57 protein-coding genes and 1 tRNA gene (1 of these 58 only partly in view) are annotated in these 49894 nt (G+C 48.6%); 45 read left to right on the forward strand and 13 right to left on the reverse strand.

Annotation, left to right across the window (positions count from 1 at the left end; translation table 11 throughout):
* Nucleotides 1–572: the 3' portion of a GolD/DthD family dehydrogenase gene (locus AC3B6P_RS07350; RefSeq protein WP_489805443.1), read on the forward strand. Its footprint begins 184 nt before the window's first position; the window shows 572 of its 756 coding nt (coding positions 185–756); the start codon falls outside the window, past its left edge; the stop codon is at nucleotides 570–572.
* Nucleotides 573–832: 260 nt separating this feature from the next.
* Here the strand turns inward: AC3B6P_RS07350 and AC3B6P_RS07355 are convergent, their stop codons facing one another.
* From AC3B6P_RS07355 to surE, 3 genes are all read right to left on the reverse strand, one after another.
* The gene (locus tag AC3B6P_RS07355; RefSeq protein ID WP_489805444.1) at nucleotides 833–2200 is read right to left on the reverse strand and encodes an amino acid permease; all 1368 of its coding nucleotides are present in this window, start codon (nucleotides 2198–2200) and stop codon (nucleotides 833–835) included.
* Nucleotides 2197–2586, reverse strand: coding sequence for a hypothetical protein (locus tag AC3B6P_RS07360; RefSeq protein WP_489805445.1), 390 nt, complete (start codon nucleotides 2584–2586; stop codon nucleotides 2197–2199). Before AC3B6P_RS07360 ends, AC3B6P_RS07355 begins: the two co-directional genes overlap by 4 nt.
* 162 nt (nucleotides 2587–2748) lie before the next feature.
* Nucleotides 2749–3543: a 5'/3'-nucleotidase SurE gene (gene surE / locus AC3B6P_RS07365; RefSeq protein ID WP_489805446.1), complete on the reverse strand. Its 795-nt coding sequence runs from the start codon at nucleotides 3541–3543 to the stop codon at nucleotides 2749–2751.
* A 318-nt stretch (nucleotides 3544–3861) separates the two neighbouring features.
* Between surE and AC3B6P_RS07370 the strand changes: the two genes are divergently transcribed.
* A tRNA-Val gene (locus tag AC3B6P_RS07370) sits at nucleotides 3862–3936 on the forward strand.
* 61 nt (nucleotides 3937–3997) lie between these two features.
* Here AC3B6P_RS07370 and AC3B6P_RS07375 read toward each other — a convergent pair.
* The 5 genes from AC3B6P_RS07375 to AC3B6P_RS07395 form a co-directional block, all read right to left on the reverse strand.
* The gene (locus AC3B6P_RS07375; protein WP_489805447.1) at nucleotides 3998–4519 is read right to left on the reverse strand and encodes a hypothetical protein; all 522 of its coding nucleotides are present in this window, start codon (nucleotides 4517–4519) and stop codon (nucleotides 3998–4000) included.
* Between the two features lie 88 nt (nucleotides 4520–4607).
* On the reverse strand, nucleotides 4608–5060 hold the full coding sequence (locus AC3B6P_RS07380) for a barstar family protein (RefSeq protein WP_489805448.1): 453 nt from the start codon (nucleotides 5058–5060) through the stop codon (nucleotides 4608–4610).
* Nucleotides 5060–5932: a ribonuclease domain-containing protein gene (locus tag AC3B6P_RS07385; RefSeq protein WP_489805449.1), complete on the reverse strand. Its 873-nt coding sequence runs from the start codon at nucleotides 5930–5932 to the stop codon at nucleotides 5060–5062. Before AC3B6P_RS07385 ends, AC3B6P_RS07380 begins: the two co-directional genes overlap by 1 nt.
* 605 nt (nucleotides 5933–6537) lie before the next feature.
* Nucleotides 6538–13695 (reverse strand): hemagglutinin repeat-containing protein, encoded by a 7158-nt coding sequence (locus tag AC3B6P_RS07390; RefSeq protein ID WP_489805450.1) that lies wholly within the window; start codon nucleotides 13693–13695, stop codon nucleotides 6538–6540.
* A gap of 400 nt (nucleotides 13696–14095) precedes the next feature.
* The gene (locus AC3B6P_RS07395) at nucleotides 14096–14857 is read right to left on the reverse strand and encodes a LexA family transcriptional regulator (RefSeq protein WP_489805451.1); all 762 of its coding nucleotides are present in this window, start codon (nucleotides 14855–14857) and stop codon (nucleotides 14096–14098) included.
* A 204-nt stretch (nucleotides 14858–15061) separates the two neighbouring features.
* On the opposite strand from AC3B6P_RS07395, the gene AC3B6P_RS07400 reads away from it, so the two are divergent.
* From AC3B6P_RS07400 to AC3B6P_RS07440, 9 genes are all read left to right on the forward strand, one after another.
* Complete coding sequence (locus AC3B6P_RS07400; RefSeq protein WP_489805452.1) at nucleotides 15062–15376, forward strand: helix-turn-helix domain-containing protein; 315 nt, start codon at nucleotides 15062–15064, stop codon at nucleotides 15374–15376.
* Nucleotides 15370–17295 carry a transposase domain-containing protein gene (locus tag AC3B6P_RS07405; protein ID WP_489805453.1) on the forward strand — a complete coding sequence of 642 codons (1926 nt, stop codon included), beginning with the start codon at nucleotides 15370–15372 and terminating at the stop codon, nucleotides 17293–17295. Before AC3B6P_RS07400 ends, AC3B6P_RS07405 begins: the two co-directional genes overlap by 7 nt.
* A 10-nt stretch (nucleotides 17296–17305) precedes the next feature.
* A complete protein-coding gene (locus AC3B6P_RS07410) occupies nucleotides 17306–18274 on the forward strand; it encodes an AAA family ATPase (RefSeq protein ID WP_489805454.1) in 969 nt (322 codons plus the stop codon).
* Nucleotides 18275–18276: 2 nt separating this feature from the next.
* The gene (locus AC3B6P_RS07415) at nucleotides 18277–18675 is read left to right on the forward strand and encodes a hypothetical protein (protein WP_489805455.1); all 399 of its coding nucleotides are present in this window, start codon (nucleotides 18277–18279) and stop codon (nucleotides 18673–18675) included.
* The gene (locus AC3B6P_RS07420) at nucleotides 18665–19399 is read left to right on the forward strand and encodes a DUF3164 family protein (protein ID WP_489805456.1); all 735 of its coding nucleotides are present in this window, start codon (nucleotides 18665–18667) and stop codon (nucleotides 19397–19399) included. Before AC3B6P_RS07415 ends, AC3B6P_RS07420 begins: the two co-directional genes overlap by 11 nt.
* Before the next feature lie 2 nt (nucleotides 19400–19401).
* On the forward strand, nucleotides 19402–19767 hold the full coding sequence (locus AC3B6P_RS07425; RefSeq protein ID WP_489805457.1) for a DUF3850 domain-containing protein: 366 nt from the start codon (nucleotides 19402–19404) through the stop codon (nucleotides 19765–19767).
* Nucleotides 19760–20071: a hypothetical protein gene (locus tag AC3B6P_RS07430; RefSeq protein ID WP_489805458.1), complete on the forward strand. Its 312-nt coding sequence runs from the start codon at nucleotides 19760–19762 to the stop codon at nucleotides 20069–20071. The genes AC3B6P_RS07425 and AC3B6P_RS07430 overlap by 8 nt, the downstream gene beginning before the upstream one ends.
* A complete protein-coding gene (locus AC3B6P_RS07435) occupies nucleotides 20071–20508 on the forward strand; it encodes a gp16 family protein (RefSeq protein WP_489805459.1) in 438 nt (145 codons plus the stop codon). The genes AC3B6P_RS07430 and AC3B6P_RS07435 overlap by 1 nt, the downstream gene beginning before the upstream one ends.
* Before the next feature lie 469 nt (nucleotides 20509–20977).
* Entirely contained in the window at nucleotides 20978–21796 is an 819-nt protein-coding gene (locus AC3B6P_RS07440; protein WP_489805460.1) for a hypothetical protein, read from the forward strand.
* 75 nt (nucleotides 21797–21871) lie between these two features.
* Here the strand turns inward: AC3B6P_RS07440 and AC3B6P_RS07445 are convergent, their stop codons facing one another.
* On the reverse strand, nucleotides 21872–22450 hold the full coding sequence (locus tag AC3B6P_RS07445; protein WP_489805461.1) for a hypothetical protein: 579 nt from the start codon (nucleotides 22448–22450) through the stop codon (nucleotides 21872–21874).
* Between the two features lie 164 nt (nucleotides 22451–22614).
* On the opposite strand from AC3B6P_RS07445, the gene AC3B6P_RS07450 reads away from it, so the two are divergent.
* The 12 genes from AC3B6P_RS07450 (at nucleotide 22615) to AC3B6P_RS07505 (ending at nucleotide 30926) form a co-directional block, all read left to right on the forward strand.
* Nucleotides 22615–23004 carry a hypothetical protein gene (locus AC3B6P_RS07450; protein WP_489805462.1) on the forward strand — a complete coding sequence of 130 codons (390 nt, stop codon included), beginning with the start codon at nucleotides 22615–22617 and terminating at the stop codon, nucleotides 23002–23004.
* Between the two features lie 112 nt (nucleotides 23005–23116).
* Nucleotides 23117–23830 carry a glycosyl hydrolase 108 family protein gene (locus AC3B6P_RS07455; RefSeq protein ID WP_489805463.1) on the forward strand — a complete coding sequence of 238 codons (714 nt, stop codon included), beginning with the start codon at nucleotides 23117–23119 and terminating at the stop codon, nucleotides 23828–23830.
* 68 nt (nucleotides 23831–23898) lie between these two features.
* Nucleotides 23899–24270: a hypothetical protein gene (locus AC3B6P_RS07460; RefSeq protein ID WP_489805464.1), complete on the forward strand. Its 372-nt coding sequence runs from the start codon at nucleotides 23899–23901 to the stop codon at nucleotides 24268–24270.
* Nucleotides 24271–24272: 2 nt separating this feature from the next.
* On the forward strand, nucleotides 24273–24470 hold the full coding sequence (locus tag AC3B6P_RS07465; protein WP_489805465.1) for a hypothetical protein: 198 nt from the start codon (nucleotides 24273–24275) through the stop codon (nucleotides 24468–24470).
* A gap of 90 nt (nucleotides 24471–24560) precedes the next feature.
* Nucleotides 24561–24869: a hypothetical protein gene (locus AC3B6P_RS07470; protein ID WP_489805466.1), complete on the forward strand. Its 309-nt coding sequence runs from the start codon at nucleotides 24561–24563 to the stop codon at nucleotides 24867–24869.
* A gap of 1 nt (nucleotide 24870) precedes the next feature.
* Nucleotides 24871–25443, forward strand: coding sequence for a phage protein Gp27 family protein (locus AC3B6P_RS07475; RefSeq protein ID WP_489805467.1), 573 nt, complete (start codon nucleotides 24871–24873; stop codon nucleotides 25441–25443).
* Complete coding sequence (locus AC3B6P_RS07480) at nucleotides 25440–26996, forward strand: terminase large subunit domain-containing protein (protein WP_489805468.1); 1557 nt, start codon at nucleotides 25440–25442, stop codon at nucleotides 26994–26996. Before AC3B6P_RS07475 ends, AC3B6P_RS07480 begins: the two co-directional genes overlap by 4 nt.
* Nucleotides 26993–27208 (forward strand): hypothetical protein, encoded by a 216-nt coding sequence (locus AC3B6P_RS07485; protein WP_489805469.1) that lies wholly within the window; start codon nucleotides 26993–26995, stop codon nucleotides 27206–27208. The genes AC3B6P_RS07480 and AC3B6P_RS07485 overlap by 4 nt, the downstream gene beginning before the upstream one ends.
* Nucleotides 27195–27437: a hypothetical protein gene (locus AC3B6P_RS07490; RefSeq protein WP_489805470.1), complete on the forward strand. Its 243-nt coding sequence runs from the start codon at nucleotides 27195–27197 to the stop codon at nucleotides 27435–27437. The genes AC3B6P_RS07485 and AC3B6P_RS07490 overlap by 14 nt, the downstream gene beginning before the upstream one ends.
* Before the next feature lie 2 nt (nucleotides 27438–27439).
* On the forward strand, nucleotides 27440–29119 hold the full coding sequence (locus tag AC3B6P_RS07495; RefSeq protein WP_489805471.1) for a DUF935 domain-containing protein: 1680 nt from the start codon (nucleotides 27440–27442) through the stop codon (nucleotides 29117–29119).
* Entirely contained in the window at nucleotides 29112–30308 is a 1197-nt protein-coding gene (locus AC3B6P_RS07500) for a phage head morphogenesis protein (protein ID WP_489805472.1), read from the forward strand. The genes AC3B6P_RS07495 and AC3B6P_RS07500 overlap by 8 nt, the downstream gene beginning before the upstream one ends.
* A 123-nt stretch (nucleotides 30309–30431) precedes the next feature.
* The gene (locus tag AC3B6P_RS07505) at nucleotides 30432–30926 is read left to right on the forward strand and encodes a phage virion morphogenesis protein (protein ID WP_489805473.1); all 495 of its coding nucleotides are present in this window, start codon (nucleotides 30432–30434) and stop codon (nucleotides 30924–30926) included.
* Here AC3B6P_RS07505 and AC3B6P_RS07510 read toward each other — a convergent pair.
* The 4 genes from AC3B6P_RS07510 to AC3B6P_RS07525 form a co-directional block, all read right to left on the reverse strand.
* Nucleotides 30904–31077 (reverse strand): hypothetical protein, encoded by a 174-nt coding sequence (locus AC3B6P_RS07510; protein ID WP_489805474.1) that lies wholly within the window; start codon nucleotides 31075–31077, stop codon nucleotides 30904–30906. The two genes, AC3B6P_RS07505 and AC3B6P_RS07510, sit on opposite strands and share 23 nt — an antisense overlap.
* A gap of 89 nt (nucleotides 31078–31166) precedes the next feature.
* The gene (locus AC3B6P_RS07515) at nucleotides 31167–31349 is read right to left on the reverse strand and encodes a hypothetical protein (RefSeq protein ID WP_489805475.1); all 183 of its coding nucleotides are present in this window, start codon (nucleotides 31347–31349) and stop codon (nucleotides 31167–31169) included.
* Entirely contained in the window at nucleotides 31342–31917 is a 576-nt protein-coding gene (locus AC3B6P_RS07520) for a KilA-N domain-containing protein (RefSeq protein ID WP_489805476.1), read from the reverse strand. Before AC3B6P_RS07520 ends, AC3B6P_RS07515 begins: the two co-directional genes overlap by 8 nt.
* Before the next feature lie 69 nt (nucleotides 31918–31986).
* Nucleotides 31987–32148: a hypothetical protein gene (locus AC3B6P_RS07525; protein ID WP_489805477.1), complete on the reverse strand. Its 162-nt coding sequence runs from the start codon at nucleotides 32146–32148 to the stop codon at nucleotides 31987–31989.
* Between the two features lie 283 nt (nucleotides 32149–32431).
* Between AC3B6P_RS07525 and AC3B6P_RS07530 the strand changes: the two genes are divergently transcribed.
* The 22 genes from AC3B6P_RS07530 to AC3B6P_RS07635 all read left to right on the forward strand — a co-directional run bounded on the left by AC3B6P_RS07530 (nucleotide 32432) and on the right by AC3B6P_RS07635 (nucleotide 49775).
* The gene (locus AC3B6P_RS07530; RefSeq protein ID WP_489805478.1) at nucleotides 32432–32662 is read left to right on the forward strand and encodes a ribbon-helix-helix protein, CopG family; all 231 of its coding nucleotides are present in this window, start codon (nucleotides 32432–32434) and stop codon (nucleotides 32660–32662) included.
* Nucleotides 32663–32955: 293 nt separating this feature from the next.
* Nucleotides 32956–33945 (forward strand): phage protease, encoded by a 990-nt coding sequence (locus AC3B6P_RS07535; RefSeq protein WP_489805479.1) that lies wholly within the window; start codon nucleotides 32956–32958, stop codon nucleotides 33943–33945.
* Nucleotides 33945–34379: a hypothetical protein gene (locus tag AC3B6P_RS07540; RefSeq protein ID WP_489805480.1), complete on the forward strand. Its 435-nt coding sequence runs from the start codon at nucleotides 33945–33947 to the stop codon at nucleotides 34377–34379. Before AC3B6P_RS07535 ends, AC3B6P_RS07540 begins: the two co-directional genes overlap by 1 nt.
* A gap of 10 nt (nucleotides 34380–34389) precedes the next feature.
* Nucleotides 34390–35346 (forward strand): Mu-like prophage major head subunit gpT family protein, encoded by a 957-nt coding sequence (locus tag AC3B6P_RS07545; RefSeq protein WP_489805481.1) that lies wholly within the window; start codon nucleotides 34390–34392, stop codon nucleotides 35344–35346.
* Nucleotides 35346–35573: an HI1506-related protein gene (locus AC3B6P_RS07550; protein WP_489805482.1), complete on the forward strand. Its 228-nt coding sequence runs from the start codon at nucleotides 35346–35348 to the stop codon at nucleotides 35571–35573. Before AC3B6P_RS07545 ends, AC3B6P_RS07550 begins: the two co-directional genes overlap by 1 nt.
* Nucleotides 35574–35575: 2 nt before the next feature.
* Nucleotides 35576–35998, forward strand: a complete 423-nt coding sequence (locus AC3B6P_RS07555; RefSeq protein ID WP_489805483.1) for a gp436 family protein — start codon at nucleotides 35576–35578, stop codon at nucleotides 35996–35998.
* On the forward strand, nucleotides 35992–36585 hold the full coding sequence (locus AC3B6P_RS07560; RefSeq protein WP_489805484.1) for a hypothetical protein: 594 nt from the start codon (nucleotides 35992–35994) through the stop codon (nucleotides 36583–36585). The genes AC3B6P_RS07555 and AC3B6P_RS07560 overlap by 7 nt, the downstream gene beginning before the upstream one ends.
* Complete coding sequence (locus AC3B6P_RS07565; protein ID WP_489805485.1) at nucleotides 36578–36808, forward strand: hypothetical protein; 231 nt, start codon at nucleotides 36578–36580, stop codon at nucleotides 36806–36808. The genes AC3B6P_RS07560 and AC3B6P_RS07565 overlap by 8 nt, the downstream gene beginning before the upstream one ends.
* Nucleotides 36805–38289, forward strand: coding sequence for a phage tail sheath subtilisin-like domain-containing protein (locus AC3B6P_RS07570; RefSeq protein WP_489805486.1), 1485 nt, complete (start codon nucleotides 36805–36807; stop codon nucleotides 38287–38289). Before AC3B6P_RS07565 ends, AC3B6P_RS07570 begins: the two co-directional genes overlap by 4 nt.
* Before the next feature lie 2 nt (nucleotides 38290–38291).
* Nucleotides 38292–38651, forward strand: coding sequence for a phage tail tube protein (locus tag AC3B6P_RS07575; protein WP_489805487.1), 360 nt, complete (start codon nucleotides 38292–38294; stop codon nucleotides 38649–38651).
* The gene (locus AC3B6P_RS07580; RefSeq protein ID WP_489805488.1) at nucleotides 38651–38995 is read left to right on the forward strand and encodes a phage tail assembly protein; all 345 of its coding nucleotides are present in this window, start codon (nucleotides 38651–38653) and stop codon (nucleotides 38993–38995) included. Before AC3B6P_RS07575 ends, AC3B6P_RS07580 begins: the two co-directional genes overlap by 1 nt.
* Before the next feature lie 158 nt (nucleotides 38996–39153).
* Complete coding sequence (locus tag AC3B6P_RS07585) at nucleotides 39154–41340, forward strand: phage tail tape measure protein (protein ID WP_489805489.1); 2187 nt, start codon at nucleotides 39154–39156, stop codon at nucleotides 41338–41340.
* Complete coding sequence (locus AC3B6P_RS07590) at nucleotides 41340–42731, forward strand: DNA circularization N-terminal domain-containing protein (protein WP_489805490.1); 1392 nt, start codon at nucleotides 41340–41342, stop codon at nucleotides 42729–42731. The genes AC3B6P_RS07585 and AC3B6P_RS07590 overlap by 1 nt, the downstream gene beginning before the upstream one ends.
* Nucleotides 42721–44028, forward strand: a complete 1308-nt coding sequence (locus AC3B6P_RS07595) for a phage baseplate assembly protein (RefSeq protein ID WP_489805491.1) — start codon at nucleotides 42721–42723, stop codon at nucleotides 44026–44028. The genes AC3B6P_RS07590 and AC3B6P_RS07595 overlap by 11 nt, the downstream gene beginning before the upstream one ends.
* Nucleotides 44029–44086: 58 nt before the next feature.
* A complete protein-coding gene (locus AC3B6P_RS07600; RefSeq protein WP_489805492.1) occupies nucleotides 44087–44581 on the forward strand; it encodes a phage baseplate assembly protein domain-containing protein in 495 nt (164 codons plus the stop codon).
* 64 nt (nucleotides 44582–44645) lie between these two features.
* Nucleotides 44646–45116: a phage GP46 family protein gene (locus AC3B6P_RS07605; protein ID WP_489805493.1), complete on the forward strand. Its 471-nt coding sequence runs from the start codon at nucleotides 44646–44648 to the stop codon at nucleotides 45114–45116.
* Nucleotides 45113–46195, forward strand: a complete 1083-nt coding sequence (locus tag AC3B6P_RS07610) for a baseplate J/gp47 family protein (RefSeq protein ID WP_489805494.1) — start codon at nucleotides 45113–45115, stop codon at nucleotides 46193–46195. Before AC3B6P_RS07605 ends, AC3B6P_RS07610 begins: the two co-directional genes overlap by 4 nt.
* The gene (locus AC3B6P_RS07615) at nucleotides 46192–46824 is read left to right on the forward strand and encodes a putative phage tail protein (RefSeq protein ID WP_489805495.1); all 633 of its coding nucleotides are present in this window, start codon (nucleotides 46192–46194) and stop codon (nucleotides 46822–46824) included. Before AC3B6P_RS07610 ends, AC3B6P_RS07615 begins: the two co-directional genes overlap by 4 nt.
* The gene (locus AC3B6P_RS07620; RefSeq protein ID WP_489805496.1) at nucleotides 46817–48268 is read left to right on the forward strand and encodes a hypothetical protein; all 1452 of its coding nucleotides are present in this window, start codon (nucleotides 46817–46819) and stop codon (nucleotides 48266–48268) included. Before AC3B6P_RS07615 ends, AC3B6P_RS07620 begins: the two co-directional genes overlap by 8 nt.
* Nucleotides 48269–48270: 2 nt before the next feature.
* Nucleotides 48271–48663, forward strand: a complete 393-nt coding sequence (locus AC3B6P_RS07625) for a hypothetical protein (RefSeq protein WP_489805497.1) — start codon at nucleotides 48271–48273, stop codon at nucleotides 48661–48663.
* A 1-nt stretch (nucleotide 48664) separates the two neighbouring features.
* Nucleotides 48665–49090, forward strand: a complete 426-nt coding sequence (locus tag AC3B6P_RS07630) for a hypothetical protein (protein ID WP_489805498.1) — start codon at nucleotides 48665–48667, stop codon at nucleotides 49088–49090.
* Nucleotides 49077–49775, forward strand: a complete 699-nt coding sequence (locus AC3B6P_RS07635) for a DNA adenine methylase (RefSeq protein ID WP_489805499.1) — start codon at nucleotides 49077–49079, stop codon at nucleotides 49773–49775. The genes AC3B6P_RS07630 and AC3B6P_RS07635 overlap by 14 nt, the downstream gene beginning before the upstream one ends.
* The last annotated feature ends 119 nt before the right edge of the window (nucleotides 49776–49894 follow it).

Below are 49894 nucleotides of genomic sequence, written 5' to 3' on the forward strand. Positions count from 1 at the left end.
TTCAGGCAGATGTGACCGATGAAGAGGCCGTAAAACGTTCCTGTAGTGAAGCACTGAAAGCTTTTGGAAAAATTGATATTCTTGTTAATAATGCCGGGATCGCCCTCATAGCTCCCGCTGGGGACTTAACAACCAAAGCATGGGATACAACACTTTCCATCAATCTGCGCGCGCCCTTCCTCTTTGCGCGTGAGCTTGGTCCTCATATGTGCAGGAATGGCTATGGACGTATCATTAACATGGCATCACAAGCGGCGCTTGTCGCACTGGATGGTCACATTGCCTATACAGCCAGTAAGGCCGGCATCCTTGGCATGACAAAAGTCCTTGCTTATGAATGGGGACCTCTTGGCGTGACAACCAATGCCATTTCCCCAACTGTAGTAGAAACAGAACTTGGCAAAAAAGTCTGGGCTGGACCAGTTGGAGATGCGTTCAGAGCCCAGGTTCCGACCGGCCGCTTTGCTCAGCCTGACGAAATCGCCTGTGCCGCGACATATCTGGCGAGTGACGCAGCAGCGATGGTTAACGGTGAAAACTTTGTTGTCGATGGTGGCTATACAATCCGCTAATAGCTTGAACAAACTCCAGAAAGCCACCTCCTCCTTTTAAAAGAGAAGGTGGCTGACGGACATAAGCTCTCTTTTCTTATTGCCAGAAAGACTAGTAAAAATTTTGACTAAAAACACGTAAATATTAAGTGATTAAAGTCAGTAATTTAACTATTAAAGTTTGTTATTTATTCATAGAAAACAAATTGTTAATTCATCCTTCTACTCACAAACCATTTCTTAAACATATTCACATTAATCATAATATCCTGTCGTATAACTCATGAAAGCGTATTTCTATCACGCCTCATAATCACCAGACTGACGATCGTTAAACCAGAGATCATTATCAAAGCGATCAGACCTTCAATCCATGTAGAAGGTTCAAAAGGAATGGCCAGGAACAGCCCTCCCATAATCAACACTGATAATGCTGCCAGAAAAGTAATATATGGCCGGGAGTTCTGTTTGCGCACACGCAAACATGAAAGAGACGCCATAAAATAGCAGAATAAAATCAAATTTCCTGAAGCCCCCAATAAAATACTATAACCTTTTGAAGGTGACCATGATGCTAACAGAACAATGATCACCTCAAGAACTGTCGTGAATATGACAGCAATCAGTGGGACACCATTGGAGGTTTTACGACCTAGCTGAGGAGGCGCACATCCTAATTCAGAAAGCTCACGCGCTATACGGGAAACCAGATAATTCGCAGAATTCAAACAGGACATGACGGCCAATAAGGTCATAATGACCACAATTTTTTCTGCAAAAGGTATGTTAAGAAAATGCATCGCAAGCAGAAAAGGCGAATGACCCGGTACAATATCCGTCCAGGGGCGTATGAGCAGAATGACAAATACCGATCCCAGGTAAAAAAATAATACAAAAAACGGCAGACGCGTCACAGCTCTCCTGATATTCTTCTGTGGATCATAACTTTCAGCTGAAGCGACAAAAGCAATTTCACATCCTGTAAAAGTCTGCATGATCATGGGAATCACACCCAAAGCTGCCCAGGCCCCTAAAGGAAGCAGACCTCCATGCCCTGTCAGATTATGATAGGCCTGTTCAAATGCACCTGGCGTAAAACATAACCACAAAATTCCAACGCCAATAAATAGTGATAACGTCAAAAGCTTCAGAAATGAAAGAAGTGATTCACTTTTCCCATATATATGGACAGGCAGTGCATTTAAAAGAAGTGCCATGATAATCAGGATTGCAGAGCCTAATAAAGGCGGCAAACTAAAGAGGTCATTTAAGATCATTCCACCAGCAACAGCTTGGGCCCCGCCTGTCACAACCCAAAGTTGAATGTAACACCAACCTGTTATGAAACCGCTCCGACGCCCCATTGCCCTTGTTATATCAGCAATAAAAGATCCCCTGGCATCATATTGGCTGCTTAATTCTCCTAGAACCATCATAACAAACCAGACAAGAAGGCCAGCTGCCATATAGGAAAATAATACAGCTGGCCCCGCTGCTGAGATTGTTGCCGACGTACCGACAAATAATCCAGCACCAATAATACCACCAACCGAAATCATAGAGACATGCCAGTTGGCTAATCTATTTTTCCTATAGGTATTCGTGACGCAATTTTGTTCTATTTCACATTCTTTGGTAGGTATCGTCACAAGGATATGCTTTCTAATGGACCAAGAGATTTATCCCCCATAATCGTGCCACGATTCATAATACGACGATGAGGGTGAGAATTATCTACAGCATAATGCTGTGTAATGCGATGATCCCAAAAAGCAAGATCTCCTTCTTCCAAACGCAACGGCAAAATCCTTTTGCTGGCAGGCATTATGTTCTGGGCACACATAAACACTACCTGAGCGACAGCTTTAACGCTTCCTTTGTGTCTATTGATAAAGGATGGCTTATATCCATTCCATAAATCACAGCTCCAATATGGGAGGGAAAGCTTTTCCACCTTCCAGCTCTGTATATCATAGCGATATGATCTCAAATCACTATGATAATATGTTGTCTCTTCTCTAGTAGAAAGAAACACGGATAATCCCTATAGAAAGCGCCAAAAACACTCCGGCGTTAACCGTAACACCAAGGAGCAAAGTCAATATTTAACCATATATAATAGCTGTTTTTATTATAACTATATAAATTAGTTAAATATATCTCTAACCTTTATCGCAAAAAAACAAGAAAGGAGAGATTATGGTTGAGCTGATGCTTCAAAATCCTGCAAAGCAGCCTGATTTGTACGTTCAAACTGCAAAGGAGAGACCGTGATATAATTTTGTGCAATATTATATGTCTCAGAGGCTCTGTCCTGATCTGCATGAAACTTGTTTTCTGAATGCAATAGCCGAACCCAGTAATAATCCTGATTTCGGGGATCTGTTTCAGCCTGCACCGCCGCTCCGTTCAAAACCCCCTTTCCCTGGGTTGTCCATTTTATTCCTTGCACAGAATCAGGAGCACAATCCGGGAAATTGACATTAAAGCAGACATGATGCGACGTTTTATGAGCCATTATTTTTCTGATAACAGATTCTGCATAATATTCTGACACATCCCAGGAAATTGATGCAAAGTCTGAAAATGACTGACTCAGGGCAATGGAGGGTATATCAAGCAACATTCCCGTCATAGCCCCTCCTACCGTACCAGAAAACAGGGTCTCTACACCAAGATTTGCCCCGGAATTAATTCCAGATAAAATAATATCCGGTTTATAGCCACTCATGAAATGCTTTACCCCCATAACAACGCAATCAGCAGGCGTCCCCGTCACTGCGTATTCAAACAGGGATTTTTGCCTGGCTCTCAGTGGGTTATGCAAACTGATACTATGGGACACACCACTCTGGTCATTAGCCGGTGCTACCACCCAGACTTCCCGTGCAAGAGAACGTGCAACCTTTTTAAGAACCTCGATACCAGGAGCCCCATAACCATCATCATTTGTAATCAGGACACGATCGAATAGGTATTCTGATTTTGTCATGGCGGGACTCCCTTCTTTACAAGACTTGACTCTTATAGCCTCTTTTTATTCATTCTCAAAAAGATTGAAAAACCTCATGAAAAGCATTCTGCCTTTACCCATTCAGGACAAGAAGAACCCGCCATGAACTGACGGACCATTTTGGGCATTATGTTCGTATATATCTCCCTGTAATCACGTATAACTCACAGAATTTAAAGGATTTTATCGTGATTTTTCAAAATTCATAAAGATTTTTATACCAGAACGCATATTTTTTAATTTTTGCCCTTGTCAGACCGCTCAAGCTTATATAAACAGTGCCTCACCAGATGGCGAGGGCGCATAGCTCAGCGGTAGAGCACTACCTTGACATGGTAGGGGTCACAGGTTCAATCCCTGTTGCGCCCACCATCTGGATTTCCAGAAAATGGCTGTATCTTGCGCTTTAGAGCGGGATTATTGTCAACTTCTTTCATCTCCCTTGCTCCAGACTACCAATTAATGTTCCGTCAGGGTTCAACCATGCGGGATGATCACTTGTAACGACATTATCATTAGGGTTTTGCTGGTTGGGAGTAAAGCCCTGGTCTTTGCCGATGTCGCTGTTGCCGTTTTGATCGGGAGGCGTGCCGCTGACGATGTTGTCGCCTTTTTGTGATGTCTGGATTGGCGTGCTGACGATGTTGTGGTCAGGGTTTTGTTCCTGTATGGGGGTGCTGACGACGTTATCTTCTTTTTTCGGTGGAACAGCCATCATTTGCGTGCTGTTTGCTTCATTTTCTTCTATCAGGTGATAGACTTCCACAGCACCACCCAAGATGACGGCGCCAGCTATCACTGCTATATCTGCTGGCGCTAATTCCGATCCCGCAATACCAGCTACAGCTCCACTTTCAGCCGCTGCTGCAAGAATTCTTCCTGCATTAGACAGGGCTTTGCCTGTCGCTCCACTGCCGTTCCAGTTATATTGTTCCAGCGTCGAGCCAATCTGCATTCCGTTGGCAGCGCCAACGCTGCCCCCTAGCGTTTTCTGCTGCTACAATAGCGTAATAAAAATCACTCTTTATCTAACGCATAATATCTTAAGGATATTCAGAAATATCCTTGTCTTCAAATAATGGAAAATCCTTATCTATATTTTGAAATATATAATATATACTTCTTTCCTCATTATTGTATTTTTTAGAGTCAATAGGAACTTCTATTGATGAATCTTCAAAAAATACTAAAAAATCATATGGAACCTCATCGGATAATATTTTGTTAGCGTTTATTACAAAAACAAAAATCTTTTTAGGCGGCATCCAGTCTAAATCTCGTATACATTCATATAATGAATCAGTACCTCCATTGTAATAATACGGAAATTGCAACACAGCAGAAACTTCATCTGAGAAACATTCCCATGTTCTCATTTTTTCTCCTCTGCATACCAAAAATATTGCATCATTGTATTCCGTATTAAACCTCCGACAAAAACCAGAAATTTCTGCACTTGTTTTATGTGTTTTAAGCAATTTTTGATATTCCTGCATTATTTTCTCACCCTTGGAATATGGTTACGCATTTTATTAAAGGTGTGATAATGATCGTTCGTATAATATGCTGAACCATCACTACCCGTTATAATACGTTCGCTGTTTCTATTAATTCCAGAACTCTTAGATGGAACAGGATCTACATCCCATTCCTGATAAGTAATCGGATTACCATCAACGTCATGTGTCGGAAGTTTTTGTGCCCCAGGTAACGGATCATTTCTATACCTTCCACCCCCCTTATAACCATTCATAGGGCTACCTTTATTCTCTGCCTGTTGTAACACATCTTCAGCCTTCTGGGGTATATCTACCGTATTTTGTGACGCATCCGTCGGGGCTTGGGGGTTATTCCCTGAAGATGTTGTTTCAATGGTTGTTCCATTTTCTTCAACAGTATTTTCAATTGTGTGAAGAAGCTGCTCTCCTTTCTCTCCAATTTTATCTTCCGTTTTATATACAAGATCATTAACAATCTCGACCGCCTCATCAAGATCAAGCTTCTCGCTATATTTGATCGCTGTCTTGTTTTTCGAGGCCTGCGCTGCTGCCTGGATCGCCTTGATCGCTCCTTTAACCAGTTTCTCGGCAAGGTCATCTCCTCCTCCGTTATACTGGTTAATCGCTGATGAAATGGCCGCCCCATTCATCGCTCCTGAGCCGCCTCCAACTGCCGCTCCGGCCGCCGCCCCAGCTCCCGCTGATACTATATCCAGACCTATATTCGTTATAGCTATTGCGCTATTCTTATCATCCTCCCCGGCTATCGCCACAGCACCTTCAGCTATGTAATGCCCAAGACCAGATGTCGCTATATTACCCGCAATCGTGCTGGCTACCGCTGCTCCAACATTCCCGCCCAGCTTCAAGAGTTTCAGTCAGTAAACACCACTAATAGATACATCTAACTAATTATATCTTTATTTTAAGGAATCATTTTCCTTTAAGAGAAAAACTCCTAAGAAAAATCCATACACAAATAGGCATTAAAACAAATGAATAAAACCAGAAAAATATATTTATATTAAATAACCATTTACCTGAAATGAAATTTATCCCGTAAAATTTATCTAGAGAAACATCAACAAACATAATAGAAAATGGAAATAATAACATAAAACCATAATAACTTACAAAATATTTTACGAAAAAAACAAAAATACTTAATAAGCATACATAAAAATCAATAAGAAAATATGATATAAGCAACTTTTTACTAAAATTGTAATTATTTTTTTTTATTAAAAAAAATAAAAAAATGGAAAATAGAAATAGAAATAGAAATAGAAATTTTTCAACGTAAATAATTACCACGCATCCATATCTATTGCAAAAGCTGTCATTTATAATAAATGCACTACATGAATATACATAGAGAGAAATTACATTAATAATAAATTTTACCATAACCATATTTTTTGTATTGATTTGATAAAATTTATTATTAAACATAATTATCTCCTTTTTAAATACATTATCGTTTTGGGTGAAGCATATTAATCACTTTATCCTTTTGCCCATAATAGGCCTGATCTGCTGATGGTTCTGCTCCTGTATTATTCATATGATATTTTATCCCATCAGGATAACTTGACGGAATCCCTGTAACCCCAGGTGAACTTACAACTGTTACACCATGTTCAGAGTCATTAACAGGGGGGCCTGGTATGGTCGGAAGTCCACCACCAATATTTGTCAAACCAGAAGCTGCTCCAGTAACCTTATTCAAAATATGCTCTGTTTCCCATAACCCTTCACCCTTTACATGACCCTGAATCTGCTGGAATGCCAAATCATTATGCGGCATATTATTCGGATGGACCGATGCTGTATTATAACCTAATACAGGCATACCCGCATGAGAGCCTACAGCTATAGCTAATCCTCCCCCTAGAGACTCCCCGCCTACCATCGGTTGTGATCCCTTCCAATCCTTGCTTATAAATAGCTGATGTAAACGATCCCCAAATGCCGCCGCAGCCTGGTAATCAGAAGGATTAAATCCTGATGCTTGCGCTATATCAATACGTCCATCATGAGAACCTTTCGTCCCTTGTATAGTAAATAAAGGAGGGGTATTGGGGTTTGTAGGGTCATTAGGTACATATAAGGCGCCTACCATATCCGTCTGATTTCCATTGGCATCTTTCGGACGATCCAATAAAGCACTCAACCCTTTATACCCATCTATTCCATAATCATTTCTTAACTCATCTTCTGATGGAATGTGGTACTCCGGTGGTGGTACATTATTTTTATTCACCGTCTTATCTGCATTATAATAACCCGTCCCATCATCTTTAAATGCCGCTCCATAAGACTGTGTTAAATGCGAAAGCAGTTCCTTATTCCTCAAATCCTGGGCTGCTTCTGCATGCCCTTCTTTGATCGCTTCAATCATGACGCCTCGGGCTGTGTCATTATATTGCTCAATAATCGAAGCAACATTCGCACCATTAAAGGCTCCTTCACTACCGCCAACTGCAGCTCCTATCGCCGCTCCTGCTCCTGTCGTAATGGCATTTTGCAGCACGTTGCCGGCGGTTTCAGTAAACGCATTATCCCCAAAGTGCTGCCCAATAAACTTCCCGATCGGATCTGCTACTATGGAGCCTGCAATATTTCCGGCTACGACACTCGCTGCGGCTGCACCGGCATTTCCGCCTGTTGCTGCGGCTACAATCGCGGCACCACCGCCTTCTAGTGCGTCACGGCCCATATTACCTATAACGGAATGGGGATCAAACCCAGCAACTTTATTTGCCTCCAGCACATCAGAGACCTGACCGAGGACTTCGCCGACGAGTTGCATGCCGACCTGGCTGTTTTGGAGTTGGTTGCTCAGTTTCTGCGCGTCGAATTTGTTTTCCAGGTGGCCGTTCGCTTTACTCGTGTCGGTCAGGTAGCTCCCTTCGGTTCCGTTAATCGCGTTGACGTGGATATTCCCGCTGATCGCTGAATAGCTCGTGCTTGTTTCGTCGTGTTTCCGTTCCCCACCCGTCAGCAGCCCGGAATTGCCCATCAGGTTAGACCCTAGTGACCCAAGAGCTCCTTTCACGTTGCTCATCATTCCGGTACCGATACTGATGCTGCCGCCTTTCGACTTCGCTTTCCATTTCGAGAGATTATCTTCGCTCTCTGCTATCAGTTTCCCTGTATTAAAATGGTTCTTGCCTGCATCTGCCGTGCTATCAATCACACCTGCTACAAGGTGGGTATCTCCTGCAACGCTGATATCAACACCATCCTCACCCGCATAGATCCCGCTCAGTTTCTTCCCGGTCGTCTGATAATTATCCTTGATCTTCTGCTGCTGGAAGCTGCCGCCAACGCTCGTGCTCGCTCCCGGTACCGCGCCGACCTTGAAGTTCACACCTGCTGATGTCGTTTTACTTTTATAGCTCGAGCTATCTTGCGGGCTGGTAATTTCAAGTTTCCCGCTATTGACAACAACCTGCTCGCCGCTGACTTCCGCACCATTGAGTTTCGTCTCGCCAGGTGATGTAATCGTCAGCTTGTTCGTCGCATTAACTGTCGTATCAACAGCTGTCGCGCTTTTGCCGTTCCCTTTGAACTTATTCATCTGCGCTGAACCGGTTACACCAAAATCAACGCCATCTCCGCTGATCCCGATATCAACCCCGAGGGAGGCCCCCATGCTTTTACTTTTCTGGATCTGGCTGGTCGTATCCCAACCAGCCTGCAGGGTCACGTCTTTCCCTGTCAGTGTTACATCCTTACCGGCAAGCTGGGCTGCTGTCGCAAGTAACTGACCGTTCTGGCTGTCTGCTTTATTATCCCCTCGTGCAACAACTGTCAGGTTATTCCCGGCAACCGCGCTGGAACCTACAACATCGCTTTCATTACGTTCAGAATAGGTTTTCTGTTTCTGGAAGCCTATTGACGCTTCAATCCCTATCCCCTCGGGAGGCTGGTCTGCGTCTTTGCTGTCGCTACCCTTGGCTCCTGCTGCACCAGCTGCTCCTGATGTGCTGGACGCTCCTGCCGCGCCGGCGTTTCCTGTCGTGCCCGTTGCTGGTTGTGAGGTGGTGGATTGAGGTGCCTTCGCGTTGATCGCGGTGTAAAATCCTTTCCCTGCCATATAGGCGCCCTGCATGGAATTTAGGATCTTCCCGGTCCCGCTTCCCTTGCCTGACATTTCTTCTGCTGCCAGGGCTGCGTTCATCGCCTGACCCAGCATTGAGTTACCGCTCAACCCAACGCTTACGCCTATAAAGGACGAGGACGTTTTATGGATCTCGCGGCTTTTATTTGCCAGTGCGTCAAAACTCACTGAGGAGCCGCTTATAGTCAGGTCATGGCCTGCTGAAAGATCCGTCCCTGCAAAATGGGACGCTGCTCCTGAGGTGATGCTCAGGTCGCCTTTCTCTGCTCCAATCTCTGTCGTCGTGACTGTATTATTATCATAAATATCAGTCTGTTTCTGTTTCCCAAATCCAACTGATATCTTCCCACCGCTAAAGCTCGTCGCTAGCCCGGATTTCTTCTTGCGGTAATAATGATGATAGGTGTTATTTAAACCCGTAGTCTCTATCTTGTCGCCTGCACTCAGGCTGACGTTATTTCCCCCACTGATCGTTCCAGCTACAGACAGGTCATGTCCCGCTGACACAACCACATCTTTCTTTGCTCCAACAAGACTGCCTATCTCCGTGCTTGTACTCGTCTCGTTCGTGATTACCTTCTTGCTCAGGAAACCTGTCTTTTTCTTTTTCGTATATTGGTATGTATGATCCAGCACACTACTGAGCTTCACATATCCCTTCGCGGCCAGGGTCGCACTCCCCTCTGACATAATACCAGAGCCTGCAAGGCTCAGATCTCCTCCGAGGGCTGCTGCCGTGACATCCCCTCCTGCCGTGATTGAAGAGCCTATATTATGCGTTCCATTCTGTTTCTCGGTGTAATGATGCATATGTTCATACATCGACGCATTCGTTCCCACCGCATCAAGCGAGATGCCCTCTCCAGCAACAAGGCTCGCCTTTCCTCCAGAAGTAAGATCAGCCCCTGAGAACTCTATGTTCTTCCCAGCTGAAATAATCGCATCATTCTTCGCTACGATTTGGCCTGTCGCACTGATATCCTGCTGTGTCCCTCCATGAATCTGGTATGTGCTTAACTGGTCTTCATTGACGACTGATCCTTTCAGCGCGTCCAATGTCACATCACCACCAGATAACGTCCCTCCTGCATTATCGATATCGCCTGTCGTGCTGACAATATTCAGTGCCTTGTCGGCTTTAATCGCGCCGCCATTGTAAACAGACCCACCTTGCAGGCTGACGTTCTTCCCGGAAATCGTCGCTCCATCCGTTAGGACCGCCTGGCCGGATGCATAATAAACCTTCGGTGCCAGTACTGTCTTGCCATCAACCTCAACAGGGACATACCAGACTATATTTTCCGTCAGACCAGCCTGTTGTTCTGCTGTCAGCTCCTTGCCAAACGTCAGCCCTAATTTCCCGGCCTCATCTGACGCATTGTTCAGAAGACCCTGCATCTGATCATTCGCATTCTGATAGCTTCCGCCGAGAAATGTCTGCCCCGTGGCGCTGACTATCTGCTGTTGCACATAATGCGTATCAAACCCATTATCACCTAAAAACTGGTAATCCGCCTTGTTATCACTCAGCTTATCTAGCAAATATTTCGAGCCATACAGACCCTGTAAGGAACTGTATTTCGGGTTCGTCTCAATCACATAATGCGCACTCGGATCAGGAGATGGAAGATAGATTGCTTTACCACCAGGAATCGAATTTACGATATCACTTATCTCTGCACTCGGCAGGCTGACTGTGACTGGAGATGAGAGGCCGCCTCCAGCTGAATTGGCTGGTTTGTGTGGTACAATAGCTGCTTCACCAGTAGAAGAGGAGGAACCATTTGCTCCATCTCCTGTTACAGAACCTGTTCCTCCTCCTGAACCCTGAACGATTTTATCAGGAAGCTTTCCTTGCTGTACCCCTGCCGACGAACCACCAAGTTGAACAAGCGATGTCTGATTGAAGCCAGGGAGTTTCAGAGACTCTTTCTGGGCTGCTTCAGATGCATGAATGGAAGGAAGACCACCCCCTTGATAGCCAAGTTCAGGTATCTGAATATCAGATGCACTCGCCTCTGCCGCTATCTGGTCACTCGCGGCAACCGCACTTAAAGAAGTATGATCTTTCCCAGTATATGAAGTCTCGGCGCCTGGTTTTGTCTTAGGTTTGATAACTGAATTACCAACAGCCCCCGTAAAGTTACCGGTAATATTGCCACCAGCTATAATGGTGCCACTTGCATCTGAGGCTGAATATATGGTTGGCCCCCATTGATGTAGCGGGGGAGTGTAACTATGGCTGCCATGGCCATAATCAATAGTAATAAAAGAACCGTCAGCATAACTTGGCCTCAAGCTCGTATTTTCCGTGTGCCAATTACACCCTCTATGATCAAGGCACTGCAATGTATAATACCTGTTATCCTCATAACCAATATTATCAACATTGCCTCCAGTTAAATTTATATTATTACCTGCTGATAAATGACTTGCATCATTGACTATATCATTTTTTACGGTGACATTAAGATCATGACCTGAGCTAATCAGTGAAGATGTTCCGTTAAGGTGCCATTTCTGTTCTAATATACCAGTTTGTATTGAAGCTCTATTATGATAGTGATTATTATGTCTTTCACTGGCAGTAATATAACCTGTGACCTGATGACCCTCTTCATCCAGAAGTCCAATCGGAGCATTTAGGTGTTCTCCCATATGTCCTGGTGGGACGGTTTGTATGACTTGAAAATGTCTCTCATCATCTTGCTTTACCGTTCCATCATGAATATTCTGCAGGAAGGTAGCATTGATTGTCAGATCGCTTTGTGCGCCATTAGCAGAAATTTCAGCGCCTTTATTAATAACACCGCCCGCTGCTGATCCATTAAGCCCTGTAATATTCAGCGATCCATTCTGGGCTTCAATCACTGCTTCCAGATTATTTAAATTACCTGGCAAAGTCAAAGATACAGACTGGCCTGTTATGAGACCATTATTGGTAATATCACCTCCTGAATGCACAGAAAGCATGCCCCCTTCGGCCATAAGGGCACCGTTATTTTCAACAGAAGTGGCTTCAATCGTTGCTTTTCCACCGGCCAGAACCCCAGCACCAGCAGCGACGTTATAGGCTCCGTCAGAGTGAAGTATTGTATCACGTCCTGATTGGAAAAGAATATCACCCGCAATCCCTTCCTCAACATTCAGTGTCAAATCACGGCCAGCTATAAGAGCGGCTGCAATGGCGTCAAGATTATGAAGTGACAATGTTAAATCACCTCCAGCCTGCATCGTACCACCTGAATTTTCGATGGAGATTGCTCCGCCATTGCCATTTGTCAGGGTAAGGCCACCTTCTCCTCCCAGCTGCAAGAGCTTACCATTACTATTATCAAGATTATCTGCCAAAATCTTCAGATCATTCTGTGCCTGGATTGTCCCGGCTGTGTTGAGAACCTGCATTAAAGACTGACTATTCTGATCTTCAGCCTCAATCAGGACATTTCCTGCCACCGCATTGATCAATCCATTATGGTTATCAAGAGTGTTTCCAAGCAGTTTCGTATTACTTCCAGACTGGAGAACTCCCTCGTTATTATTAATAACCGCAGAAGATATACTTAATTCACCATTTCGGGACAGGACCTTACCACCATTATTCTGGAAAGAATTGCCACTTAAAATGACATTACGCTCCCCTTGTAAAATACCATTTTTATTAAGCAAATCACCATTAAGCGTGACAGCAAGATCATGCTGGTCTGAAAGGATTGTTCCTGCTTCGTTCTCCAGACTATTACCTTTGAGGGTCAGATTACCTTTACCCTTAATCTGACCATTACGATTATTAATCTCGCTCCCTGTCAGAGTTATCGCCCCCTCACTGATAATCTGACCCTGATTATCCAGATCATGGGCAAGTACCAGCCTTGCATCATCCTGACCAGACAGACTGCCTTTATTGGTCATATTCTGGGCTGTGACGTCTATATTCCCCCCCAAAGCAGCAATCTGCCCAGAATTATCAATATCCTGCACGACTGACAGAGTAGCACTGCCTTGGGAAAGGAGTGTACCTGTATTCCTCAAGTTACCCCCACTTGTTACACTGAGGAACGATTTATTGGGATTGTTTTCTTGCTCAAGAGCTTCAATTGTTCCCTTATTGACAAGGTCATCTTGCCCTGTGGTTACGATGGATAGATCACCTTGTTCTGTAGCAATGAGAGACCCGGTTTCATTTTCCAGAGATACTGTTTGAAGATTTAATCCTGTTCCACCAATCAAGGTACCATGATTATCGAAGTCACCAGCAACCAGAACAGCCAGCCCCTGCCCCGCACTAACAGCAGACTGTGCATCATCCTGCCATTTCCCAGTCTCAACCCTTATATTCCGCCCTGATTTTATGGAACCATCCTGATTGAGAATTTCTGAATGAAACGCCTGCGTAAAATTATCATTAATGGTAGCATCACCATTAATCCCCAGAAGCTGGCCTTTGCTGTTATCTAAGAGGAATGTTGTAAGTTTTAAGGATTTTCCGGCCTGAATAATCCCCATCCTGTTATCAAGCTTTGATATCCCTTCTCCAATATTCGTCCCTTCAAGGACTATATCCCCATCAGAAACTACAATACCTTGCCCATTAGAAAACTGCTCTCCTTTAAAACCAATTTCTCCTGATGACTGTGTAAGGGGACATATTGATAATACAATTATCTAACCGGGATCATATGGGATTAGCCGGGATTTTTCGAGATAATTTCTTTGAAATCCTGCGGAGTGCAGAAATTGCAATAGAGGGAAATGAGTTTTTTCGTTTTGAATGTTAGACAAATTTTTTATATTCATCAGGGTCTTTCTTTCTGTTTTATAGACAGATTGATTAAACCCTCATAGGAATTTGAAAAACTGTTTGAGCGTGTTTGAAACGCGTTTTAAAAGATGATGCGTTCAGTTGCTATTTATCCAAATGGATGTGGCCTGCCACCTTACCAATAATTCTTACGGCTACGTTAGGCATGGCATCTCCCCAGCAGACATCGTTCATAAATACATCAAAGCTGTTATATTCCTTGTTATCACTGATAATTTCGTATGTCTTGGGATCTTTAAAATCCAGACGTTTCACTACTATCGTATCGTTTACAGCCATAACATAAATGCCAGGTCTTAGATCATTACTGGGCGTGTAATTAACAATCAGAACGTCTTGTGACTGTATTGTGGGTTGCATACTGTCCCCATGAGCGCGCATTAACAGGACGTTCTTGGGGACGTAACCAAAGATAGAGCGCAGAAACCCTTTTGAAACATGGATTTCTTCGGCCTCTTCCCAATTTTGTGCGACAATTCCTGTGCCGGCTGAGGCCTCAGTCTGGAAAAACGGGATAGCAATCGTGTCGTCGTTATTCCGACGCCTGTCTACAGTAAGGGATGGCGATGGTGGGGAAGATAACGCTTCTGTTTCTTCGTTGCCTTCAGCAAGCCAATCAAGAGAAACATTGCATGCCTTAGCCAAGACGATGGCAGTTTCAATTTTCATACTGCTACGTCCCGATATATAGCCATTCAGAGTTCCTAACGGAATCCCAGTCTGGTCGGAAATTAGCTTATTGCCACCAGCTTTGCGAATAGACTCCCTAAGACGTTCAGCTCGACTTCTAATTTCAAACTCACTTTCATTAGTTTGAAATTTAACATCATTTTGACTTGAAACCATATTTTATCTCACTACCCTAGAAAAATAGCCAAAAAATGACCTAAATTTCAAACATTACAAAATATTTATGTTTGAAATTGAATATTTCAATTTTCAAATTCAAACTATGATGTAATATCCGAGAGAACAAACCGGGATGATGTTCCGGCTCTTGGACGAAAAAATAAGGTCAGGATGACCTGGCCTTAAAAAAAGAGAGTTATCATGAATCATAAACGATCCGGTATGGATGTTGAAGATATCAAAGCAGAGTTACGAAAAAATTATGGACCGTTAGTTCATATTTCAAAGAACATCGGGTTAAGCAGAAATGCGATAAGTGCGACGCTAGGTGACCCTCAACATTCGATTAAAACAGAAATTCGTATAGCCAAATTATTAGAAAAAAGCCCCTACGAAGTTTGGGGAGCACAGAGATTTAATCAAGATGGAACCCCTGTAAAACGTTCTATTCGAAAAAATCCTATAAAAAATATTCCCTCAAACTTCTGTAAAAAAACAGAGTTATCATCATGCTAAATTATGAGTTTGCCACTCTTCAGGAAATTGCAAACCTAGGTTTGCCTTATATTCCTGGCATGAGAATGCTTCACATTAGAGCATCAGAGGGTCATTGGTCCCGTCCTGAATGGGAAGGGAAATATTGGCGTCCACGTCAGGGTATAGGCGGTGGAGTTGAATATTCCTACAAACTTCTTCCTAAACCTGCCCAGCTAGAATGGGTGCGGCGTTTTCTTGATTGCAGCCAATCCGAAAATATTGACCCTGCCAATCATGCGCAAGCTTGGGCAGCTTATCAGGCAGCGGCACAGAGCCAGAAACAGGCAGCCATGCGAGCTTTGCAAATTTTGGAGTCTGTAAAACAGCTCACAGATGCTGGCTGGACGATTGATGAAGCCATTGAAGCACTAAAAGAAGACAACAGACTCACCCGTCCTTCTGTTATGCGCTGGAGACGGCTTGTCAGAAACGTCCCTCGTGAACATTGGCTGGCTTATCTGGTCCCGAGCAAAACAGGCCCTAAATCTGCACGCTTCCGTTGTTCTGAAGAGGCATGGGAGTTCATCAAGGCTGATTGGCTTCGCCCTGAAAAACCAACTCTCTCGGCCTGTTATCGCCGGCTCTGTCAGGCATCGGCCCAGAATGGCTGGACGATTCCTTCAGAGAAGACCTTCTCACGCTGGCTTGCTGATTTACCCGTGGAAATCGTGACCCTAGCCCGCGAAGGACGGGACGCGGTTAAAAACCTTGTTCCTGTTCAGGAACGCGACCGCACGCACCTTCATGCTCTGCAAGCCGTCAATGCTGACGGCCATAAATGGGACGTACGTGTTGAATGGCCAGATGGCACGATCGGACGGCCTCTGATGGTGGCATGGCAGGACCTATACTCAAACATGATCCTGTCCTGGCGCGTAGATCGCTCCGAAAATACCGATGTCATCCAGCTCGCTTTAGGAGATCTGATTGAGAAATATGGCATCCCATCCAAAGCATACCTGGATAATGGACGCGCCTTTGCCTCCAAACGCATGACAGGCGGCACTAAAACACGCTTTCGTTTCAAGGTGCGTGAGGGCGATGCTGCGGGCGTCATGACCATTCTGGGCATAGAGACCGTTTTTGTTACGCCCTATAGTGGTCAATCAAAGCCAATTGAACGCGCATTTCGTGATCTGGCAGGCGATCTTGCCAAACACCCGGAATTTGCTGGGGCTTATACAGGGAATAACACCGTTAACAAGCCGAGTAATTACGGTGAAAAAGCGATTCCCCTTGAGAAATTCCTTGCTGTTATCTCGGCTGGAATTGAGGAGCATAATAACCGAATAGGCCGCCGCACAGGAGTGTGCCGGGGTGTGAAATCCTTTCGACAGGTGTTTGAGGAGAGTTTGAGCCAGGTTGCTGTGAGAAAACCAACGGTTGAGCAACGCCATCTCTGGTTGCGTGCCGCTGAGAATGTTATGGCCTCCAAACGTGACGGGTCATTCCGCTTTCTGGGCAACCGCTACTGGGCAGAGTTTCTCAGGGACCATATGGGTGAGCCGATTGTGGTTCGCTTTGACCCACAGGCTCTTCATGAACCCATGCATGTTTACAGCAATTCAGGTGAATTTCTGGGAGACGCCCCGGTTATTGAGAAAACAGGCTTCGATAATACCGCAGCGGCTGCCGAGAAAAAACGTGCTGAAAAGCAGCTCCTCAAGGCTGCAAAAATGCAGCTTGATGCTGAACGCACATTATCCGTTTCAGACCTGGCGAAATTGCTGCCGATGCCAGAAGACGATGGTGAAAAACTGGTTGAACAAAAGGTGGTTTCGCCATTCCGGCCTCAGCCTGTTGTGACAACAGGGCCAAAAACCACAATTCTCACCCAAGAAGACGATGAAGATCACGTTACGGCCAGTATCCTGAACTTCATGCGTCACAGTGCATAAGGAAAGAAAAATGAACAACGAAACCAATAATGCCTATAGCGATCTGATCGCTAAAATCAAGAAAATTCAGGAAGAGAAAGCCCTGACACTGACGCAGATCAGCCGTGAATCAGGCTGCCCGAAATCGACGATCAGTCAGTTTCTGAACGGCCAATATTGCGGGAATAACGAGAAAGTCTCTGAACAATTACAGCGTTGGTTTGATACCTGTACAGCGCGCCGACAGGTGAGCAAACAGATGAAAACAGCGCCTAACTTTCTTATGCTGCCTTCCTCTGCCAGCTGGCTTCAGGTGTTTGAATATGCCCAGCTTGCAAGCGATATCGGGGTCGTGACAGGCGCTCCTGGCACCAGTAAAACATGGACGGCGGAATATTATTGTAATACCAATAGCAATGCTTGGTTGATTACCGCTGACAGCTCACTGCGGTCTCCCCGCGCGCTCCTCCAGGAAATTGCTGAAGTTGTGGACTGTCCCGTGAAAACAGGCTCACGACTTATGCGTGAATTGGTCAAACGCCTCAGAGATACGGGTGGCTTGCTGATTATTGACGAAGCTCAGCATCTCACAACTGAAGCACTGGACCAGCTCCGAGCTTTGAATGATCTGGCCGGTATAGGTTTGGCATGGATCGGCAATGAACCTTTGCGAGGCCGTATTGAAGGCATGGGCCAGCAGGCCGCTAATGCCCAGATATTCAGTCGCGTGGGTATGTGGAAGTCGCGTTCTCAACCCACCGCTAAAGACATTGATCAGCTGGTTTCCGCCTGGGGCATTTCCAATCCCGAAATTGAAAAGCTTTTGCGCTGGATTGGCTCACGTGAGGGAGGCTTGAGAGAACTCAATAAAACCCTGAAATTTGCCTTTTACATTGCAGGCACCACAGGGCGCGATGAGTTGGAAATCGCAGATGTTGAAGCCGGATGGAACCAGCGCAAACCAACAATTTTACGCAGCCGTGATTGTAAGGGAGCTTAATCATGACACACGCATTAACGGAACGTTTGTCTCATGTGTTGGCTCTTTCTGAAGATGTGGCTCTTACGCGGTCGGAGATTATTGAATGCCTGGGCGGGATCAGCCCTGTCTTTGGCACGGTTGGGATTTTGAGAGACGCCTTGATTTCTCAACAGGATGTGCGGGGATTGCCGCATCATTCGAGGCTTTGGAGCATTCTGGTCTTCTACCTCGAAACTCTGCCCCGCAAGCTGAGCATTTCTGCCCTTTGTGAAGAGTTGAAGCGGGAGGCGCGGCCGCCTGTGCTCTCAGAGCTGTTTGAGCAGGATGCGAGGGAGACCTTCTGGCCTCACCGGAAATTACGCTTCTGGCGGGCTGCCTATCGGGCGCGGCAGCGGGAGAGTGTCGGCGGTGCGCACTGACGAAAGCAATGATCTGGTGGTGCCCAAAGGGCACCCCGTCCCCGGGCAATATGAAATTTTTGGACAGACAATCATGAATGACATGAAGAAAAAGCATTTTATGGAACGTGCTTTCACAAAAGGACGGGAAATCTCCCATTTTGGTCGCCTTAAACCAGTGGAAAGCTTTAAGCCTCGTGACGTGCTGATCCATGACTGGGTGCATGAGCGGGTTGCTGCTGCAACGTTGCTACAGACTCATATGCAGGAGGCCAAAAAAAGAGACTTTGAAGAGTTTGACCTTATTCAGGAGCTGATCCTTGAGGAATTCGGCGCCCGCATTTCAGGCACACGCGGCGGTGGTGAATTTGAAACTCTGGATGGGCTGATGAAAGTGCAGGTCACCAACTGTGACCAGAAATATGTCGGCAGCGCTATTACTGCGGCAGAGGAGCTTGTACGTGAGGTTATGGATGACCTCATGAATGGCACATCAGCGGATCTGCAACAAATTGTTGACCGAGCTTTTGTGCGCAACCGCCTGACCGGCAAAATCTCGACGACGCGGATAGCCGGCCTGGTTAATCTGGACATCACCCACCCTAAATGGCCAGCTGCCCAGGCCGCTCTGCGCGAAGCCCTCAGATCAGGCGGGACACGTAGATACATGCGGTTTTATCGCCGCAAAACGATACACCACGCGTGGCACCAGATTGACCTCAATTATTCATCGCTGGAGGGGTAATCATGACGAACTTGGAAAATATGACAATTCATAATCTTAAAATAGACAATCTCCAATACGAGGCTTTACGCAGTGGAGAGAAAACCTGCGAGATCAGGTTCAATGACGGTGATTATCAGGTCGGTGATATTATTCTGTTTGGGGAACAGATCGTTGAAGAGGAACTTTATTGGAGAATTACCCATGTAGACCATTTTCCTGACGGGTTAAAGGATGGCTATGTCGTTCTTTCATTAGAAGGGCCAATGATGACAACGACCGAGTATTTCCAGCGACAAGGAACAATGCTCAATTACGAAAGAATAATCTCCGCGAAAGATGCTGAAATTGCGCGATTAAGAGCCATGAAGGAACAGAATAATGGTTGAGGAATTTATTGATAAAGAGTCTCAAAAAATAGTCTCTATACTTAAATGTGCGCTAAAGAAGTTTTATAAAGATAAAGCTATAGCTGATCATGTTGATTGGATAGGTAAGGGCTATATTCTCGGTGCAGCTTCTTATGCTGTAGTAACACTCGATATAATGCTGACAGTGAAAGAAAAAGACACAATGATAAAGGCTGTTATCGACAAGACAATTGAGCTCCTGGAACAAGATAATATCGTCAGCAAAGTTGGTTCTTCAAAAAAAGTGAGGCCGCCATCTCAGCGTAAAGTGAGAAGAAAATAATGAGCAATGCTGATAACCGCCGTAAATTATTGGCGCAACTGCATATTGCTCAAAAAGCACTAGCATTGGAGGAGGAGAGCTACCGAGCTCTTCTCCACCGGGTAACAGGTAAAGAGTCCGCAAAAGACATGACAGAAAGCCAGATGCAGGACGTTCTGGCAGAGTTTAAGCGGCTAGGCTGGAAATCAGAGCAACAATACCGTCCAGCTCTCTCCGTTCACCCGGACGTGCGAAAAGTATTTGCCATCTGGAAAAGCCTGTCAGCTCACCTTGAGTGCAAGGGGTCAAGAAGCGGTTTAAGGGCGTTTGTTAAACGTTTAGCTGGCGTTTCAGACCCAAATTTCCTGACAGGACCGCAGGCACAAAAAGTCATTGAAGCGCTGAAGGCAATGCAGAACCGTTATGGGGGAATTGAATTAATGGGAGGTGCAAAATGACGCCGGAACATTCTGGTGATTTATTGATGGCAGTCGCTACGGCTGTGGTGGGGGTGATTTGGATTATGGGGATGCTTATTCTCGATTATAGAAAAGAGCTGTGAGAGATAAAATCGACTATATCCCTTTCTTCTGCTTTGAAAACAGGTAACGTGGTGGCGGGACAGATAATTGAAATTATAGAGCTAAAATTTGAGGGGCCATTCATCTATTTCCCGGATCGCGATACTGAGGAGTATGCGTATTTATCACCATACACTAGAGCAGAGTGGTACCATCCAGTGTATTATGGTAAAATGTTTCGCGTTAGAACAAGTGATTTTACAACCTTTGTTTATACTCCTTCTACCCGCAAATTGGTAAAATGAAAGGGGAGTTATTGTCCCATCTTGAAAGATAAAGGGTCAAGAAGCGGTTTAGGGGCGTCTTGCGGGACGCCCCTTTCTTTATTTGGTGAAAGGACAATAGCGTGTTCGACGATAACGAAAATAGTTTCATACCTATAAAAGGTCGGATTAAACAACCTGCGACAATATCTATTTCTATCCCTGAGGAAAATTTAATAGCTGTGGAAGAACCACAGAGAATGCCTAGCGTTAGCGAGATAACAGATAAAGCAATTAAATCTATCGAAGAAAATGATTCTAATACCCTCAAAGAGATTTTTGATAATTACAGTTCGCCATATAGTATGATCAATAACAAAGATTTTAACAATATATCTAATACTATAAAATGGTGGTCAGAATTTTCCGATAGAGCTCTTTCCCTCTCTTGCCCTCTAACCATTAATATTAAAATGGTTTTTGCAGATCATTGGGTACGATTTGGTGGTTTCATAAGAAATACGCTTCGTAATGACAAAAAACTTATCACAGTTCTTAAAAAATTCCTCCCTTCATTCTGGGGACCATGGAATAACATGACTCTTTATAGGGGCGAGAATATTACAAGATTAAATGAAGGTTTTCTCGGTATAGGCTGGACCCCCTATAAGGAACGAGCCATCATGTTCGCAGAGGGGCTAAATGCAGACGGAAATGAAGGTGGTGTTTTATTGGAGATAACGTCCTCTTTTGAAGACATTATCTCAAATCCTGTGAACTCATCTGCAACCTCAGAAGAAGAACAGGAATTTATTATTGATCCTCAAATAGCTCTTCCTAAAATGCAAAAAATAGCGACTTATCAACCTTGGGATGAAAGACGGAAACAAAATAATTTATTATTAGATACGAGGTTTTCTCCCAAGGATATGAGGATTACTCTAGAAGAAATGTATGACTAAACAGAAATGAGAGTAGAAGGTTAATCTGAGTTCTCACTTCTATTATCTTAGAAGTGAGAACTATTTCTGATTTATTTATTGAGTATCATCATCCCAGCCAATGCCGGCATGTTCCTGATCTCGGTCGCGTTTGACATCAAAATCAATCATTTTGACATTCACAAGGTGAACGCTGTTAGCGTGTATTCTGTGTTTGATTTCATTAATTCGCTTATGCACTGAGGGTGTTGAGGCTGATAGGTGCGGAGGTTCCACAGAGTCTGGATGTGCAGGAGAGGTGCAAATATATTTTAGATAATCACGATCTGTTGGGCGAATATATTTTGAGTGAGAATCAATGGCGACATTTTCCCATGCACAGGCTTCCACCTGGTTAGCGGAAATATATTTATTATCTTCTGGCTCTGGTCCCTTCCAAAGGTTATAGGCCGTGTCCTTCTGGGCATTATAATCGCCGGCATAGGCGTTCTGATATTCCTCGGTAAAGCGCTTTTGATCTTCTTCACAAACAGAAGGATCATGGGCATTGTTACAGAACATTTCATAATTTTCTGCTTCATCAACGGCGTCTGCATTGGTGAATGGTTTTGCTTGAGCTGAAGCAGAGAGTGACATGGCGATGCCTGTTAATAAAGCGATCTTTAAAAACTTCATTTTAATTAACCCTTTCTAAAACTTTGGTCACATACTCATAATGTGGTTAATTATTTGTGTATAACTTCTTTAATATGAACGGATTGAAGTCACTTAATTCATTTGTACGTTTCCCCCTCTTTTGCTAAAATTACTTGAGAAATCATGGAAAAATTGGGGTTGTTGTGGGTGAGTTTATTATTCCTGTGCCTGTCGAGATTGGATGGATGGCGGACGCTGTTGGTGAGGAGCTGACGTTTAATTTTATTGAGTCCATGGCGGGGCAGAAAATCTGGATACCCCGTTTGCGGGTTGAGCAGTCCAGTCTGGCACAGAGCTGGGGTGTGCCTATGGCGCAATGTCTCAAAGAACAGTTTGGCGGGGAACGTTGGGAAGTGCCGATGCTCAAGGCGTGGCGCATTAGGCGGCTGGCCTTTCTGGGGCTTTCCAATAACGAGATCATTGCCCGGGTGGGAATAACCCGCCGTTATCTGCAACGCACTCTTTATAATATCAAGGATGAAGTGAGGCGCGTGCAGCCTGTGTCAGATGAACGCCAATTGAGTTTGTTTTAAACAGGGTATAAAGAAGTTTCAAACACCGTTTTAACCCTGATTTAACGCCATTTTTTAGTGGGGGGAGGTTTCCCCCCTGACCTCAAAAGAGCCTGTTTTTTACTCTGGCTCTATGAGACAAAACCTTGAACCTTCCCTGAATTTTACCCTCCATTCTGAAGGAGGCTATCAGTGCCTCCGTTCGGATCCCGGCAACTGGACGGGAGGACGTGTTGGTTCCGGCCAGCTTGTCGGCACTAAATATGGGATATCTGCCTCTTTAATCGCACATGATGCGGCTGACCTGACGCCGCGCAAGATGCGGATGCTGACGGAAGATGACTTCAGACGGATTGCTTTAGAGCAGTTCTGGACCCCGCTTCATTGTGACGCGCTACCGTTAGGGCTGGACCTTCTGGTTTTTGATCATGGCTTTAATACAGGCCTGAAGATTTCGGTTCGGCTGCTACAGCATATTGCGGGGACACGTGATGATGGTGTGATGGGGCCTGCGACCTTGCAGGCCATAGGAAACGCAACGGCGGTTCAGCTGATCCCCTATCTCAATCACGACATGATTGTGTTGCTTCAGCGTGAGATGATGCTCGATGAGACAGGCAGTATCAGCACCGATATGCGGGCGAAGCTGAATTGCCTGAAATGGCGGTCCTCTCTCTGGTGCTGTGCGCTCGCCTCCATGCAGGAGGTGGATTATCGCCAGAAACGTAATTTCAGCATTTTTGGCAAGGGATGGCTCTCCCGGCTCCGGCAACGTGTTTCAAAAGCTCTGGAACTTTGCCGTGAAGCCAGACTTTCATCAGAAAAGGCACCTTCAAAAATTGCCTGACAGTTTCCACCTGTCGGGCGCGGCGGGCTGGGTAATTTGAGCGCAGACGCAGCGCATTGTGAGGAACTATGAAACTACTTGAATGGCTGGAAAAATTGCTTCCCGCTTTTAATACAGCCCTGACACCTGTGATTGAGGGAACCCTCTCCAAATATTACGACGCAGCCAAGACCGCCGTCCGTTCTGCCCTGACCAAAATTGACGGCGGAGCAGACCACTTACTGGCGGTTTACCGTAAATATGAGAGTGACCACCCGTTGGTGCAGGAAGCGATTGATGAAGCCTGCAAGCTGCTGAAAGTGGCCGGGATTGATGTGCCCAATGCTGATGTTGTGGAGACGCACGTCAAGGCGGCGATCCATGATCTGGCATCTGTCTTTGTGCCGCCTGAAACAACCACATCAGGCACGCCTTCTGACACAACCACACCGGCAGCCTGATTGTGAGTGAGATGGTGCCCTGGAGTGTTTTTATCAGCGTTGGGGGCGCGCTTCTTTTGACGCTGTGCCTCCTTCTGGTGGCGTTTGCACTCTGGGCGCGCCGTCTCGACGGGCAAATACAGAGCCAGACTGAAGAAATGAAGCACCTCCGTGAGTTGGTCATGACCGTCATAAGGAGCCACCTTGATGCAAAACGTTGACCTCTTTCTTTGTATTTTAGTGATCGTTTCCATTGCCTTCATCATCGGTGTTTTGAGTAACGATCATCATCCGCATTGGTAAATTATAAAATGTCACTTGTTCAAAAACTGATTGAAGAGCGTCGCTGGCGGATCTTGTCTTTTCTGGCGGATGTTCCTGCCCGTAGCCTGAATGAAGATGTGCTGCTGCTCTGCTTCCGTGAGATCGGCTTCCCGATTGATATTACGGAACTCAGGCATGATCTGGACTATCTGGAACGGCTGGGATGCCTGCGTCTGACGCAATATCGGCTTGAACAGGCCAGGCATTTGCTGGTGGCGCAACTCACCGCTGAGGGGCTGAAAACATGGCATTGTGAGCGTGCGGTCCCCGGTGTTGCTGGCAGAAGGCCGCTTTGAGATGTCGCGCCCGTCTTCTGTCTCCCGTCTGCCTTTGCCTGTCCGCGAAAAAATCGGCCAGCTTCGAGATGCCGGTCACACGATTGATGAAATTCTTGAGGCTTTGTCTCACGTAGGTGACGGCGTTGAGGTGAGTCGCTCTGCCTTGGGCAGGCATATCAAACAACGGGATAGACTAGGCGTAGAGCTGCGGAGATCGCGGGAAATAGCTGAGTCCCTCGTCACACAATTAGGCAATCAGACACCGGGGCGACAACAGGCGCTTCTGATTGAATTATTCCATAGCGCTATGTTGGACCTCTTCCTTAATGCAGAGGATGGAACGGTCAATAAAGATGGTCTTTCTGCCCTGAAAGGAAACCCGAAAGGTTTGGCGGCATTAGCAGACGCCGTTCATTCCCTGGCACGGGCGAACCGACTGGATGTGGATGTCCGGGCTGATCTGGAAGAGAAAGCCCGGTTAAAAGCGGAACATGATGCGAAAAACGCCGTAGTTACGGCTGCGAAAAAACAGGGACTTTCTCCCGAAACAGTTGAGCAGATCATGGCGGGAGCTTTTGGGGTCAAATCATGAGCTGCGCTGTTTTCCTGCCCTATCAGACAGAGTTGATGGAATCAGTCAGAAACCACCAGGTCACGGTTATTGAAAAGTCCCGTCGCACAGGGATTAGCTGGGCGGCTTCTTTCATAGCGGATTTGACGGCTGCTGCCTCCAAGGAAGCTTGCGGGATGGATGTTTTCTATCTGGGCTATAACCTCGAAATGGCGCGGGAGTTTATTGATTACTGTGCGGACCATGCCAAGCTCATGCAGCATGTCTCAATGCAGGTGCATGAAAGCTTCTGGAAAGACCCAGATAAGGAAGAAGCAAACGTCAAGGTCTTTCGGGTGGATTTTGGGAGTGGTCATAAGGTACTGGCATTGCCTTCCAGACCACGAGCACTGCGCGGGATGCAGGGACTGGCTATTATTGATGAGGCTGCCTTCCACGACAATCTCGATGAACTACTAAAGGCAGCGATGGCCTTGTTGATGTGGGGTGGCAAGGTTCTGATTATCAGCACTCATAATGGCGACCAGAACCCCTTTAACACTTTAGTTAATGATGTGCGTTCAGGCCGCAAACCCTATCATCTGCTTAGGCTTACCCTCGATGATGCTCTTGAAGACGGGCTTTACCGCAAGATTTGTGAACAGACGGGCCAAAAATGGAGTGCTGAAGATCAGTCGAGGTGGCGAGCAGAATTAATTGCCAATTATGGTGCTGCCTCTGATGAAGAGCTTTTCTGTATTCCCTCTTCAGGAAGTGGGGCTTATCTGCCCCTTGCCCTGATTGAGGCACGCTCTGACGCCAATGTGCCTGTCATCCGTTGGGGATGTGCTGACGGGTTTGTCCTGCTGTCAGAAGCGTTGAGAACGCAAGAAACAGACGATTTTATTCAGTCTGAACTGACCGGCATATTGGAGCGACTGGATCATAAGACCCCTCATATGTTCGGGGTGGATTTTGGCCGTTCGGGAGATTTAACCGTCATATGGGTGCTGGCTCTGGAAAGCGACATGACCCGCCGCACCGCTTTGGTGATTGAGCTGCGGAACGTCCCTTTTGAGCAGCAGAAGCAGATCCTGCATCACGTTCTTGACCATCTGCCACGGCTTCGTGCCGGGGCGCTGGATGGACGTGGGAATGGCCAGTATCTGGCGGAAGTGACCATGCAGAAATATGGCACCCACATTGAGGCCGTCATGCTGTCTGAAAGCTGGTATCGCGACCATATGCCTGCGCTGAAAGCCGGGTTTGAAGACGGGTTGGTGACCCTCCCGCAAGACAGGGAAATCACGGATGATCTGCGCGCCCTCACATTAGTGCGTGGTGTAGCGCGTATCCCTGAAAAACGAACGACTGGTGCTACGGGCAAGCGCCATGGTGATGCAGCGATTGCGTTGGCCTTGGCTTATGCGGCCAGCCGGTCAGAGGTGGTGGAATATGGCTATGTTCCTGTGCCTCTCCCCTGGGCTGATCGGGGTAACGCAACCCATGGCGTGCTCACCGCCCAAGAGGAAGAAGAACGTGACCGGCTGGGGAGTGTCAATGAATTTGGCGTTATTGGAAAGGTGATGTTGTGAAAGAAGTTTTGTCACTCGTGGTTCTTGCTTTGGTCTCATTAGTGGGGTTGGTCTGGCTGTCCTGGCGTGCCAGCAAAACAGGCGCTGCGGAAAAAAATACCGATACAGCGCAGCAAACAACCGCACTTGTACAACAAGCGGCGCAGGCCGCCACCAATAGCTGCACTACAGATGACGCACTGGAGGAGGCTCTGAAAAATGGCTCTTTCTAAAATAGCGACTGTTCTGCTTCTGGGACTGGTTCTGACAGGCTGTGCCAGCCCTGAAATCGTGGGGATTTGCCCGGCCTATGTGGATTACAGCAAGGATGATCAAAAAGCCTTGCTGGCGGAGTTGCAGGCTGGGAAAGAGGCCGCTGTGCCGCAAACCCAGACGTATCGCTTCATCAAGGATTACGGAAAGCAGCGGGCAGCCCTCAAAGTGATCTGTCAGGGGAAATAACGATGAAACTCCTTGATCAATTCGGGAATGCCCTGCCAGCTTCTGCACAGCGTGAGACAATGGGAGCCTCTGTTCTTGGCTCTCGTCCTGCACTCTCGGACCCGATTGCGACGCTCGGTCTCAATCCTGCTGATGTGGGGGCGCTTCTTCATGCGGCAGCACATGGGAATTCCAGCGATTGGCAGACGCTTTGTGAATTGATTGAGGAACGTGACCTTCATTATCTGGGGGTTATTGGCACGCGTAAACGCTCTGTAGCGCAGCTCCCTGTCACAGTCGAAGCGGCAGGCAGCTCGCCGGCCCAGAAGAAACACGCAGAGTTTGTGCAGAACTGGCTTGATAGCGGCCTCTTTCAGCGGGCGGCGTTTGATATATTGGACGCCATTGCCAAAGGGTTTTCAGTCCATGAAATGGTCTGGCATTGCGAGGCTGGGAATTATTACCCGGAACGTCTGATTTACCGCCCCCAGCGCTGGTTTGAGATTTCCTATCAGGATGGAGAAACGATCTGGCTCCGTGATGATGCGGCCTCTGCCACACCTGAAATTGCTGGGGCCGTGGCTGAAGACGGCATGAAAGCACTCGACCCTGCCAAGGCGTTGGTTCATAAGCACCCTTCCTGGTCTGGCCTGACCATCCGGGCGGGGCTGACCCGTTCAATCGTGTTTAATACGCTGTTCAAACTCTTTTCAAACCGTGATTGGGGCGTGTTTGTGCAGTCTTTTGGCATTCCCATCCGGGTTGGGAAATTTGACCAGGCGAGCACGCAGGAGGACCGTAACACGTTATGGCGTGCTGTTTCTGACGTGGCGGGGTCGCTTGGCTGTCTCATTCCCAAATCCATGGAGCTTGACTTTGTTGAGCCTAAAAGTGGCGCAGGGTCTAATGACACCCATGAGCGCCGTATTAAGTGGCTGGATGAACAGACCTCCAAGGCCGTTCTAGGCCAGACTGGCACGACGGATGCCCGGCAAGGAACGCATGCCGCTGCCGCGGTGCACCGCCTGGTGCAGGAGGATATTGAGCGTTCAGATGCCTCACTCCTGGCCTTCACAATTAATAGCCAGATCATCAAGCCAATGATTGATTACAGTTTTGGCCCGCCATCTGACGGGAAATATCCCACGATTGCCATCGGGCGGCCCGATGAAGCCCCAGTGGAGGTTCTGATTGATGCCGTGCAAAAATTGGGTCCGCAAGGGTTTAAGGTGAAGGCCAGCGAGCTATGGACGCGCCTTAATCTTGAAGCTCCCCTTGAGAGGGATGAAACGGTTGGCGTGCAGGTGCAGCCTCAAAACCCCGTGCCGGCCTCTGCTCTGCCTGCTCGGGAGGAGCCTGCTAAACTGATTGCCTCCCATATTCCCACACCAACCGACAGAAACAAGCCTGTGCAGCAGACACTGCACGCCGTCCCTGTTCAGATAGAGCCACCGGTTAATACCCCGTCTATTATTGCAGCCCTGACCGACAATATAGCCCATGAGGCGACGTCTGGTCTGGAGCGTATGACGGCGGAAATCAGGCATGAAATTGGACAGGCGAGCTCTCTGGAGGATTTAAGCAGTCGCCTGGATAAACTGAATTTGTCTGATGATGAGTTTGCGGAGGCTATGGAACGTGGTTTGCTCTTGAGTGAACTGGCTGGAGAGGCCGCCATGCTTGAGACTTTTAAACATGCCTGACGATGTCGTCCTCTCTCATGTAAAACTGGCCCCTAGTGAGGCAATTAGCTATTTCCGGCAGAAACTCAACGTGCCGACCCAGAAATGGGGCGAGCTGGAAGCAGCGGCTCATGCCAGGGCATTTGCCGTGGCGGGAGCAACCTCGAAGGCGCTTTTGAATGATTTCAAGGCAGCTGTTGGTCGTGCTCTTAGTGAGGGTCGGACGCTTCAAGACTTTCGCAAGGATTTTGACCGCATCGTCAAAAAACATGGCTGGGCGCATAATGGTAGCGCGGGGTGGCGGGCAAAGATCATTTATGACACCAATTTAACCTCTGCTTATGCCGCGGGTCGTTACCGGCAGATGACGACCCCTACAGCGCGGGAGCTGTATCCTTATTGGCGTTATGTCCATCATGCCTGTCAGCACCCACGCCCACAACATGAGGCATGGGACGGGATTGTGCTACGTAATGATGACCCGTGGTGGTCAACGCATTACCCGCCGAATGGATGGCGCTGTCATTGCACGGTGGAGCCTGTCTCCGAGGGACGTTTGCAACGTGAGGAACTACAGATTTCCGAGGCTCCTCCCCTGGCTGAAAAAGAGTGGCGTAACCCGGCTACCGGAAAGATTGAAATGGTTCCTCACGGGATTGATCCAGGGTTCCAGAGCAATCAGGGTGCTGAATGGTTAAAGGCTGAAAAAGAGCGGACCGCTGGCGCCATGAAGCCTCTGACGCATGTTGAAGGCAGACCGGTTTCTGAACTGCCTATTCAAGAGCGTCAGGCTGTACAGAAAGAGCAGATCAAGAAATTTATTGAGATGTCTCCTCCATCTGGTGAAGTGGAGGCTGGGACCATGCCCGAGCTGTTACAGAAGCAACTTGGCAGCCAAACAAGGCAGGTTCTTTTATCGGGTGAAACCTTGATGAAGAACCAGATGCATCATCCTGAATTATCTCAAAAGGATTATGCTTCCTTGCCTTCACTGATTGCGGAACCTGATTATGTCCTGCAAGAAAATCAGCCTGAACGTCTGACCTTTATTGCTGGAGAAGGCATTGCTTACAGGGTTTCGGTTAAACGAACACAAGACGGTCAGAAAAATTATATTCTTTCCGTCATCTTCATGGATGGCAAGAAGGTCGAACGCCTGCTTAAGAAGCAGAAAATTCTTTACAAAAGGAACAATTCTAAAGAGAAATGAGCAGCGCATGAGTGGGGCCTGCCGATAACCCCACAATAGCGCGATCCCCGTTTCCGGGTTGCCCAGGCCGGCAGAATATCACCTGATCACCATACGCTGCTTGAAATTATGATAGGACACATTATGGCGTTAATCAAGATTAATGGTGATGCGACTTCCATAACGGGCGCTCTGAAGAGACTGGAAAATCTGGGGCGACAGCCACAAAACTTTCTGGCTGATATAGGGCAGGAAATGCTCACCCAGACCAGCCGCCGCATTGAACAAGGGGTTACACCTTCCGGGAATCCCTTTGCTCCCCTTAACCCACTATACGCGACCGAGAAGACAACGGGCATTTTAATCAAAAGCCATGCCCTTCAGAATAGATTGGTAACGACACTTAGTGGAAATACATTAATCTGGGGGTCTAATCAGGTTTATGCAGCCGTGCATCAGTTTGGAGCGATTATTAAGCCTAAGAAAGCTTCTGCTTTAAAATTCAAGATGGGTGGAATGTACTTCCAAAAACAGTCCGTCACAATCCCCGCACGGCCTTATCTTGGGTTTAATGAGGATGACAAGGCGGCGGTTATGGATACGTTGGATGTGTTTTTCAGGACTTGTCTGAAGGGGTAGCAGGAGACGCTGATTGAGCCAGTTGCCGCAGGACGATCCTGAGTTCATCCGGGTTACCGTCCTTAAGGATGGCGGTCAGAAGCTCGGCAGTGTAAGCGGGGTCTTTACGAAAGAGTTCGGCCATGGCTGTGTCGTGGGGTCTGTCTTTCATGGTTTAACCTCTGGCTTGTTTATCCGATATGTCTGGGTAGGTAACAAGAAGAAAGTCCCCTTGTTACCCTGATTTATTACTGGGGTTTATTATTGGGCGTTCTGTTCGTTTGTATCAGATACGGTTTGATCAACCGTATTTTTGATGGCCCTGAGAATAGTATTGAGGCCATAGACGGCTTCATTCCCCAGTTCCAGATTATTATGATCAGCGACACCTTCAAGCAAAAAAGCGATGACACCGGATACTTCGATGAGGGAGAAATCAAGCATGGTTTGATCCTTTCTCATTCAGGTCAAAAAGGCTTCTGCTTTCTGGCAGGAGGTTCATTTCTTTTAGCGGGTTGATGCCCCAGTGTTTTTCAACCCCCATCCCGGCGCGCTCAGCGGCCTGTCTTGGTGTGCAGCCACAGATCAGGGCAACCTGCATCATCTGCCGGAACGCACTGCTCATATTGCGAAAGCGTGGCATGTCTGATGCAGTGGATGTGACGGTAACTTCGTCCTTATTCTGCATCATGGCATCAAAGGCACGGATGACCGTCAGGTTGAAAGCCGGGCTGATCCACATGGCATAAGCATAAACCAGCTCACGCACGGCGTAAGTGCCTTGGCAAACGCCACCCTTCACGACATTCACAGGAGCGATCCTCAGATCTGAGGATCGGATCAATTCGTCGATAAGCATTCTTGCCGTCGTAAGTCGTGAGAAATTTGACGGCTGTTTTGATCTATCGCTATCAGAGACACGATGAATATCATTGAGGCAAAAACGCCCTTCTTTATCTCGTCTTATCCCTGTTCCTCTAAGGATAAGAACGCTATAACTATTATTAGCCATATCGAAAGTCCTTTTTTCGTTTTGGTTAGGCCCATGAAGAAAGTTCCAGTTTCTTCGTGGGCTGTTAGATTATGATTTTGGGGAGCTAGTTTCGTCAGCTCTTCTTTTCTCATCCAAAATCATCAAAAGCTTGGCATTTGCAGAACAAAAACTTTTTTGTGCTTCTTGTTGCAACCATTCTTTCAAGTCTTTTGGAATACGGATGTGCATTTGTTCGTCTTTTTTGTTCATGCGTCTCCTTACCTGTTTGGTATAATTTGTGTATATAATGCGCCGCAAGTAAGATCAATCAGAAAGTGTAAAAAATTTTGTCCAAGACTCTTTGGTTACATTCGTTTTCATCTTGTCTTATAACTTTATGACACAAAACGAGTGTGCTAGAGTGTAAGCTATCTTTAGGCATGAAATTACTGCTTTCATGTTTAGGGTTAAGCACAAAGAGAGACGGCAATCTTTCTTTGTGCTGTCGGTTTACGGACTGGTGTAAAAAATTTTGTCCAAGGACATTCATAATATGCCCTCTCAATCCTCGTCAAGAATAAATGATAACATAAAAAAGGGAAGAGGCCGGCCTGCTACAGGTACCAATCCCCTTATTGGCGCAAGGTTAGATAGCTTTTTGCTTGAGAAGTTGGACAAATGGGCAGAAATTAATAAGATCAATAGGGCTGAAGCGATCAGACAACTTATTCAGAGAGGCTTGGAATATGAGGGGAATTTGTCCCAGTTTCCCACAAAAGAGTGATTTCATTGAAAGGTAAGTCCAGATTGGGACTCACCTTTCTGGTTTCTATCATACTATTTTGGGCAGCTTATTATGCCTGGTCATTATACTGCTGAGTGCATGTTTCATTTTCAAACGGTTTTCAAACGGTTTCGAACGGGGTAGCGTGCGTTTTTAGGCGTGATATGATGCGTGACAGCGTTGAGGGGATTAAACGCGCTGTGCGGGCAAATATGATGGTCTTTTAAATGGGCTATAAGGGGGGGAGATTTTCCCCCTGCTTCGGTGGGGTATTCCCCCGCATTCTGTCTCGCATGAGCGAGATGACTTCAATTCCCCTACCTGAACAGACTGACGGTGTACCTGAATGGGTGCATGTGCTGCCATCAGGGGCATTCCCGGCGGTGGGTGGGTCCAGGACGCTACGGGCTGACAATCTTTCTTCCATTATTAACGCCTCTCTTCGGGGTGGCAAGATCGTGCTGGATGAAAATCACAGCACGGACCTTGCCGCACCAAAAGGGAAATCGGCCCCGGCCATGGGGTGGATTGTTGAAATGCAAACCCGGCCTGACGGGATTTGGGGGCGGGTTGAATGGACACGGCGTGGCAAGGCTGCGATGGCAGACCGGGCCTATAGGGCCATTTCTCCCGTCCTGAAAAGCACTGGGGGTGTTGTGACGCAGATCCTGCGGGCAGCGCTGACCAATAATCCTGATCTTTCGCTCACAACCCTTCATTCACAACAGACACAGGAGGATGCGTTGACGTATCCACTTTCTGCGCTGCGTTCACGCCTTGGCCTGTCGGCTGATGCTGATGAAACGGCGATTAATACAGCGCTCGATGCAGCGAAAGGCCACGTTACCCTTCATGCCCAGCTGGCTCATCTTGCAGGGCTGGATCAGACGGCGACTGATGAGACCCTTCTTGCGACACTGAAAAAACAGCAGGAACAGGTCACACTTCATTCCGCTGCTGAGCAAACGCTTCAAGCACAGATCAATGAGCTGAAAGCCAATAACGCCAGAATGGCTGGTGAGCGCTTTATTGAGGAAGCCGGACGGAAAAAGCTCATAAGTGATGAGCTGAAAGCCCAGCTTGTGACACTTCATGCCAACAATCCTGCGCTGGCGCAAAATATTGTTGCCAGCCTGCCAGATGCTCCTGCCGCTGGTGTAACGACGTTGCATGGTGCTGTGGTTGGCCATGCCCCCTCTGGAATTGAGAACAAATCCATGAAGGTTGTTGATAACGCGCTTGGCCTAACAGAGGCCGATCTGAAAGCAGGAGGGTTGATCTAATGCTGAAAGCTGATCGCATCCTTTCTGAAAAGATCGTGCCTCATGCGCCTGAATTTGGTCACTCTGTGGCTGAGGGGTTCCGGGTTTATCGCGGATCACTCGTTGCGGTGTGTGAGGATGGGACGATTGTCCCCGCTGGTTCGACCAATACGCCGTCACCGCTCGTGTCCATTGTGGGCATTGCCCGCTCTGCTCAGGTGGGGGCATCCGTTCCTGTCTGGGTGAAAAAGGGCTGTTACGCCTTGCCTTTTGATAGCGTGCCTGGGTGGGTAGCAGTCGGGCAGGATGTTTACGCGCTCGATGATGAGACCGTTACCCTTGGTAATGGCGCGGCTCCCTCTGATGACCCGCAGATTCATAACCCTGCAACGCGGCTGAAGGTGGGCATTCTTGCTGGTCTTGAGTCCGGCGTTCCCTACGTGCTGATTTCCTGAGAGGTTTATCATGGACATTAATATTGGAACGATTAATGCGCTGACCGCGCGTGTTAATCTGGCGTTTGATAAATATATCCAGACGGTTGAGACGCATTATAAGCCCTTTACGCTGGATGTCCCTTCTTCCGCAGGAGAAGAGGTTTACCCCCGTCTGCTGGAACTTCCCGGCTTTCGGGAATGGTTCGGTCAGCGCATTGTGCACCGCATTGGTGAAGCGGGGCGCATGACCATCCGCAACAAGACCTTTGAGCAGACATTCTCGATCCGCCGTGAGGATATTGAGGACGATCAGCTTGGCTTCCTGACGCCCATTACCCAGCAACTGGCTGCGGACGCAGGAAGTCTGCCGGATAAGTTGGTCTTTGAGCTTCTGGAAAATGGCCATAAGCAGAAGGGCATGGACGGGCAATATTTCTTTGATACCGACCATCAGGCTTATGACCAGAATGGCAAGGAGAGTGTTTTCTCTAACATTCAGCGTCCTAGCGGGAGTGTTGGGGCAGTGCCGGCCTGGTATCTGTTCAACACAAAACAGCCTTTAAAACCCCTGATTTTCCAGCGTCGCCGTCCCTTTACCGTTCAGGCGCGCACGCAGCTGACACAAGGAAATGTCTTTAATGGCAATGAGTTTGTGTGGGGGGCTGATGGGCGTTGTGCTGCTGGTTATGGGCTGCATAATTTTGCCTTCCGCTCCACGGCACCCTTAACGGCCGAGAATATTGGCGCAGCGATTGCGCAGATGCAGGCGCAGTTCAGGCGGGATGGCACGCCCTATAACACCCGGCCGGACATTCTGTACGTCCCGACCTCACTGGAAGGGCCTGCGCGGCAGCTGGTGGAAAAGGACTTCCTACCCACGCTAGCACCCGACAACAAGACGTACGTCACGGGGTCCAACCCCTGGGCTGGCACGGTCAAGCTCGTTGTGTGCCCTTACCTCAACACTTTGGCGGTGAATGACTGATGAGCAAGACTGACGAAAAAACTGAAATGAAGGCTGTCATGCTGACGCCGTCAGGAAAGCACCCCTTGCCCTCAGGCTCTGTTCTGGTGATGTGTGCGACCCCTGGCTTCAGGCGGGCAGGTATTACGCATGAGCGGGTCAAAATCTGGTCCCGCCGTGAACTGTCTGATGAGCAGATTGAGACAATGCGACGTGAACCTGAACTGACGCTGGTTGAGGTTGTGTAACAATGGCTTATGCGACGCTGGATGATCTGACTTCACGTTACGGCCGTGATGAAATTGCGGCCACGACGACTGATCTGGACGCGCCCCGTGGCACGCTGGATGAAGTGCGTGTGAAACAGGTTTTAAACGATGTTTCAGCCGTGATGGATAGCTATCTCCAGCGTCGTTACCAATTGCCTGTAAACCCGGTGACGCCGGTTCTGGTGCGTGTTTGCTGTCAACTGGCACGGTTTGATCTGGCGACGGGGGGTGACAACATTCCCTCTGAACAGATCAAAGCCGGCCAGCAGGCCGCCATGAGTTGGTTGCGTGATGTTGCTTCTGGAAAAGCCACGCTTGATGCCCAGGTCGTAAATGAAACAAGCCAGAGCTGGTCCCGTATCACTTCACGGCAAGCTGGAATGAGTGCGGGGGCGTTATGGTGAAAGACATAACCCCTAAAGGCTATCCTGAAGCGATTTTGAAGGGTGATGTTCTGGCCGAACTCTTTGAGGCCGTATGTGCTCGTTTGAGGGGATTATTGCCTGAAGCCTCATTCGCTCACACGATTTTACCGCCCCACCCGACACAGGGGACATGGCAGAAAATCATCAAGAACGGGGCCACGGTAGCGGTAGGTTTCGGTGGCTGGCGGGGGAATGACCGTGCGGGGGCATCATTTACCGGCACGGTTTCCTTTCCGGTCGGCATTTTACTGACGCAGGTGAAAAGTGAGGCCCTTTATCAGGGCACAGGTCAACTCCGTGGCATGGGCATTATGGGTGTGATGGCCGCGATTGCGGGCGGGATGCATAACTGGACGGTGCCGGGCATTGGCACGTGCTGTGTGCGTAATCTGAACATCCCGGAAACAGCGGAGTGGTTTAACGAACGCAGTGCGTTGATCGTCGCAGAACTGGTTTTTGACAATGTTGAGCTGGGCAATAGCGAAACACTCGCCCTGCTGGACGATTTCATCAAACAGACCAACCAGATTGAGACGTTAGCAGAACAGGAGAAAAAGAATGGATGAAACAATTCTGGTGAAAGCCGGAGAGAAACGGCGCGTGCTTACGCCACAGGGACAGGATGTGCCGGGTGAGCCGTTCAAGGTGAAAAAGAACGACCCCTATTGGGCGCGAGCGTTGCGGGCGGGTGATCTGGTGCTGGTCGATGAAAAAACACTCACGAAACCAGTAGCGACAAAACCTGTCACAGCGGCCCCGGCTCCTTCTAAAAAGGAAGATAAATCATGAGTGTTGATTTTCAGGAAATCCCGGGTGAATGGGCCGTCCCTGGCTCTTATACAGAGGTCAGCTATGTGCCGGCCCCCGGCTCATTGGCGGGGATGCCGCTGCGCATTGTGATTATCGGTCAGACCAGCAACAAAAATGCAGCTGGTGTGCTGCATGAATATATCACGACAGGTCAGGCCGAGCAGCTCTATGGGGCGGGGTCTGTGCTGGCGCAGACGGTTCGTGGGTTTTTGAATGAAAAACCCACATTGAGTGTGGATGTTATTGGCGTTGCCTTACCTGATGACGCTGCCCCCGCCAGTGGGGCCATCACCTTTGCAGGCACAGCCGCTTCAGCCACGACGGCGGCGGTTATTCTGGCCGGCGTGCGGGTCAGCTGGAGTGTGGCGGTTGGGGCGAGTTCTGGTGACATTGCCTCTGGGCTGGTCAAGGCTGCAGGAGCCAGTGCCGCGCTGCGTTTGACAGGGCTGTCCGTGGCTCTGGGCAATGACGATAAAAGCACGGTGACTATTACGGCTGGTGAAGGTGGCTCCCTAACCAACGACATTGATATTCGCTATTCCAGCGCGGTTAGTGACCAGATTGCCGGTGTGTCCGTTACCGTCAAGGCTATGGCGGGCGGCACGGGGGACATTGATATTGCCCCGGCTTTACTGGCTCTGGGTGAAACCTGGTATACAGACGTCATACTCTGCCAGACGGATGTCACGGCAATTTCTGCGGCTGTGGCTGAAGCAAAACGACGTAATGATGCCATGGTCGCCAAGGATATGCGCGTTTTTGTTGGTCTGCGTGCCACACAGGGCCAGGCTCTGGCTGTGCAACAGAATTTCATGACCTCTGAAGAGCTGATCATGCTGCCGCTCCAGAACCCCCGTTGCAGCTCCTGGCAGATTGCTGCGGCTTTGGGCGCACAGGTGGCACAGTCTCTGAATAATGACCCCGCCCGTCAGTTGCGGACCTTGCCGCTCAATACATTGAGTGATCTAGGACCGGAAACAGCGAACCAGTTCTCTGACACGCAGCGTTCGGTTCTGCTTCAGAATGGCTGTTCAACTGTTAAAGTCCAACGTGACGGCACAATGGCGCTTGAGCGTGTGGTGACTACCCGTACCTCTGACCCCAAAACGGGGCAATCTATGGGAGTGTGGGACGTTATGATTCCTTCCATTGGGGCGCGTGTCCGCTATGAGTGGAACACTTACGTAAATGAGACCTATGCCCGTTCAAAGCTCGCTGATGATGACAGTCCACTGGCTAATGCGGAAGGGGTGGTCACACCCAAAACCTTGAAGGCTTCATGGGTTGCCCAGTGCCTGCTTTATCAAAATCAGGGCTGGATTGATGATGTGGCGACGACTGGGGCACAGGCACAGTTTGAGCGCAATGGGGAAGACCGCTCACGTGTTGATTCCTCTCTTCCAATCAAGCCTATGGGCAGTCTGGTTGTCCTGGCGAACTCACTGCAATTACAGGTATAAAAATGGCACAGACACTTGGTATTATCCGCTTTTTCTGGCGCGGCAAACAGTACGACACTGATAAAAGCTCTTCCATCAAACTCAGTGGCGTCAAGAATAATGACGTTCACGCCAATTTCCGCACGCTCCGTTCCTCTGAATATCAGGGCGGGCAGGTCAAGGTGAACGTCAATATGACGAGCGACATGTCGCTTAATGATTTTGACCCATCCCTTGGCGAAGGCGAACTTCAGCTCCAGACCGACCTTGGCACGACCATTGTGGTGTCTGACGCCTGGGTGCGTGAGCAGCCGGAATGGGCTGGTGGCGGCAAGCCAGCCACCGTGACCTTTACCTTCAATACGTATCAGGAGACTAAATAATGACCGAAGAGCATAAATCAGAAGAACTCCCCAAAGGGGCTGAGCTGTTGGAAGATGGTTCCATCCGTTACACATTGACCCGCCCTGTATCCCTTGAATTTCAGGGTGGCGACAGGAAAGAGCTTTCAGAGCTTGTTTTCCGTGAACTGACAGCTGGTGATCTGATTGATAGCAGCACGGGGGGTGTTAATGCCAAGACCTCTCTCGATATGTTGCAGCGCTGCACCGGCAATAAGGGGATTGTGGGGGAAAAGCTCCTTCGCGCCATGAGTGGACGTGATTATGTGCGCTGCCAGAAAATCATGTCCGGTTTTTTGGACGATGGGGAGATGACTGGCCCGTAAGGCTGGCCTCTCTCGCCAATACGCTGCGGTTTAACCGCAGCGACCTTCGGGCCTTGACGTTTCAGGAACTCAATTTCTGGACCGCTGCCCAGAACGACTATAGCGAGCGCCTCAAATCAGAGGTTGGATATTAACACGCTGGATTAACGGAGGCCTTTGTGGCTGGAGAACTGACGGCTCAATTTGAATTGCAGTTGCTCGACCAGATGAGCTCTCCCCTGCAAAAAATTCTCCAGCGTATTGAGGATTTAACCGCACGGCTTGAGGGAATTGCCGAAGCGACCACAGGCAGTGAGGCCGCGAACCGTTCCCTTACTGAAATGGAACGGACAACTGGGCACCTCACAGAAACCATGCAAAGTGCTGTGGGGGTTTCAGGGGAATTAAGTGAGGCCTTGGGAGCTACGGCAGGAGCTGGTGAAGCGGCCTCTGGGGGTCTCGGAGCGGCTATAGGGGAAATGGCGGTTCTAGATGAGCGGGCCAGTGCCTCTATTGGGGTATTAGGGCGGCTGAAATCGGCCCTGTCAGGGGTTGGTGAGTCTGGTCATGGGAGCCGGTTTGGCGGGGCTTTACACAGCTTTCATGAAAATTGGGAAAAAACGCAGTCCCGTGGGTTTGGCGCGCTCATGGGCGGGTTCGAGCTTTTGGAACCGGCTAAGGAGGCGGCGGAGTATGACAATACAATAAGGCACGTCGGGATTGGGCTGGAAATTCATGGGGCTGATCTCGATAAATATGTTGCGGCTGAGAAAATAAGAATCAATGAGCTGGCACGAAATACAGGCCAGAGCGGTGGGGAGCTTGCAGAAGCGTTAGGGTTTTTCTCACGTGAAGGATTTCGTGGACAGGAACTGGAAAGCTCTCTGGCTACAACGGCAAAGATTGCCACAGCCTATAATGCCAAGCCGGAAGCCGTGGCCAAGACGGCTTTTGCTCTCAAAGAGAATTTAGGCATTGACGACAAACACTTACAGGGTGCTTTGGCATCACTCGCGATTGACGGGAAAAATGCAGACCTGCCTTTTGAAAAAGTTGCACCACTCTTACCAGAATTGGCAGCGGCAGCAGGAAGTCTGGGTATCAAAGGGCGATCAGGTGTTGATGATCTGGCTGCGGCTATCGGGGTTATTAGAAAATCAACCGGTAATGATGGTGAGGCGTTCACCAGAGGTATGGCATTTTTGCAGACGGTAACGTCAAGGCATGGATTACAGCATTGGGGACGGGTGTTTAAAGGGGAAAATCTGTTTGATTTTGAGGACAAGGCCCGAAAAAATGGTATCGACCCAATGGTAGCCGTTATTAACAAAATCAAATTTGCTGTCGATCATGCCCGCAATAAAGAAATTGTTCTCTCGAACCTGTTTGGCAACCAATATGACACAGGGGCTATCCGGGCGATTTTGGATCACTGGCCACAATTCAGCAAAATTCGTAAAAAAGTGGCAGGGGCTGACCAACAGGTGATTGACCGTGATTATGCAGACGGGAAAAAGTCCGGTCTGATTTCCGTGCAAAAATTTGAGGAATCCCTGATGGAGTTGCTCAAACGCATCGGGGATGATTTTACGCCCATTCTCAATGGTCTGACGGTGGCTGTCAATTTTGTTAATGAATGTCTTGAGTGGATGGACAAGCATTGTCATGGTCTTACGGTTGTTTTGATTGGCCTTGTAGGTTTGGTCATTGCGGCGGTTACGGTGATCACGGGACTGGGGGCTGTCATCGGGCTGGCCAGTGTGGCTTTTGGGGCCATGGGCGTTATTTTGGGGCTGGTCTCATGGCCTGTGGTTCTGGTGATTGTGGGGTTGCTGGCATTAGTGGTGGTGCTGGTTCTGCTCTGGAAAAATTCTGACAAGGTTAAGCAATTTTTCCAGGATTTGGGGGACCAGATCAGTGCGTTTATTGACCGCCTGAAGCATATGTGGCCAAGAAACCTGCATGATTTTTTATCGGGACGTGATGATCACTCCCATTATGACCCTGTGAATACGCTGCAAACCCAAAAGGAAAAAGACCAACAAGTTCAGGGTTTTCAGTCATGGTATGCAGAGCAAATCAGGCATTTCAATAAAAGAAGGGCGCTGGGAAGTGTGAATGCCAAACTTCTCAAAACATATGATCATCAACATCCGAAACATCATTCTTCGGTGATCTCAAAGACAAAACATTATCATCATCACCATGTTTTGGCGCATCATGCTCAGCCTTCGGGACATAGGACAGAGCCAAAAGAACGCACTGTCAAAATCAGGATTGAAGCAGAGAAAGGGCTAAAGGTCTCGGCCCGTTCTGACCACTCCTCTATTCAGGTCGATCATGGGCCGATGATGGTGAGGCCCTGATGTCGCTTATTGACACACAGGGCCTTGGTGGCCTCGCTGGTTCCGAGATTGCGCAGCTGGGCAGTGGTCTGGCGGGGGGGCTTTTTGCCCGCCTGACGCAGCAGAGCACGCTTGCAGGTGTTTCCTTCTCCATTATTGACTCACGTGAACAAGCCGGGCGGCGTATTCACCGGGTTTTGTTCCCTAATCAGGACCCTGACAAGCAGCTCTTTCAGGATTTTGGTGCAATCGATACCCCACTTTCCATAAGTGGTGTGATTGTTGGGGATGATTATATTACCCGTTCCAAACGGATGCGCACGGCTTTGATGAAGACCGGCAAGGTGACGCTGGTGCATCCATGGTGGGGGAACCTCAAGGTCCGGCTGGTTTCTCCTGCGACCTTTCAGTTCCGTGAAAATGCCATTCGTTGCACAACCTTTCAGGTAGAGCTTGTCCGGGACCCTGATCCACCGGCAAAGAAGGGGTTGTTTGGGCGTATTAATGACACCATCAATAATATTCTGGAAACAGCTGACCAATTAATGGACCAGGCCCAGAGCCTGATTTCTGATGTGTTGTCTGTCGCAACGTTGCCCCTTGCGCTAATTAATGGGGTGAGTTCTCTCGTCTCCCAATGTCAGGGCATTTTTGACTCTCTGACCGCTAGTGCACCAGAGCCTATTAAAAGTGCGGCTTCACCTGTTCTGGTGCAGGCTGCAAAGGGCGTGTCCCCCTCCCAGCCTGATTATGGCGGACAGGTTGTGGATGTCCTGGCCGGGCTGCCCGCGTCGGTAGCTGCGGCCATTACGGAACCGGATCAATCGGTGATTGCCAGCCCGTCTGTCACGCCTCAAGGGGAGCAGGTTACAGGGCAGACGGTAACGAAGCTCTTATTAAATGCAGCTCAGCAGATCAAACAGGCGGGTGCTGATCTCGCCTCCCAAAATACTGACCCGGGCACGATGCTGGCGCTCAGCGTGGCGGCGCAGGCTTTTGTGGTGAGTCAGCTTGTCTCTGGCTGGGCGGCGTCAGACTTTGTGAGCAATCAGGAGGCAGAGGATGCGCGGGACCAGATTGTGGCGGCCATTAATGATTTGGGTACGTCCATTGAGAACGCGGCTTCTTCCCAATCCTCACAGTCTTTAGGAGGACTTTATACTGGTGCTCAGGCCCTCAAGGCAGGACTGATTGCTGATGCCAATTCCCGCATTGGCAGTTTGCCGCAGGTTCTGGAAGTGCCGGTGGCGGCGCGGTCCTCGCTCTGGTCCCTCTGCTATGCGATGGGAGGCGATAATAGCGCGAATGTGCAGACCATGTTTGATGATGCGGTTTCCCGCAATCACGTTCGACACCCAGCACTTATTCCCTCTGGTCTGGTTGAAATGTTGGAGATGACTCATGACCATTGAAAAGCTGGACCGTAATGCGTTGCTGGTGATTGAGGGGCAGCTTATCGACCATTGGACCAGCCTTGAGGTGGGCATGGATTTGGCAAATCTAGCAGGGATTTTCCGTGTTGAGCTGGCTTTGTCCTTTCCCCCACAAATTGGAGAATATCCTCGATTAGGGGCGTCAGTGCAGATATATGTTGCCAATTTCCCCGTGCTTAAGGGATGGGTTGAGGCGATTAATTCCCGTGGTGATGAACATTCCTTATTCGTTACGATTTCGGGGCGCGATCTGGCGGGTGACATTGTCGATTGCACCGCCCAGCCTGAAGGGCCGGGACGGATGGACCATGTGCGACTGGAAACGGTTGTGGGGTCTCTCGCTACCCCCTATGGCTTAAGTGTCAAAAGGGTTGTGGATACGGGGGCGCCCTTTGAGGTTGTTGCCTTTGAGGCGGGTTCCTCTGTGTTGGATGCGATTGAAAAGCAGAGCCGCCAGCGAGGCGTGCTGGTTACGTCTGACGGATTAGGAAATATTTTACTAACAAAGCCCGGGACGACGCGCGCTGATGAGGATCTGGTCTTTCCCGGGGGTAATGTGCAGCGATTTGAAGAACGTTTAAATCAGAGTTTTTCGGACCATATTGTCAAAGCACAAGGCACGTCTGTTCATAGGGGTAAGAAAAGCGCGTTTTCAGTGTTGGAAGCTGCCGGCGCTGCCCTTTTGACAAAGGGGCATATTGCGCATGAAAAGCAGGCGGCCTGCGCGTTTGGCTATTGTTATGATGAGAAGGTCGGGCGTTACCGGCCGAAGGTTTATGTGGCGGGAACGACGAGCCAGGGGCAGCAGCAGGTTTCTCATAGTGGGGCAGAACTGGCGTCGATCCTGCAAAAATCACAAATTTCGCCCCGTGCGGGTTGGAACAGGACAGACCCTCCCAAACAGGCGGCCACACCGTCACGTCAGGCCGGGCAGCCTTTTACTCTGGACGATCAGGCTGCCTGGCGTATGCGCACGACCCGTGCTCAGGGTTCTGCTCGGGTATATACCGTGCCCCGATTACTGACTAGTAAGAAAACCCTCTGGAAACCCAACCAGATCGTGAAGGTTAAAGACGATGTTTGTGGTGTGAATGGGGACATGCTGATTGGCGCGGTAACATGGATGATTTCAGGGGATCAGTGTGAGACACGGATTTCGGTCGTGCCGCCGGATGCCTATGATTTAACAGGCGGTGCTGACCATACTCCCACCAAAGGACAGATTACCCGCAAGCATGGCAAGACGTGGCGGCGTGATGAAGCGGATAAATCATGAATATCATTGATATTTATCATGCGATCCGCATCTCCGCTCTCAAATTGCCCGTGCTGTTGTGGGCGCTGTTTATGATGACGGGCCTGAGCAGCTGGTGGATCTCAATGTTCATGCGGGGCAAGTCAGGACCAAAATCCCGGTTCATCAACCGTTCGGCTTTTCTTCTCACGTACCTATTGATGGGGCGGTTACCCATATTGTTAGCACGGGGGCTGACCCTGCTGATCTTGTGGCGTTACCGCCGTCCAATCCCGCGGCGGCACGCATGGGAAATTTAAAAGAAGGCGAAACGGTTCTTTATGATGCAGCGGGACAGAGGCTTATCTTCCGCAACGGTCTGATTGCCGAGGTTGATGTCGTCAGTTCCTTTGTTATACACGTGAAAGGGACAGAAATATTAAAGCTGGACCAGAGTGGTGTCACTATAACAGGTAATCTTACGGTCTCTGGTAATATTCATGCCGGTAAAGATGTGACCGCCAAAGTTTCTCTCAACAACCACACTCATAGTGGTGTGCAGGCTGGTGGGGCTAGCACAGCTAAACCTCAGTAACAGATTATATGGGGGGAGGTTTTCCCCCTGATGGTTTTAGGGTGGCAGTTTGTATCAGTAGGATATGAGCATTGGCACCCTTCATATTGGCCCCGACCATCATGGGCAGACTGATCTTGTCATTACCAGAACCGGTGAAGGACGCGGACAGATCAGTTTTGATCTCACGTTGGCTTCAGCGTTGATTATTGCGCTTGGTTCGCACCGTCGTGCAGACCCTGATGACGTCATTCCCTCTTTATTGACTGAGCCTGATGGCACGATGATCCCACTGGGCGGAAAGCGCGGTTGGGTTGGTGATATTTTGCAGGAGGAAGGGCAACGGCTTGGCTCCAAGCTCTGGCTGTTGGAGCGTGCCAAAAGAAGTGAGGCTACGCGCATTACGGCGGAAGATTACGCACAGGCAGCCGTGGACCCGATTGGGGCCTATCATGGGCAGGAGATGTCTGTTTCAGCAGGGTGGAAAGACCGCGCTTTAACTGTAACGGTTAAAAATGCCGGCACGTCTGTCACCCAGCGTGTGGAGACGTTATGAGCGCGCGCATTCCCACCCCTTCCGATATTGCTCAGCGTTATATGGCAAGCTTCGCTCAGGCAACATTCAGGGCGGATGATGGGAGTATGGTTACGCTTGACCCGACCGCACCCTCCACCTTTGAGCAGGTGCTGGTCTCAGCCATGGCACTCTCTGATTATGAGACTTACCTTTATATCCGGGATCGTTTTCTTGAGCTTTTACCGACAACGGCGACGGTGGGTTCAGACGGCCTTTTGCCACAGCATGGACAAATCTGGGGTGTGCCTCGTTTGGCCCCGCAATCAGCAGTGGGTAAGGTGATCATCAAGGCCGTGAGTGACGTGTCCCTGCCGCAAGGAAGTGTGCTGACCAAAGATGGTTCTGTGCAATGGGAATTAAGCCAGCCTGTTACACTTTCCCCGGGAGAGAGCAAAAGCGCTTCTGTATCCTGTCAAACCACAGGAACGACGGGGAACATTCCGGCCGATAATGTCCTTTCATTGGTTAGTCCTGTTGCTGGAATTGATACGATCACGGTGGATCAGGACGGTCTGGCTGGTGGTGCTGATATTGAAGGCGTTGAGGACTGGAGGGGACGCATTATTGATGCCATTCGCAACCCCTATAATGGCGGAGATGCTGAGGATTACCGCAAATGGGCGAGTAATGCCGGGGCTAAATTCGTCAATGTCGTGCCTTCTTATACGGGGCCTGGCACCGTTGGGGTGATTATCGGTTTTGCGGGGCCGCGTGTGCCGACGCAAGAAGAGATCGTGCGGGTGCAGGATTATATTGAAGCACGCAGGCCCATTGTGGGCCATGCGACCGTCTATCCTGTTGAGCTGGTGCATGAAACGCCCATTGTCAGGCTGGGGCTGGATAATCAGGTCAATCGTGACAAGGTTATGGCCGCGTTTCAGTCAGTCTATAACGGTGTCAGCATAGGTGGAACGCGCTATCTTGAAGCGTTACAGGCGGCTTTGTTTAATGCCGTTGGCGGGGTGTCCTCGGTGATCTCTCCCCTTCATGACACCGTCTATAATGTGAATCAGCTACCCGTTATGGACGGCATTACGTGGCAGGCGATAAAGAAATGACGTTTGTTTCTGCTCCACGTTCTGCTGATGAAATTGCCCATGAGTGGAGTGAGGGTCTCCTCCCGGCTGGCACTGCCCTGAACGGCTCTAATGTCAGGGTGCTTATGCGTGCGCTCGCAGGCCCGCGGGAAGAACTTGAGCGGGATGGCGCTGCAATTGTGCGGGAGATTTGCCCTGGTTCATCGGATCTTCTGCTTGATGATTATCGTACATTGCTGGGGCCTGATCCGCTGGGACGGGATCAGGGGGATCTGACTGAGCGTGAGTGGCGTTACATTCTGCAACAGAGATGGACGGCCCGAGGCAACCAGACCCCGGCTTTTTATATCGCTTTGGCCGAGAGTTACGGCGTCAGCATATCCATTACAGAGCCGGAAGCAGCGATTTGCGGGGCTGTTACGTGTGGTGATGGTTCTGAAGTGAGTGATGTCACGCTGCGTTTTATGTGGATTGTGGAACTGCCAAATGGCTCTCTGGAAGCCGTTTGCGGGCTGGCTGTGTCTGGCATGATGGACGCGGCGCAGGACGATAAGAGTGGTTTTGCAGAGCTGATGCGGGTTTTTCAACTTCTGAAACCGGCCCATAGCGAAGTTTATTTCAGACATGATGGAGTGTGGGTAAATGACTAACCCCAAATGGCCCCAATTTATGGGCGTGCCTAATATGACGGTGGATGATAAGGGGCGTCCTTCTGTCCTTGATCTTGTGCCTGGCAAGCAGGAAGGGACGCCGCTTAATCAGGCGCTCATCAACCCCATCATTCACACACTCTGTGATGTAAGTGATGCCCAAAGCGGGTATCTGCCCCTGAGTGGTGGCGATATTACAGGCAGCCTAACCATTCAGGGAAAGTCCGTTGCCACAAGCGAGGATATTGCCGCTGAGACCAGACGCGCCAAGAGTATTGAGGCGGGCCTTCTGCCTCTGAGCGGAGGCACTCTTTCGGGGAAGCTGTCTGTAGGCGGACAGTTCTCCCAAAATGGGGAAACGCTATCAAATCCCCTCGGCACACAAGTAGGGACCGGGCGGTTTTATATGCAGGCTGTTCAGCCTGATAATGTAAGCCACATCACCGGGCGCCTGCTTATCAATGATCTGGACGGAACTTATTATAAGGTTCTGGAAGCTACGACTGATGGCACCCTGAAAAATGTCCGTGGAAAGGCCCTGGCTACGGTGGATGATGTGCAGGCCGAAGCTACACGCGCCAGAAATGCTGAGGACGGGCTACTGCCTGTTTCCGGTGGGACACTTTCGGGGGCGTTACTGGTTGGAGGGGCATTTGCCCAGAAGGGAGAAACCCTGTCCCAGACACTCGGCGCCCAGGTGGGGAACGGCCAGTTTTACTTGCAGGCCATCCAGCCAGACGGGAGCAATCACATTACAGGCCGGCTGGTGATCAAGGATCTGGACGGGAATTTTTACCGCGTTCTGGAAGCTACAACGGATGGCACCCTGAAAAATGCCGGTGGCGAGACTTTGGCTACGACGAATGATGTGCAGGCCGAGGCTGCGCGTGCCAAAGCCGCTGAAGCCGGAAAGCTTGATCTGGCGGGTGGAACTGTCGGCGGAAGTGTAAAATTCAACAGTAAACTCAGTGCTTATTCTGGAGAAATCGTTCAGGAGGGCACATATTTAACGCTCAAACAGAGTAATGGCGATGGGAGTTCCGGCGAGGTTCGCCTTTATTCGAATGGCGTTTTACAAAATGGAAGTGGTAACCGTTATTCAGAAATTATTACCCAGGGGGTAGGAGATGGGCGTTTGGTGACACAGATATTTACATTTGTAACCCCTAATGGAGACCAAACAAATATTTGGGTCCCATTTCCCTATAGCTTTAAAGAAACCCCTATCCTGATTCAAACATCTGTCAATGTTGAATTTTACGATCAGGCCGCTCCAAATTGGAAGGGGCGTAATGTCATGATTGCCAACAAAACAGGCGTATCCAGTATGCAGCGTGACATAACGAAAGACGGTGTGATGATCTACGGAGTTTCTATTGATTCGGCGTCAACCTGGTCAAAAGTGGCCGGAGAATATGTATTAACCGTAACAGGGATTATGTAAAAATGGCAACGTATTATTATGCAATGATTGACGATCACAGGAATGTACAATCTGCTGCAAGCTATGAAGATTTTGTTTCAAATAATCCGTATTGGTTGCGCTTATCTGAAGATGATTACAACAAAGTTTATAATTACTTGTTTAAGGATAATGTGGGTGTCAATATTGATAAAGATTGTAAAATTACAACCTATATCAAACCTGGCTTGAGTTTGGGAGACAAAGCACAACATGCCGTCGATGAAATCAATGCTCAGGCGCCCATGATGGTGGCTATGGGAGAGACATTTGGCCCCAAAACTAAAGCCTATGTGCAAGCGTTGCAGGCCATCATTGGGGGCACGGACACAACAAGCACAGACCTGCCGGCAAAGCCGGATGCCCTGACGGAGTAATGTGAGCCCGTTAGAATTCCTGGACCTCGCAAAAGGGTGGGAAGCCGTCATAGGCGGGGTTGTGGGCATGTTTGCAGGGTGGTTCGGGCAATGGGCCAAAGTCCGCCTGAGCCATGAGCGTAATGTTATTGACGCAAGTGCCCTTGAGAATGAGCAGCTTCGTCTGGCGCTGGAGCGGGAACGTTTCCTGACTGATAAACTGACAGAATGTGGAGAGCATTACGCGGCTTTATGGAAGCGCTTTTACGAGCGTGAGGAGCGTATCAGGTGCTCTCATTCTGCTGCTCTTTACGACGGTCGCCGCGTTAATGAGCAGAATATGGAGGCGGCCCGGGCTGTTACTGAATGTGGAGATTTTGAGGCTGTTACGCCAGTAAAAAATGTTAATTCAAAATTATATGAGAAGGAGAACCATGCAAGCCGTTAAACCCTGCCATCCAGCAGCCCCATATGTAGGAGGGAAAAGGCTGTTGGCAAAAAGGATTATCAGTTGTCAAAAAGAAATTACACATAGTTGTTATGTAGAGCCATTCGTCGGGATGGGAGGCGTTTTTCTAAGACGTGATTTCGTGTCAAAATGCGAGGTCATTAACGATTATGACCGGGAAGTAATCACATTTTTCAGGGTTCTACAGAGACATTATGTGCCGTTGCTGGATATGTTGAGATATCGACTGACGAGCCGTAGTGAGTTTGAAAGACTCATGAAAACCGATCCTGACACACTGACTGATCTGGAACGTGCAGCCCGTTTTCTCTATCTGCAGCGCACGGTATTTGGCGGGAAAACAAGGGGCAGCTTTGGCGTTGTCAGAACCGCTCCAGCCCGGTTTGACATAACAAAACTGGTTCCTCTTCTTGAGGAGATTTATAAACGCTTATCCCGCGTGGTGATTGAGTGTCTGCCATGGCAGGAAGTGATAAAGCGTTACGACACTGCCTCGACACTATTTTACCTCGACCCGCCCTATTATGGGACCGAACACTATTACACGGCCAAGTTTACCAGGTCCGAATTTCAGGAAATGGCTGAGATATTACGAGGGATCAAAGGAAAGTTCTTGTTATCACTGAATGATTGTGAAGACGTAAAAAAGATTTTCTCTAATTGAGTCTATCCAAAAGCCGTTTTAAACAGGATTGAAACGCCGTTCAAATAGTATTTCAATCCTGTTTTTTCGTTTAAGAAATTTTGTCTAAAATATTAAAAAATTTTGCCGCGCTACACAGA

The organism is Aristophania sp. ESL1142 (genome assembly GCF_058107345.1).

Coding starts and splice junctions, on each gene's coding strand:
- surE (WP_489805446.1), bottom strand. CDS start 3,543: ATGACAAAATCAGAATACCTATTCGATCGTGTCCTGATTACAAATGAT.
- AC3B6P_RS07375 (WP_489805447.1), bottom strand. CDS start 4,519: ATGCAGATTGGCTCGACGCTGGAACAATATAACTGGAACGGCAGTGGA.
- AC3B6P_RS07380 (WP_489805448.1), bottom strand. CDS start 5,060: ATGCAGGAATATCAAAAATTGCTTAAAACACATAAAACAAGTGCAGAA.
- AC3B6P_RS07390 (WP_489805450.1), bottom strand. CDS start 13,695: ATGGGGATTATTCAGGCCGGAAAATCCTTAAAACTTACAACATTCCTC.
- AC3B6P_RS07395 (WP_489805451.1), bottom strand. CDS start 14,857: ATGGTTTCAAGTCAAAATGATGTTAAATTTCAAACTAATGAAAGTGAG.
- AC3B6P_RS07400 (WP_489805452.1), top strand. CDS start 15,062: ATGAATCATAAACGATCCGGTATGGATGTTGAAGATATCAAAGCAGAG.
- AC3B6P_RS07405 (WP_489805453.1), top strand. CDS start 15,370: ATGCTAAATTATGAGTTTGCCACTCTTCAGGAAATTGCAAACCTAGGT.
- AC3B6P_RS07410 (WP_489805454.1), top strand. CDS start 17,306: ATGAACAACGAAACCAATAATGCCTATAGCGATCTGATCGCTAAAATC.
- AC3B6P_RS07415 (WP_489805455.1), top strand. CDS start 18,277: ATGACACACGCATTAACGGAACGTTTGTCTCATGTGTTGGCTCTTTCT.
- AC3B6P_RS07425 (WP_489805457.1), top strand. CDS start 19,402: ATGACGAACTTGGAAAATATGACAATTCATAATCTTAAAATAGACAAT.
- AC3B6P_RS07430 (WP_489805458.1), top strand. CDS start 19,760: ATGGTTGAGGAATTTATTGATAAAGAGTCTCAAAAAATAGTCTCTATA.
- AC3B6P_RS07435 (WP_489805459.1), top strand. CDS start 20,071: ATGAGCAATGCTGATAACCGCCGTAAATTATTGGCGCAACTGCATATT.
- AC3B6P_RS07445 (WP_489805461.1), bottom strand. CDS start 22,450: ATGAAGTTTTTAAAGATCGCTTTATTAACAGGCATCGCCATGTCACTC.
- AC3B6P_RS07455 (WP_489805463.1), top strand. CDS start 23,117: ATGAGACAAAACCTTGAACCTTCCCTGAATTTTACCCTCCATTCTGAA.
- AC3B6P_RS07460 (WP_489805464.1), top strand. CDS start 23,899: ATGAAACTACTTGAATGGCTGGAAAAATTGCTTCCCGCTTTTAATACA.
- AC3B6P_RS07470 (WP_489805466.1), top strand. CDS start 24,561: ATGTCACTTGTTCAAAAACTGATTGAAGAGCGTCGCTGGCGGATCTTG.
- AC3B6P_RS07475 (WP_489805467.1), top strand. CDS start 24,871: ATGTCGCGCCCGTCTTCTGTCTCCCGTCTGCCTTTGCCTGTCCGCGAA.
- AC3B6P_RS07480 (WP_489805468.1), top strand. CDS start 25,440: ATGAGCTGCGCTGTTTTCCTGCCCTATCAGACAGAGTTGATGGAATCA.
- AC3B6P_RS07490 (WP_489805470.1), top strand. CDS start 27,195: ATGGCTCTTTCTAAAATAGCGACTGTTCTGCTTCTGGGACTGGTTCTG.
- AC3B6P_RS07495 (WP_489805471.1), top strand. CDS start 27,440: ATGAAACTCCTTGATCAATTCGGGAATGCCCTGCCAGCTTCTGCACAG.
- AC3B6P_RS07500 (WP_489805472.1), top strand. CDS start 29,112: ATGCCTGACGATGTCGTCCTCTCTCATGTAAAACTGGCCCCTAGTGAG.
- AC3B6P_RS07505 (WP_489805473.1), top strand. CDS start 30,432: ATGGCGTTAATCAAGATTAATGGTGATGCGACTTCCATAACGGGCGCT.
- AC3B6P_RS07510 (WP_489805474.1), bottom strand. CDS start 31,077: ATGAAAGACAGACCCCACGACACAGCCATGGCCGAACTCTTTCGTAAA.
- AC3B6P_RS07515 (WP_489805475.1), bottom strand. CDS start 31,349: ATGCTTGATTTCTCCCTCATCGAAGTATCCGGTGTCATCGCTTTTTTG.
- AC3B6P_RS07520 (WP_489805476.1), bottom strand. CDS start 31,917: ATGGCTAATAATAGTTATAGCGTTCTTATCCTTAGAGGAACAGGGATA.
- AC3B6P_RS07525 (WP_489805477.1), bottom strand. CDS start 32,148: ATGAACAAAAAAGACGAACAAATGCACATCCGTATTCCAAAAGACTTG.
- AC3B6P_RS07530 (WP_489805478.1), top strand. CDS start 32,432: ATGCCCTCTCAATCCTCGTCAAGAATAAATGATAACATAAAAAAGGGA.
- AC3B6P_RS07535 (WP_489805479.1), top strand. CDS start 32,956: ATGAGCGAGATGACTTCAATTCCCCTACCTGAACAGACTGACGGTGTA.
- AC3B6P_RS07540 (WP_489805480.1), top strand. CDS start 33,945: ATGCTGAAAGCTGATCGCATCCTTTCTGAAAAGATCGTGCCTCATGCG.
- AC3B6P_RS07545 (WP_489805481.1), top strand. CDS start 34,390: ATGGACATTAATATTGGAACGATTAATGCGCTGACCGCGCGTGTTAAT.
- AC3B6P_RS07550 (WP_489805482.1), top strand. CDS start 35,346: ATGAGCAAGACTGACGAAAAAACTGAAATGAAGGCTGTCATGCTGACG.
- AC3B6P_RS07555 (WP_489805483.1), top strand. CDS start 35,576: ATGGCTTATGCGACGCTGGATGATCTGACTTCACGTTACGGCCGTGAT.
- AC3B6P_RS07560 (WP_489805484.1), top strand. CDS start 35,992: ATGGTGAAAGACATAACCCCTAAAGGCTATCCTGAAGCGATTTTGAAG.
- AC3B6P_RS07565 (WP_489805485.1), top strand. CDS start 36,578: ATGGATGAAACAATTCTGGTGAAAGCCGGAGAGAAACGGCGCGTGCTT.
- AC3B6P_RS07570 (WP_489805486.1), top strand. CDS start 36,805: ATGAGTGTTGATTTTCAGGAAATCCCGGGTGAATGGGCCGTCCCTGGC.
- AC3B6P_RS07575 (WP_489805487.1), top strand. CDS start 38,292: ATGGCACAGACACTTGGTATTATCCGCTTTTTCTGGCGCGGCAAACAG.
- AC3B6P_RS07580 (WP_489805488.1), top strand. CDS start 38,651: ATGACCGAAGAGCATAAATCAGAAGAACTCCCCAAAGGGGCTGAGCTG.
- AC3B6P_RS07590 (WP_489805490.1), top strand. CDS start 41,340: ATGTCGCTTATTGACACACAGGGCCTTGGTGGCCTCGCTGGTTCCGAG.
- AC3B6P_RS07595 (WP_489805491.1), top strand. CDS start 42,721: ATGACCATTGAAAAGCTGGACCGTAATGCGTTGCTGGTGATTGAGGGG.
- AC3B6P_RS07605 (WP_489805493.1), top strand. CDS start 44,646: ATGAGCATTGGCACCCTTCATATTGGCCCCGACCATCATGGGCAGACT.
- AC3B6P_RS07610 (WP_489805494.1), top strand. CDS start 45,113: ATGAGCGCGCGCATTCCCACCCCTTCCGATATTGCTCAGCGTTATATG.
- AC3B6P_RS07615 (WP_489805495.1), top strand. CDS start 46,192: ATGACGTTTGTTTCTGCTCCACGTTCTGCTGATGAAATTGCCCATGAG.
- AC3B6P_RS07620 (WP_489805496.1), top strand. CDS start 46,817: ATGACTAACCCCAAATGGCCCCAATTTATGGGCGTGCCTAATATGACG.
- AC3B6P_RS07625 (WP_489805497.1), top strand. CDS start 48,271: ATGGCAACGTATTATTATGCAATGATTGACGATCACAGGAATGTACAA.
- AC3B6P_RS07635 (WP_489805499.1), top strand. CDS start 49,077: ATGCAAGCCGTTAAACCCTGCCATCCAGCAGCCCCATATGTAGGAGGG.